The organism is Flavobacterium sp. FG19 (assembly GCF_057809475.1).
The window spans coordinates 173,014-230,684 of sequence record NZ_JBMDKA010000007.1; the positions used below are offsets into that span (position 1 = coordinate 173,014).

Genomic DNA, 57,671 nt, shown 5'->3' on the forward strand with positions numbered 1-57,671 from the left:
GCTGGACAGTGTTACTTTTTTATTGTCTGAAAAAACAGAAAATATCCGACAATTAAAAACCATAAAAAACAAAGCCGAAGACGAGGTTTCGGTTAATAATGCTATCGACGAAATTACCAAAATGGAGTTTAACCTCCGAAAACTGGAACTTCAGGATTTTACCAAAAATCCCAACGAACTTGGAAGTTACCAGCGTAATGTCCTGCAGAAATACGTAGATTACCTCAATCAGAATATTCCCGACGATAGTACCAATACTCTTAGTAAAAAAGCTTCTGATTCTATTTTGGCCAATTCTAAAAAACTGCTCAGCAACGTAAAAATGAAGGCCGAGAAGAAAAAGGAAACGCTGAATTTTGAAGAGAACAAACTGCTTAAAAATGAAATTGCAATTTCAGACCAGCTTCGAAAAGTGCTCCGTATTATTGAGAGGGAAATCATTATTAATTCGATCAAAAACAATTCCTTAAAAGAAAAATCACTTAAAAGAGTCAATGAGATTGTGACCGCTTCGGCCATTATTGGTCTGATCCTTACGATCTTTTTCTCGATTCTCATTGTAAGCGATTATTCGAAATCACAGCTCTATAAAAAACAGCTGGAGATTGCGAATTTCAAGACCAAGAATTTATTAAAGAGCCGTGAACAATTGATCTCGACGGTAAGCCATGACTTAAAAACGCCTTTGAGTACGATTGTAGGATATTCGGAACTTTTAGGAAATTCAGATATTACAACCAAGCAGTCTTATTTTGTAAAAAATATTAAAAATTCCTCCGAATACATCAGCCAGCTGGTTCAGGATTTACTCGATTTTTCCCGAATTGAGGCTGGAAAAGTATCGATAGAAAAAGTACCGTTTTTTCTTCCTGAAGTTATTGAAGATACTGCCAGAAACATCCAGACAGTTTACAAAAAGAAAAATATTGAGCTGATTATTAATGTCGACGAAAAACTCCGTACAAGAGTAGTGGGCGATCCGTTCCGACTGAAACAAATCCTGACCAATATTATCGGGAATGCCTATAAATTTACCGAAGAAGGCCATATTAAAATCAGTTCTTATGTTACCGAAAATGAAAACTTCTTTGTTATTACGATTGAAGATACCGGAATTGGAATTGAAAAAGGGAATCAGAAACTGGTTTTTGAAGAATTTACTCAGGCCAATGAAAACATTGAAAAGAAATATGGAGGAACAGGTTTAGGACTTGCCATCTGTCAGAAAATAATCTCTTTTATGGGAGGAAGAATAAATCTCGAAAGTACGTTTGGAAAAGGCAGTACTTTCGAAATCAAAATTCCCCTGGTTTTTGACCACAGCGAAATTACCGTTGAAGAGATCAAAAGAAATATAGCTCGTAATACCCAAAAGCAGACTTTCATTGTTATTGATGATGATATTAATCTTCTGAATCTGACCAGCGGAGTATTAAAGCAGGAAGGACATCAGGTTTTATCCTTTACCAGTGCACCAAACGCGCTGGAAACCATTAAAAATACCGATTTTGATTTTGTGATTACTGATATTCAGATGCCGGAAATGGATGGTTTTCTGTTTTTAAAAGAACTGAAAAGTTCTGAAAAAGGCATTTACAAGAGCCAGCCTGTTATAGCCCTGACCGGAAGAACTGATCTGGATGCTTCTGTTTACACTGAAGCCGGTTTTACGACCGTAGTCAAAAAACCGTATTCGCCAAAAATACTACTGGAAACGATTCAGCACATACTGGATCACGACGCACTTCCGCAGACGGACATTAATAATGAGGAAGAAGTTTCATCGACACAACTGTACTCTTTAGAAACCCTGAAAGAATTTTTAGGAAATGACAGCAGTGCTTTAAATGATGTACTAAAAGCCTTTGTTGTAAGCAGTAATGAAAATTTTATCCTTCTGGAAAATGCCATAGCAGAAGCCAATATTCCTGAGATTAATTCGATTGCCCATCGTATTGCCCCTATGTTCAGACAAATTGAAGCACGTGATATTGGCACCTTATTAAAAACACTGGAGCAAACCAATCTTGAAATTTCGGATCTGAAAGATACTTACGATGCTTTAAAAGCCAAAACCACCAGGCTTTTCGCCGTCTTAGAACAGGAAATCGTTTAGTCGATATTGTATTGCTTTAATTTATTGTAAAGCGTTTTTCTGGTAATTTTTAAAAGCTTAGCCGCTTCTGATTTATTATTCTGCGTTCTGTTTAGAGCATGAATAATAGCTTCTTTTTCATTATCAGACAATGAGAAACTGCCTGCGGAGTTTTGCTGCTGTTTCTGTACCTGGAAAAATTCAACCGGCAGTACATCGCTTTCGATAAAATCGCCCTGAGTTAAAAGGGTGGCGCGTTTTACACAGTTCTGCAGTTCACGTAAATTTCCCGGCCAGCTGTAATTCTGAAAAATAGAAACTACTTCCGGCGAAAATCCGATAACTTCTTTATTAAGCTGCTGATTGGCTTTTTCGAGGAAATAATCGGCAAAAACCATCAAATCTTCGTCACGGTCTTTTAATGATGGAGACTGAATCGAAAATTCATTGATTCTATGGTATAAATCTTCCCTGAAATCGCCGTTTTTTACTGCCTCGCGTAAATCTTCATTGGTAGCAGTAATAATGCGGATATCAACGTTTATTTCTTTATTGCTTCCAACCGGTTTAATTTTTCTTTCCTGAAGTGCACGTAAAAGCTGAATCTGATTTTCGTAAGACAGATTTCCTATTTCATCCAGAAAAAGGGTTCCTCCGTTTGCCGCTTCAAAATAGCCCATTTTATCGCTGATCGCACCGGTAAAAGATCCTTTTAAGTGACCAAAAAATTCACTGGCAGCCAGTTCTTTTGGAATTGCACCGCAGTCTACTGCAATAAAGTTATTATTTTTTCTCTGGCTCTGCTGGTGAATGCTCTTGGCTATAATTTCTTTCCCGGTCCCGCTTTCACCGATAATCAAAACCGACATATCGGTAGGGCTCACGAGCTGAATGTGATCCAGCAGTTTTTTAGAAGCAACCGAAATTCCTTTTACAAATTCATTTTCTGCAGATGCATTTTTTTTAACGACTTTTTTCTGTTTAACGGGAGCTGCTGTTTCTTCTTCAATTTTGGGAGATTTCAGCGCATTGGTAATCACCAGTAAAACCTCATCAGGATTGAAAGGTTTTGAAATATAATCGGCCGCACCATTTTTAATGGCTTTTACTGCAGTATTTACATCTGAATATCCTGTCATCAAAATAACGGGAATATCAGGATAAGTATTTTTAAATTCGGACATTAGTCCAATCCCGTCCGAATCAGGCAGACGCAAATCGGTCAAAATCAAATCAAAAGATTCGTTTTTAACTGCTGCTCTGGCTTCTGAAGCGGAAAAAGCGACCGTTACTTCGTATTGGTTTTTTATCAGAAATTTTTCTAATAATTTACAAAACGAAATATCATCTTCTATAACTAATATCTTTGGCATTTGCTCTAAGGGACTTTTTTGCTAAAATAACACTATTAAAGTTATAAATTCTTAAAATTATGCGAAAAAAAAAGAGATTGCATAGCGCAATCTCTTTTTCACCAAAAACATAAATCTAATTTCACCTAATTTATATCTTCAACCAGTTGCCATTGACATCTGAGTACACAGTAGCCTTCTGGTCCCCAACTGATATATCTAATTTGTATTCTTTTTTATCATTAACATACGCTTTTACCAGTTTTGCATTTGGATAAGCGGTTTGCAGAGCCGTTTTTACAGCCGCCGGAACAACATCTGTACTAACTTCTGTATATTCTGCCTGAGCAGAAACTGACATTGGTACTGTATTGGGAATTATTCCTGCCAGTGCCGGAATTGATAAACTCCCTAAAATAACAGCTGCTGTGATGGCTAACTTTTTCATATTGCTCTGTGTTTAATTATTTTTTAATGATATTTCCGGAAGCATCTGTAAATACAGTATACTTCTTGTCTCCGCTTGAGATTTCAAGTTTGTATTCGTTTTTGTCGTTTTTATACGCTTTTTCAAGTTTGGTACCCGGAAACGATTTTTCTACAGTTGATTTTACGGCTGCAGGAACTGCATCTAAACCAACTTCAGCAAATTCATCCTGAATATTTACTGATTTAATTACTGAAACTGATTCTGATGGTACTGCTGCCTGCAGAGACAGTCCTCCCAAAATAATTACTGCTGATAAGATTAACTTTTTCATAATGCTTATTTTTTACTAGTTACTTTTTAAGGATATTCCCTTCGGCATCTGTAAACACAATTGATTTTTCACCTCTTACGGTAACTTCAATTTTGTACTCTTTTTTAGAGTTCACAAATGCCTTCTCCAGTTTTATTCCCGGATAAGCTTCATCCAGCGATTTTTTAATAGCGGCCGGAACAGCATCAACTTCTTTATAATCATCCTGATAGTTTACAGTCAGGATTGCTGTTTTGGTTACAACAGCATTTTCGGCTTGTAAGGACAAACTACCCATAAGAATAGCCGTCGATAAGATTAGCTTTTTCATAATTAATAGTTTTAAGGTTGTTATTTAATTATTTTTTTACCCAGGTACCATCGGCATTAGCATATAATGCTCCCACTTTATCCCCTACGGTAATTTCTAATTTGTATTGAGAAGCACTGTTTTTGTAAGCTTTGTTCAGAACTGCGTCCGGATAAGCTTTTTTAAGTGCATCGGTTACTGCAGCAGGTACTTCTGTTACATTAATTTCAGTATAATCATCTTGAAATGATACTGTCTCTACGATTGTATTTGTTATTGGCGAAGTTGAAGCAAATGATGTTAAACCTCCCAAAACGATTGCGGCTGATAAAAATAAATTTTTCATGATAATTATTTTTTAATATTCGTAATTTAATCTTAGTATTCTTTATCTGAATTTCCACGTTCTCTAAGATTATTTTTTAATCCATGTTCCGTCGGCGTTAGCAAAAAGATTGCCTACTTTATCACCAACTGTAACATCTAATTTGTATTCTGACTTTTCGTTTTTGTAAGCTTTAGTAATTACTGCGTCAGGATAAGCTTTTTTCAGAGCTTCAGTAATAGGAGCCGGTAATTCTTCTAATTTAATTTCTGTATATTCATCTCCAACTGAGATTACTTTTACAATAGGGTTTGTAATTGCAGAAGTTGAAGCAAATGATGTTAAACCTCCTAAAATGATTGCGGCTGATAAAAATAAATTTTTCATAATGGTATATAATTTAAATAGTTAATAGTTTGTTTTACACTTTAGATAAAGAAACTATTGTGCCGAAAATAAAACAACACCTTTCAAATCCCGTAAAAGCCCGATATTAAAAGAGTTAGACCATACGTGCCAAAAAACGGTTCTGGTAAAAAGTGTGTAAATCATTTAAATAGTGTGTAAAAAGTATACACTATTTGTGTTTACCTGACAGAAAAACGGACTTATTATTTAAACAGGGCAGTTACGAAAAACAACAAACCCGGCAGTTTAAAATCCTGCCGGGTTTGTTTGTTTGCCCAAAAAATAAAAAAGGCCGTCGATGACGGCCTTTGTATTATTCCGGACTATTCATTTTGAAAGTCTCCATAAATGCGGTAGTATAATCTCCTGCAATATATTTTGGATCATCCATTAATTGTCTATGGAAAGGTATTGTTGTTTTCACTCCTTCGATAACAAACTCATCAAGGGCTCTTCTCATTTTACTGATCGCTTCTTCACGAGTCTGTGCTGTTGTAATTAACTTAGCAATCATAGAATCGTAATTTGGCGGAATGCTGTAACCTGAGTAAACGTGAGTATCTAAACGTACTCCGTGACCTCCCGGCATATGAAGTGTTGTAATTCTTCCCGGAGAAGGACGAAAATCATTATAAGGATCTTCGGCATTAATACGGCATTCGATAGCGTGTAATTCCGGCAGGTAATTTTTTCCTGAAATAGGAATTCCGGCAGCTACCATAATCTGCTCACGAATTAAATCGTAATCAATTACCTGTTCTGTAATCGGGTGCTCTACCTGAATACGGGTATTCATTTCCATGAAATAGAAGTTTCTGTGTTTGTCAACCAAAAACTCTACTGTTCCGGCTCCTTCATATTTAATAAACTCTGCTGCTTTTACAGCTGCTTCTCCCATTCTGGTACGAAGTTCATCAGTCATAAAAGGTGAAGGGGTTTCTTCGGTAAGTTTTTGATGACGACGCTGTACAGAACAGTCTCTTTCAGAAAGGTGACAGGCTTTTCCGTAAGAATCTCCCACAACCTGAATTTCGATATGACGCGGCTCTTCGATAAGTTTTTCCATGTACATTCCGTCATTTCCAAAGGCTGCAGCAGCTTCCTGACGTGCGCTTTCCCAGGCTTTCAAAAGATCTTCTTCTTTCCAGATCGCACGCATTCCTTTTCCACCACCACCGGCAGTAGCTTTCATCATTACCGGATAACCAATTTCTTTAGCTATTTTTTGTGCATGCTCATACGATTCTAACAGTCCGTCTGAACCTGGCACACAAGGAACTCCTGCCGCTTTCATTGTCGCTTTTGCAGAAGCTTTATCTCCCATTTTATCGATCATTTCAGGAGCTGCACCAATAAATTTGATTCCGTGCTCCTGGCATATTTTTGAGAATTTAGCATTCTCAGAAAGAAAACCGTATCCCGGGTGTATTGCATCTGCATTGGTAATTTCTGCAGCAGCAATAATGTTTGACATTTTTAAATACGACAAATTACTTGGAGGAGGTCCAATACAAACCGCCTCATCTGCAAATTTCACATGCAGACTTTCTGCATCGGCTGTAGAATAAACCGCTACGGTTTTAATTCCCATTTCCTTACATGTACGAATTACACGAAGTGCAATTTCTCCTCTATTCGCAATTAATATTTTTTTAAACATCTTATTTAAATTAAAAATTACAAATTCCAATCTCCAAATTCCAACTCATTGGATTTTGTGATTTCTCTATTGGAATTTTTAAAAATTATGATGGATCTACTAAGAATAAAGGCTGGTCAAATTCAACCGGAGACATATCGTCTACAAGAATTTTCACAATTTTACCTGAAACTTCTGATTCGATTTCGTTGAATAATTTCATTGCTTCAATTACACAAAGAACATCACCTTTAGAAACTGTACTTCCTACTTCAGTGAAAACTGGTTTGTCCGGAGATGGTTTTCTATAGAAAGTTCCAATGATTGGAGATTTTATAGTAACGTATTTAGAATTGTCAGCAGCCGGAGCCTGAGTTTCAGCTGGTACATTTACCACTACAGGAGCTGTAACTTGTGGTGCTGCCTGAGGCAGTGCTGCCTGAGCTGGTAACTGTTGTACATAAGTAGCTTCAGTTACATTTGGCTCTAAAGTTGTTCTGATAGTGATTTTCACATCATCCATTTCTAACTTCACTTCTGCAACTCCCGAATTTGCTACAAATTTGATTAGGTTTTGAATTTCTTTTAAATCCATAATGATTCGTTTTTAGTTTTAATTTATTTCTTATTGTAAGCCCATTTCAGATAGATAGATCCCCAAGTGAATCCACCGCCAAATGCTGCCAAAATAATATTATCTCCTTTTTTGAATTGATGTTCAAAATCGCTTAATACCAAAGGTAATGTTCCTGAAGTTGTATTACCATATCTTTCGATATTAACCAGTACTTTAGACTCTTCCAGTTCAAGTCTGCCTGCAGTTGCATCAATGATGCGTTTGTTTGCCTGATGCGGCACTAACCAGTCAACATCCTGATTGGTTAAATTGTTTCTTTGCAGTATTAATTCGCTGGCATCGGCCATATTAGTAACTGCATATTTAAATACTGTTTTGCCATCCTGCATAATATTATGCTGTCTGTTTTTAACCGTATCTTCTGAAGCCGGGATCAAAGATCCTCCGGCCGGGATTTTAAGAAAATCACGTCCTACACCGTCACTTCTTAAATATTCATCCTGTAAACCAAGACCTTCGTAATTGGGTTCGAACAAAACTGCTCCTGCTCCGTCACCAAAAATAATACAGGTTGCCCTGTCTGTATAATCTACAATCGATGACATTTTATCGGCACCAATCAGCAATACTTTTTTATATCTTCCGGATTGTACATAAGCCGCAGCAGTAGACATTCCGTATAAGAAACTTGAACAGGCCGCCTGCAGATCATAAGCAAACGCATTAAGAGCTCCAATTTCTGTTGCAACATAAACTCCCGTAGAAGCTACCATCATATCTGGTGTTGCCGTTGCCATGATAATCATGTCGATTTCAAACGGATCTATATTAGCTTTTGCTATTAAATCCTGTGCCGCTTTTATGGCAAGGTAAGATGTTCCTTTATCAGCATCTTTAAGAATTCTTCTTTCTTTAATTCCGGTACGAGTGGTAATCCATTCGTCATTGGTGTCTACCATAGTTTCCAGAACTTTGTTAGAAAGTACAAAGTCCGGAACATAAGCTCCAACAGCGGTAATTGCGGCTGTGATTGTATTCATTATATTCTATTATTTCTTTTCAAATAACTATTATTTGAAAAATTTTTAAAAGACTCGAAAATTACAAAAAAAACTGAAACGAATTTGCCTGTATTTTCTTAAAAATCAAAAATTATAACCAACAAAAAAAACTCTCACTATGTGAGAGTTCTAGTATAATTTACAAAAACGTATTAAGCAACCGCTTCAGATTTATCGATAACAACTTGCCCTCTGTAGTACATTTTACCTTCGTGCCAGTAAGCTCTGTGGTATAAATGTGCTTCACCTGTAACAGGACATGTAGCGATTTGAGCTACAGTAGCTTTATAGTGTGTTCTTCTCTTATCTCTTCTTGTTTTTGAGGTCTTTCTCTTAGGATGTGCCATTTTACTATATTATTTATCCGTTAATAGTTTCTTTAATTTTTCCCAACGCGGGTCAATATCTTCTTCTTGTTTACTCTCTTCCTTTTGTTCTTTTACGCTTAATTCATTCAGTTTCGTTAAAGCTTCACTTTGCAAAGTCCCGTCTTTAACGCCAGGATGAATTCTTTTGTGAGGCACCGAAAGCGCAATCATTTCATAAATGTACTGCGACACATCGATTTCGTGCTCTCCATGCGGCAAAATCAACAATTCTTCATTATCATTATTGAATTCTTCACCAAACCTTACGATTAGTTTCATTTTCCCCTTTAAAGGAAGATCAAAATCCTCGCTTGTCAGATCACAAGGCACATTTACCGTTCCTTTGTGTTTGAATCCCAACTCTAACATATTGCTTTTCTTTTCGAAAACCAAATCTACTTTAATGTCTGCACTTTGAAACTCATCGTATTCAAAGTTCTTAAAGAACGTGTTATCTATTTGATATTCAAAATGGTGTTTTCCCAGCTTTAATCCTACGAAAGGAATTAAAAATTCTTTTGATTTGCTCATTTCAACATCAATTTGTACAACGCAGATACAAAACTACATATCTGAATTGGGGTGCAAAGATATAAAATTATTATAAATCTAATAATCTTATTCACCTTTTTTTGTTTATAACTGTTTTTCTTTTATTTTTAGAGGTTTTTGGCTAATCTCCTCATACTGATTACGCGAGCGAAAAATATCCAGCGCCAGATAAACGGCTTCTTTGAATGAATTGAAATCCGCCATGTCTTTTCCGGCAATATCATAACCCGTTCCATGATCCGGAGAGGTTCTGATTCTGTTTAATCCCGCTGTATAATTCACTCCTTTACCAAATGCCAGTGTTTTAAACGGCACCAGTCCCTGATCGTGGTAAGCTGCTACAACAGCATCGTATTTCTCATACTGTGCACTCCCAAAAAAACCATCAGCAGAAAAAGGTCCAAAAACCAGCGTACCGCTGTCAAATATTTTTTTCAGCACCGGTTTCAGGATTAAATCGTCTTCTTTTCCTATTACACCTCCGTCTCCGCAGTGTGGATTGAGACCCAAAACAGCAATTTTTGGTTTTACGATACTAAAATCCTGAATCAATGATTTTTTGATGGTTTCAATTTTTCTGGTAATCAATTCTTCTGTTAAATGAGAAGAAACTTCATTTAAAGGCACATGATCTGTCAAGAGCCCTACTCTTAAGTTGTCCTGAACCATCATCATCAGCGCATTACCTTCCAGTTCCTGATCCAGATAATCGGTATGTCCCGGAAATTTAAAATCTTCTGACTGAATATTATATTTATTAATAGGTGCTGTCACCAAAACATCAATCTGACCTTCATTTAAAGCCTTAGTTGCTGCTGTAAATGATTTAATGGCATATTCTCCTATTTTTTCGTCATTTTTACCCAGATTAATATCCACACCTTCTCTCCAAAGATTATAAACATTCACTTTCCCCGGGATAACCTGATCCAGTTTATCTACACCATGAAACTGCACGGTAGAAGTAAAACTTTTTTTAACAAACGAGAGTATTTTAGCATTGGCAAAAATAACAGGCGTACACAATTCCAGCATTCGGGAATCTTCAAATGTTTTTAGTATAACTTCGCTTCCAATACCGTTTAAATCTCCAACTGAAATTCCAACAATTATATTTTCTGCTTTTTTATTCATAGCTCAGCTTATTTATTACTAATTTTGATGTGCAAATTTAGTAAAATAAAACCACAATGTTTACAGGAATTATTGAAACCCTTGGAAGGATCCACGAAATACAAAAAGATAAAAACAACCTGCATGTTACCGTTGACTCCTCTATTACAAATGAATTAAAAATCGACCAGAGTGTATCGCATAACGGAATCTGCCTGACCGTCGTTGCTATAAAAGATTCATTTTACACCGTTACCGCAATTGAAGAGACCATTTTAAAAACCAATATTGGAGACTGGAAAGTCAATGACATTGTAAATCTCGAAAGAGGCATGAAACTGGGTGACCGTCTTGACGGACACATTGTACAGGGACATGTAGACCAAACCGGAATCTGTACCCAAATTGAAGAAGCAAACGGAAGCTGGAATTACACTTTTGAATACGACCGCAGTCTTAACAACATTACTATAGAAAAAGGTTCCATAACTGTTAACGGGGTAAGTTTAACTGTAGTTAATTCGAAAACCAATGAATTTAGTGTATCGATCATACCTTATACTTTCGAGAACACTAATTTTAAAAATTTCAAAGTCGGCACAAAAATAAACCTTGAATTTGATGTAGTAGGAAAATATATTTCAAGACTTTACGCCATCAACAAATAAGAAGTTATATCGCTAAAAAAAAGCTTTCGTTTAAACGGAAGCTTTTTTTATTTTATTTCGATAGATAACGGTTACTCCTAAAACTAAGCCCGCAGCTGTTAAATACAACAAATCTGTATCAATTGGCGTTCCCGGAGGACCATCCACACCATCATCCGGAGAAGGAGGATTATCCGCCAAAACAACTGACACATTTGATACAATTAAAAAAACTGTTAAAAAAGTAATTCTTATTATCTTCATAAATTCAACGTGCTGAAAGTCAATACAATATACTACTGGCAAATATTTTCATTAGAAACACATCATCAAAATATGCTCTATAAAGGAATTCTTTCGCAAAAGTATACGATTTTTACAAAAAAACAATTTTATATTCAATAAAGTGATACAAAAATAACATACGAATTGTATCGCAAAACAGATTTCCCGTAAACCGGACTAAGTTAAAACTCCCGGCTTCATCACTTTATCACTTCTGTTAACTTTAATTGCAACCAACTTTTTAAACGCTGATTTTCAATATTTTATTACACATAAAACCATTTTTAATCCTTAATTCTAACAGTCCTTACTATTCTTTAAACTAATCCGGTATTACCATAGAATATTTTTTTCAAAAAAACGCTTAATTTTCAATAAGTCAGAAAGAACTGTATTTTAAATTCCGCAATAACCTCAAAGATCTTTCTTTTTCAAATTGAGAAGACAATCAAATATTATCGAATTAATATATTTGCACAAAACAAATAAATTAGTCCTGATTCCTGAAAGCTTTTCCGGATCAAAACCAGAAATCAAAAATAAATGAAAAACAATTATACAGTTGGAAGTTTATATGCAGGTGTAGGCGGCATATGCCTGGGTTTTGAGAAAGCCGGATTTGAACTTAAATGGGCTAACGAATTTGACAAAAAAGCCTGTGTTACCTACAGAAACAATTTTAAACACAACCTTATCGAAGGCGATGTGATGGAACTGAATGTTAATTCTCTTGAAAAAATTGACATCCTCACGGCCGGATTTCCCTGCCAGCCGTTTTCACTTGCCGGACACCGAAAAGGTTTTGATGACAGCCGCGGCAATCATTTTTTTAAAATTCTGGACTTTATTGATGAAATGCGGCCTAAGGTCGTATTTCTTGAAAATGTCAAAAACCTCAAAGGCCACGATAAAGGAAACACTCTGAAAGTAATTAAAAAGGAAATTAAAAAACGTAATTACACGTTTGACAGCTCTATCCTGAACACCAAGGATTTTGGAAATACCCCGCATAACAGAGAAAGACTTTTCATGATTGCCTTTGACAAAGATTTTGTGAACACCAAAACTTTCAAGTTTAAATTTCCCGAAAAAGAGCGTTTAACCCGTTCGTTAAAAGATTTAATTATTACAGAAAAAGTTTCTGATAAGTTTTATTATGGAGAAGATAAATACATGTACAGCAAACTTAAAGAAGCAGTTACGGAGCAAAATCGCATTTATCAATTTAGAAGACAATATGTTAGAGAAAATAAAGCGGGCTTATGCCCCACCCTTACTGCCAACATGGGAACCGGCGGACACAATGTTCCTATTATTACGACCGATTTTGGTTTCCGAAAACTGACTCCCCGAGAATGTTTCAGACTCCAGGGCTTTCCGGACGATTATAAACTGCCTTCTATTTCCAATTCCAGCTTATACAAACAGGCAGGAAATTCTGTAAGCATGCCTGTTGTACAAAGACTGGCTGCTGAAATTTTTAAAGTAATCGAAAAAGTAGAAGCGAAGAAAAAAAGAAAACTTCAGCTTTAAAACTTTAATCCTTTTCTTCTGCCTGTTGTTTTGAAAGCTCGATTTCGGTCCGGATTTTTCCAACACAATCATCCAGCTCCTTTTGGACCTGCTTACTCCAAAACCGAAGCACTTTCCACTTTTTAGAAATAAGATAATCATTTACTTCAATATCCCGCTGTTTGTTTCGTTCGATTTTAGGAATCCAGTACTCCCGGTTTGATTTTATTCGATGTTGCTGTGTTTCCCAGTCTTTACCATGAAAAAACTCACTGTCTATAAAAATGGCTATTTTATATTTTGTAAAAGTCAGATCCGGTTTCCCAAATACTTTTTTATTGTTTTTACGGTACCGGTAACCCAATTCCCAAAGTGCTTTTGCCAGCCGCACTTCCTGGGTAGTTGCCGTACTTTTAATGGCCTGCATATTTTTTCTCCTTTGTTCGGGAGTCAAATTATCCATGGTGCGTTTAAGATTAAGTTTGTCTTTAAAATCTAAAGTTAGGTCTTATATGTCTTTGATGATAAAAACGGCAAGAAAAATTTAAAAAAACAAAAAAGCCTCTACATTTCTGTAAAGGCTTAAATTTCTGTGGTCCCACCTGGGCTCGAACCAGGGACCACCTGATTATGAGTCAGGTGCTCTAACCAACTGAGCTATAGGACCGGTTTAGAGGATGCAATATTACTACTATTTTTCGTTCACTCCAAATATTTTAAGACATGATTTGAATTTAATTTGATTTAAAGACATTCATCTAAAAAACGGAATTGATTTTCAACACCTTATTTAAATAAAAAAACAATATTTTCTTATCGTATTTCCTGACAAAGCTCTACTAATACACCGTTTGTGTTCTTCGGATGCAGAAAAACCACCAGTTTATTATCGGCTCCTTTCTTCGGAACGTCGTTAATCAATACAAATCCTTCTTCTTTGAGGCGGGAAATTTCAGCCTGAATATCTTCCACATCAAAAGCGATATGATGAATGCCTTCTCCTTTTTTTTCTAAAAATTTTGCAATAGGACTTTCCGGGTTTGTAGCCATCAAAAGTTCAATTTTATTGGTTCCGGTCTGAAAGAAAGAAGTCAGAACCCCTTCACTTTCTACGGTCTCTTCTTTGTAGGACGGCACACCAAGCAGTTTTTCAAACAATACATTGGCATCCTGCATATTTTTAACGGCAATCCCGATATGTTCAATTTTATTTACCATGTTGTTTGTTTTATTGATTTACATAGGTATTAAAATATCCGCATTCTGCAATTACATCCTGGTAATATTTAGTATCGGCGTATTCTTTTCTAAGAGTTTTAAATCCGTTCCAGGCTGTAAAGTTCACTTTATCATCATTAATATCCCACCAGCTTCGGACATTATTGTATTTAGCATTATAATAGTCATTTCGTTCGCATTTAGCAATCAGGTATACACATTTTGCTTTCTGTTCTTTGGTTGCCGCTGCCTGCAAAGCTTTCTGGTAATACATTTTTGAAACACTGCAGTCGGTAATCATCTTTTTCATCGAATCCCTGAATGAATATGGACTTGAACCATAACCTACAATACTTATTTCATAAAAGGTTCGTCCGTTTCCAAAATGCGATATATTATAAAAAGCATTTCCTAATAGCAAACTATTGGTGTAAACATCTTCTTTCTGCGCCAGATTATCCTGCATTTCTTTGATCGTAGTCAGAAAATCCAGCTGCGTGTATTTTCTTTTTTGATAAGCCGCATGATCACAGTCATGACAATCTTTGATACTTCCGTTAAACGGATTTCCCAAAAATTTATAGTACTGTACTGAATCGGTTTGTTTCATAAATTCAATAGCTTCCGGTATTTTATTTTTGAAAGCGGCCTGAACTGCCTGAAAATTATTAATATCCTTTAGCTTTAAACTGTAAATTCCGGCCCCGATATTTTCAATTTCAGTTTTATCAGACTTTGACAAAAAAGCTTTCATGTCCAGCAGAGCCTTTTCATTATCATAAAAAGAGTTCCCATCGTTCCAGTAACTGTAACGTGATTCTCCAAAAATCTCAGTCATGACCAGGTTTCCTTTTTCCCTGTAAAGACTCGACAAATAACTTTTGCTCCAGGAAGCAGCATTCTGATACCGAAATTCCTGTCCTTTATAGCTTTTCGGAAGCTCATAATACAGCCAGTTCAAATCGGCCAGAATGGTCTTTTCGTTTTTATCCGTCAGTTTATCAATTTTACTCAGGTTATTTACAAAACGCAGGAGGCGCAGCTGCATTCCGGCCAGTTCCGTTTTTGGAAGTGTTTTCAGGGCTTTGTCAAAATTCTTATCGGCATTGGTATAATCACCTTTCAGAGTCTGCAAATACCCCAGCGACAAATCCCATAAATAAGGACGGTCTGTATTTCCGGCAGCCGAAATTTTTACCATTAAGTCAATAGCCTTTTTATCTACTTTAATCTGATTTTGTGTTTTGTTTTCGGCTACGGTCTGCTGTTTTTTAGCCTGATTTTCGTCTCCGTTCTGCTGAAACGAATTATTTATAGCTTCTTCCAGCCTGTTTACCAGTCTCGTAGCCAGATAATTCAAATGCGTACTTTTGGGATCTAATTCATAGATTTTTTCAATAGCCTGTTTTTCGTCTTTATAATAGCCATGGATTGCCCAAAGTGCGGCTTTTTCCTTGTTATCCTTAGCTATGGCAAGCGCTTTTGTCCAGTCGGTTTCGTTTTTTGGACTAAAACTGTAAGCGGTTACCACTCTTAATTCCGGACATTTATCAAAAACCTGGGCATACAAATAATTAGAAAGAGCGTATTTCTTTTGTTTATGATAAATTCCGGCAGCATATGAAAGTGCACGGTAATACAAGACGTTTTTAGGAACTGAACTTTCTGTACGATTAAAAAAGTCAACTGCCTTTTGTTTATCGTTACTGTAAAAACGCGCTTTCATGGTAAGAAACCAATATCTGTTTTTCAAAAAAGGATCCGAAATAGTATTGTAGACATTCTCGATCGACTGGATCATTTTGGCATCGTTAAAAGTTTCCGTTTCTACTTTATCATAGCCCCAGTATTCTTTAGCAATCGAAACTGTTTCTATTTTTTGTGCCAGATACAAAAACTCTACAAAGCTTTTCACCTTCTCCTCTTTCAACGGTATCTTTTTACCCCATTTCAAAGAAGATTTATTGTCTTTTTTGTTTTTATAATATACATGAAGATCTGTTATTTCCTCCTTATTTTTAATTTCCTTCTGATCATCTGCATAATACCCTGTTCTTTCGTTTCCAATTAGAAAGTAATTGACCGTCGTAGTATCGATTTTCCCTTTAAGATAGGCTGCCCAATCTGACTTTATATCTTTATTAAAGCGGGAATTATGCTGGGTATCAAAACCAATTCCGTAGAAAATTCCGCCTGATAAAAACAAAGGCGAATACGATTTGTCTGCAAAAGTTTCCGGTGTAAAATTAGAACTGTAAGCACCGAAATAATCCCAATCGCCATCGGCACAAGCATAAATAATTCCGTAAATAAAAAGGAAGGCGGCGCTAAAACCAAGAAACAACCTGCTTAAAAATATTCTCTTCATAGTTTTTTAAATTGAATTCGTCTAAATCGTAAAATATAATTTCGTTTGGGGCCTGAGCGGCATTATCGTTCAAATCTTCGGCCATCTCTTTTAAATCTCCGGCTGAAATACTTTCTATTTTCAACAGCTCGTTTTCCTGATAATAAACACCATTTTTGTAATTAGATTGTTTTACCCTGAAAAACATTGGGCTCAACTGTTCAAAATTTTTATCTTTTTTCAGGATATTAAAATCCAGTTTTGACCTGAGTCCTATAACCCTGTTGTCTTTAATATGAATAGCCCAGGAATACACAGGCAGTGCATAATCCAGGTGCAGTGGATATTTTTTTAAACTTTTCAGATATTTTTCAGAAATCTTCCGACTGTAAACAGAATTTAAAGAATCAGCTGCAATAGTACCCATATTGTAAAACATCAGAATACCGTTATCTACATTCGGGATTTTAGTTTTCTTAAAATATTTTACCTGATGCAGTCTTATCGTAGCCGAAAGTTTCTTTTTGGAAAGTTTCTTAATCTGTTCGATAAACTGAAGATAATGGTCTTTACTGTTCAGCGTCCAGTCACAGTCAATCTGAATTTCGGAGCAGGAAATGTTATTTTTTGCATTGATCTCATTAATCAGGTGAATTGTTTTCTGAGCCAGTTCCGCCACATCAAGATGCTGCTGAAGCATTACTTTGTTCTGAATAAAAACAACCGGTACAATTTCAAAACCATCGGTTTTTTCATAAAAATGCACCGGACTTACCGGAACAGGATTTTGGCTCTGAGGATGAAGTCCAATGTCAAAATACCGGACATACAGCTTATGAACCTCATTTTCCTTTAAGGCTTTTTTCTCCGTTTTAGAAAACTTCAGGTTAGTTTTCCAGTAATAAAAAGAAATAACGGGTTTATCATTTTTACTGCAGGCAGTCAGAAAAACAAATAAGGAAACCAAAAAAAGTCTTTTAATCAAAACGGAAGAAATTATATTTTACCCCAAAAGTAAGAAATTATAACTTTTCTTCATTTCTAAAACTTACAAAAAACTGGAAATAACCAAAGTTGTAATTCCTAATAAATGGCTAAAAAATTTCAATTAAAGCAAATATAATTGTTATTTTGTGCAATCAAATTTAAAAACCGCTATGTTTAAAAGCAAACTCAAATACCTTTCATTTTTATTTGTATTATTAATGATAAGCTGCGCCAAAAGAGGCAGCATAACTGGCGGACTAAAAGATACCCTGGCACCGGTGCTGGTTTCAAGCACTCCTAAAAATTTCAGCACCAATTTTAAAGGCGATGAAATCAATCTGGTTTTTGATGAATATATCAAACTGAAAAACCTCAACAAACAGCTTATTATTTCACCTCCCATGAAACATGAGCCGCTGATTACCCCAACCGGAGTCAGTAAGTTTATAAATATCAAAATTAAAGATACCTTACAGCCTAATACGACTTACAGTTTTAATTTTGGACAGAGTATTGCCGACAATAATGAAGGAAACCCAATTAACCAGTTTAAATATGTTTTTTCTACAGGACCTTACATCGATTCGCTTACACTGGGCGGAAGAATAAAAGATGCCCACGAAAAATATGTAGACAACTTTGTATCTGTAATGCTTTATGAGGCTAATGACAAATACAAAGATTCAGTTATTTACAAAGAATTTCCGCGTTATATTACCAACACTCTTGATAGTCTCCGAACTTTTAAATTCGAAAATTTAAAAGCCGGACAATACCTTTTAGTGGCTTTAAAAGACAAGGGAAGCAACAACAAATACAATCCTAAAGATGATAAAATAGGTTTTATCAAACATTTTATCACCATTCCTAACGATACTCTTTTTGAACTGGAACTTTTTAAAGAAACCCTTCCGTTAAAAGCCCTGAAACCTATTCAGGCTTCCGGGAACAGATTACTGCTTCCGTACGAAGGGAAACAGAACTTTAAAATTAACAAGCCGGCAGTGGTTTTAAAAAACAATGGCGAAATACTGGAATCCATCGTTACCCAGTTCCCTAAAAAAGACTCCCTGCAGGTGTGGTTTAAACCTTTAAAAACCGATTCACTATCGCTGGAAGTCAGCCGTGACAGCTACAACAAAAAATACACGGTTAAAATTAAAGATCAGAAAAAAGACACGCTGAACATTAAAGCGGTTCAAAACGGAATTATTAATTTCAGGGAAAGATTTACGCTCGATACTGAGACTCCGCTGGTTAAATTTGATAAATCAAAAATAAAACTGATCAATAAAGATTCAACTGCCGTTGACTTTACAACAGAATACGACGATTTTAACCAAAAATTATATGTTGATTTTAAGAAAGAACCTTTAGAAAAATACAGTGTAACTTTCTTCCCGGGAGCCCTGACGGATTTCTATGAAAAAGTCAACGATACCTTGTCCTATAAACTCACCACAAAAGAAGTGGAAGATTACGGTAATCTGGTTTTGAACCTGAAAAACATAAAACGTTTTCCTATAATTGTTGAAATTACCAACAAAAAAGGAGACGAAGTGCTGGCGAGTGAATACTCTGAAGGAAGTACAAAAATCGAGTTTAACCTGCTGGTTCCAACCGCCTTCACAGTCAGGGTGATTTACGACGACAATAAAAACAAAATGTACGATGCCGGGAATTTCCTGGAGAAAAAATATGCCGAAGAAGTTTTCTATTTCCAGCAGGAAGTTGATGTTCGTTCTAACTGGGATGTTGATCAGTCCATCGATTTGAGCATTCCGTTTAGTCCTGAAGTCGAAAAGAAAGAAGATGCCATAAAGAAGAAAAAAGAAGAAAAGAAACGAAAAGCGTTCTAAATCTGAATACTAAACACATCTTTATCGCTTAAAAAATCCAGTTTTTTCCGGGTTTCCAGCAAGTCATTTTTATCCAGCTCCACCACAAAAAAACCAGCTGTTTCTTGTGGTTCCAGAATATAACTGCCCAAAAAATCAACAGCCTGCGAATGTCCGGTATGTTCATACTGGTTAGCATCGGTTCCTATTCTGTTGACCCCAATAACATAAGCAAGGTTTTCTATAGCGCGGGCTTTAAGCAAAGCATCCCAGGCGCTGGTTCGTATTTTGGGCCAGTTGGCCACATACAACAGTAAATCATAATTTTCGACATTTCGGGCAAAAACAGGAAAACGTAAATCATAGCAGACCTGCAGGCAGATTTTCCAGTCCAGATAATCAACTATTACTTTTTGGGTTCCGGCAGTGTAAAACCGATCTTCGCCTGCCAGTGTAAACAAATGGCGTTTATCGTAATATTGTATTTCTCCCGACGGAAAAACAAAAAGCAGACGGTTATAATAATTCCCGTCTTCGGCAATAACAACACTTCCTGTTACGGCACTATTTTTCTCCCGGGCCATTGTTTTCATCCACAAAACCGTTTCACCCTGCATCGTTTCGGCAACTCCTGCCGGATTCATGGTAAAACCCGTTGAAAACATTTCAGGAAGCACAATCAGATTCACATCAGAAGGGATCTGACGTATTCTTACTTCAAAGTTTTTTCTGTTGGTCTGAGCATCTTCCCATTGAAGATCTGACTGAATTAATGCGATTTTCATATTTCAAAAATACGAATTTTCAGCTAAAATCTATTTTTTACTAAAAAAGCATATTCTGCAATTTTTTCTCAAAAAAGCCTTTAAAAAGGGCATTTTTTTGGGATTAAAAAAATACCTGACTCAAAAATATTGCAAAAAAAATGCAGTTTTTGCAAAAAAAATGCAAATGTGAAAAATAAATATCTATATTTGATTCGCCAATAAAAACCAAAAAAACATGAAAACCAAACCATTATGAAAACAACGCTTATTTCATTCGTATTTATTGGGGGGATGATCTTCTCGGCAAATGCAAAAGAGACTGCCATAAAAAAGCACCTCTTTGAACAAAACAGCAGTCAGACTGAGATTACAGGTCAGGTAATAGGTCAGGACGATGGAATACCAATTGCAGGCGCTTCCGTTTATGCCAAAAGCAATACTAAAATAGCCACCATTACAGATGAGACAGGAAAATTTAAATTAAAAGTTCCTGAAAACGAAAAACAAATCATCATTTCTTATATGGGTTACGCAACCCTTGAATTCAATTTAGACCAGACTACAGACCTGAACATAATTTTAAAACCTGCCGAAAATGTACTGGACCAGGTTCTTGTAACCGCATTAGGAGTTAAAAAAAGCAACAAATCTATTGCTTACGCCGTAACAGAACTTAAAGGAACGGAGTTTACAAAAGCGAAAGAAACGAATATTACCAATGCTTTGGTGGGAAAAATTGCCGGGGTAAACGTAAGCAGTACGGCAACGGGACCTAACGGTTCAAGCCGTGTGGTAATAAGAGGAAATGGTTCCTTAAACGGAAACAACCAGCCTATGTATGTTGTAAACGATCTGCCTATTGACAATACACAATTAAATCTGCCGGGTATTGGAAATGGTCCGGGATCTACCCGAATTAATGTGGACCGCGGTGACGGAACTTCGGTAATAAACCCGGATGACATTAAAAGTATTACGGTTTTAAAAGGAGGTACTGCGGCTGCCTTATATGGTGCCAACGCCGCCAACGGGGTTATTTTAATCCAGACCAAAAGAGGAGCTGCCCAAAAAGGAATTGGAGTGGAATACAATACTTCTTTTACTTTTGAAACCCCATCAATTTTTCCGGACTGGCAGTATGAATACGGTTCTGGATCAAATGGAAAAAAACCAACTTCCCAGGCTGAAGCAATAGCCGCCGGGCGCTGGTCATGGGGAGCAAAAATGGACGGAAGTGATGTTGTACAGTTTGACGGTGTAGCAAGACCCTATTCGCCACAAAAAAATAATATCAAAAATTTCTACGAAACCGGAACAACTTTCATCAATTCTATTGCTTTGTCCGGAGGAACTGAAAAGGCAACAGGACGTCTTTCGTTTTCGAATACAGACAATCAGTCTGTGGTTCCCAACTCCGATTTTAACCGAAAAAGCATCAATATTGCCACTAATGTTAACATGACGGACTGGTTAAAATTTGATGTTGTAGCTCAGTACAACTCAGAAAAATCAAACAACAGGGTTACCGTTTCGGATGCCGAAGCAAATCCAAACTGGGGAACGTATATGCTGGCCAATACGGTCGACATTAGAAACCTGGCTCCGGGTTATGACGAAAACGGTATTGAAGAAGCCTGGAATCCCGTTGCAGTAGCTACTAACCCTTATTTTGTGGTTAATAAAATCAAAAACAAAGACACTAAAAATCGTTTTATCGGAATGCTGAATGTGAAGTTAAACTTTACTCCGGAATTATTCCTTCAGGGACGAATTGGACAGGATTATACGGATTATGATTTCTTTGGATACATTCCAAAAACCACTTTAAACAATCCGGTGGGATATGCTCAGGGACAAAAAGCAAAATTGTCTAATGTAAACTCAGAAGCTATTCTTAATTATACGAAGAAAAACATCTACGATAATTTTTCTTTAAACGCTTTAGTCGGGGTTAACTCCCGTACTACGCTCAGAGATGAAACCAGAGTGGAAGGTTCAAATTTTGTACTGGATGATTTTTATGCGTTAAGCAATTTATCTACACTTACGTACAGTTATCCGTATGGAAAAACCAAAACAAATTCGGTTTACGGTGCTGTAGATTTAGACTACAAAAATGTCGTTTTCCTGAACTTTACAGGTCGTCAGGATTGGTTTTCTACCCTCTCAAAAGACAACAATACTGTTTTTTATCCTTCTGTAGGAACCAGTGTCATTCTTTCTGAAATAGTAAAAATGCCGGATTTTGTTTCTTTTGCCAAAGTAAGGTCATCATGGGCACAAGTGGGAGGCGCAACACCTGATCCGTATGCACTAAACCAATCGTATTCGATGATTCAGGGCGGACATAACGGACAGCAGTTACAAGGCCCAACAAGCTCAAGAGTTCCTAACGCTACTTTAAGCCCTTTAACTTCCACCACTTTTGAAATTGGAACTGATCTGGGCTTTTTCAAAAATCGCCTGAATCTTGATTTTGCCTGGTACAATCGCGCTACTACTAATGATATTGTCGAAACCACTATTTCGAATGCTTCAGGAGCCAATACTGCTTTATTAAATCTGGGTAAAATGAGAAACAAAGGGGTTGAATTTTTGCTTAGCGGTAAAATCATCAATACAGAAAATTTTTCCTGGGAAGCCAGTGTAAACGGATCATATAACGAAAATACCGTAGAAGCGCTTACTGACCAGTTAAACTCAATTACAATGGCCACTTCTGTAAACGGATACGTAACAATTACAAGTGATGTAGGTCGTCCTTACAGCATTATAAAAGGATACAGACCCCGCAAAGATGCTAACGGAAACACCGTTTATAACGTAAGCGGAGGTTCGGCCACTATTGCTCAGGGACCTCTTGAAGAATTGGGTCAGGGAGTACATCCCTGGGGTGCCGGAATCAGCAACGAATTCAAATACAAAAACATCTCGTTCAGCTTTTTGATTGATGGTAAATTTGGCGGGAGCCTTTACTCCGGAACCGATTTGTACGGAACCCGTATGGGATTAACCAAACTGACACTTGAAGGCCGTGAAAGCGGATTACCAATTAAAGGGGTCGATACTAACGGAAATCCGGTAGATATGGTTATTGCCCCGGAAAACTTAAGAACCTACTACGACGGTTTACGAAACATCTCTTCGACTTTTGTGTATGATGCCAGTTTCATAAAATTAAGACAGATCATATTGGGGTACCAGCTTCCTCTCGAAAAAATAAAAGGCTTGTCTAAATTACAGGGCGCTTCGATTTCTTTTGTGGCCCGAAACTTATTCATTTTGTATAAGAAAACGCCAAACGTAGATCCGGAATCTGTATTCAGCGCCGGAAATGCTCAGGGTGTAGAACAATTTGGAGTACCTAAAACCAGAAGTTTCGGTTTGAACCTAAGTGTCAGATTTTAAACCCTGTTTATTGCTACTAATTAAATTAAAAAGACATGAAAAAGATAACCCTTTTATATATAGCAGCTGTCACTTTAGGAAGTATGACAGCCTGTACCAACGATTTTGAAGAAATCAACACCAATCCCAATTCAGTAGATAAACCCAATCCTAATTTTGTCTTTAGCAAAGCACAACTTGACGGATTAAATAATAATCACTTCTTTACCAATATTCTGGAATGCGGCGGTATGCTGCAGCATTATGCCACTTACAAAGAGGCTTCCGGAGTAGGAGATAAGTATTTAAGCAATGAAGTTTATTTTTCGGCGTATTTCAATCAGGCGTATCCAACAGGAATAAACGAAACGCAAATTGTAATCGATGCTTTAAAAAACAATCCAAACGACAGCAACCGACTCAATATTGCCAGAATCTGGAAAGCCTATTTGTATCACAAACTTACAGATCTTTATGGCGACATTCCGTATTCTGAAGCCGCAAAAGCCAACAGTACACAGGTTTTCCTTCCCAAATATGATACTCAGGAATTCATCTATAAAGACTTATTAAAAGAACTGGAAGAAGCGGCGGCAGCGTTAGATCCGGCCAAACCCAGTTTTGGAAAAGCTGATTTTATTTATGACGGAGATGCGGCCAAATGGAAAAAATTTGCTTATTCGTTAATGCTTCGTTTAGGATTGAGATTATCTAAAGTGGATGCGGCCTTGTCTAAAACCTGGGTAACGAAAGCCATTACAGGAGGTGTAATTTTAAACGGAACTGATAATGCCATTATGAAATACACTGACGGACCAAATGATTTTAACCGAAACCCCGTAGGTTTTGATGCCAGAAGACAGGATTTTACAGCAGGCTCTTTCGGGCAGAAAAATGTAGAAGGCGGAAAACTTGCCAAAACCTTTATCGATTTATTACAATCCACTTCCGATCCGCGAATCAGTGTATATGCGGGAGTCTGGCAGGGAACGGTTCAAAATTCAGCTGCTGATGTTCAGAAAGGTTTTCCTAACGGAACCAAAACAGCGCCAACACCGGCAGAACAGGCCGCTTATTCTGAACCCAATCAAAGTACCGTTTTTAAATATGATGCTCCGCTGGTACTAATCAGCAATGCCGAAACCCACCTCTATCTGGCTGAAGCCGCTGCCAGAGGCTGGTATACGGTCGAAACCGATAAAGATTTGTATGAAAAAGCGGTAACAGCTTCCTTTTTAAACATGGGAATTTACGGTGCCTCTTATGCGATTACAGATGCAGAACCTTATTTAGCGGCAAATCCGTATAATACAGCAGGCACATTTGAAGCAAAAATGAATCAGATTCATACCCAGATTTATATTGCTTTGTTTGTGGATGAACAGGAAATTTATGCCAATTGGAGAAGAACCGGTTATCCTGTCCTGACCCCGGTAAATTTCCCCGGAAATGTTACAAATGGCACAATACCAAGACGTTTAAAATATCCAACCAGCGAATATTCAGTGAATTCAGCTAACTTAGCAGAAGCAGTTAAGCGTCAGGGCGAAGACAGCTTTACAACTAAAATCTGGTGGGACAAATAAAAATATAAAGAGAATAAATGAGCATATTAATTCTTACGGCATGCATTGCATTTTTAATCATTCAGATAGCCTGGCTTAAAATCAATCCGTTTATAGCCTTTATCATAACCGCTTTAGCAGCAGGTCTGTTTCTGGGCCTGCCTGTAAATACTTTGTCACAGACTGTTCAAAAAGGACTGGGCGAAATGTTGGGATCTATCACTTTGATTATTGTTTTCGGAACCTGTATTGGTAAACTTACCGTTTCATCGGGTGCCGCAAATGTTATTGCCAAAACAGTTATGGGATGGACGGGCAGAAAATACGTTCGACTCGGCTTAATGATTACCGGATTTATTGTTGGGATACCTCTATTTTATAGTGTTGGATTTGTTTTGTTAGTACCTCTTATCTTTTCAGTAGCCCATCAGTTCAAACTGTCAAAAGTATATCTGGGAATCCCGATGCTGGCGTCTCTTTCAGTAGCACACGGTTTTTTGCCCCCACATCCGTCACCAATGGCTTTAAGCAGCATGTTAAAAGCCGATATTGGTCTGGTTTTAGTCTATGGAATTATAATTGCAATACCCACCATTTTTATTGCGGGCCTCTTGTTCTCGAATTTACTTAAAAACATTAAAACCGAATCGGATCATGAAATTTTAAATGTTGAAGAAGTAGTGCATCAGGAAAAAATTCCGGGTTTTGCCCTTAGTTTATTCTCGGCGTTATTTCCTGTTTTTGGACTAACACTGACTTCAACAGTACCTTTTTTTATCAAAAATGAAACGGTAGAAAATATTTGCAAAACCGTAGGAGAACCCAGCATGATTATGCTGATTTCTTTACTAATCTGCACTTATACTCTGGGACTCCGAATGAACCGCAGTATCAGCTCTGTTATGGATGATTATGCAGCGGCCATAAAAGACGTTGCCCTGATTGTTCTCATTGTAGGCGGTGCAGGAGGGCTCAAAGAAGTCATGATTGTAAGCGGTGTAAATGAAACTATAGTAGAAGCCCTGACACAAATAAACATTCATCCTTATTTATTGGCATGGATAATGGCTGCGATTATTCGCGTTTGTGTCGGCTCTGCTACAGCTGCAGGATTAATGACAGCGAGTGTTCTGCTGCCGCTGTTACAGACAGCGGGACTGGACCCTAACCTGCTGGTACTGGCAGTAGGAGCCGGAAGTTTAATGTGTTCGCATGTAAACGATCCCAGCTTCTGGATGTTCAAAGAATATTTTAACATCAGCCTGAAAGATACTTTTAAATCCTGGACGGTCATGGAATCGTTAGTATCGGTTTTGGGAATCATTTTCGTTTTTATTTTAAACTCTATAATACATTAATATCATGAACTTATTACCTCAGGAAAAATTTGAAACCCTTGGTTTGTCCTTACCTCCGGCACCTCAGCCGCTGGGCATATACAAACCCTATTTAGTTGATGGTAAATATCTGTATCTTTCGGGTCATGGTCCGGTTAGAGATGACAAATCCTTAATTATCGGCCGGATTGGCGACGACATGGATATCGAAGAAGGAAAACTGGCCGCAAGACAGGTAGGACTAACCATGCTTTCGACTATTGTAACCAATTTTGGAAGCCTGAACAAAGTAAAAAGGGTTATAAAAGTTTTGGGAATGGTGAACTGCAGCAGTGATTTTTTAAGGCATCCTTATGTTATAAACGGCTGCAGCGAGTTGTTTGCCGAAGTTTGGGGGCAGGAAAACGGAATTGGCGTAAGAAGCGCCGTAGGAATGGGCTCCCTGCCGGACAATATTCCAGTTGAAGTAGAAGCTGTTTTCGAATTATTTTAAAAAAGAATATACCACAGGCGACAAAGATTAAAGAGCAATCTGAATTGGTTAAGGAAAATAATTTAATCCTAAGTCTGTGGTTACATTAGATTAAATATATACCAAAGATTCCACAGATTAAACGAATTTCTTTTTGCCGCGAATTACACTAATCAGCACAAATCAGTATGCTAAAATTTATTCGTGAAAATTGGTATAATTCGTGGCAAAAGATTTAAGTACAATACTAAAAAATCCTTTTGAATCTGTATAATCTGTGGCAAAAAAATAAAAATCATGAATACAATTACCCCACAAACAAGAATAGCAGCATTTGGAGAATTACTACTCCGTATGAATGTTGCCAATGGAAACCGCTTTACACAGGCCAATGACATACAAGTCTATACAGGAGGTGCCGAAGCCAATGTTTGTGTTTTACTTTCCCAGCTTGGTATTCAAACAGATTATATCACCAGACTGCCTCAAAACGATCTGGCACAGCTGGCCTTAAACGAACTTCAGAAACACAAAGTAAACACGTCGAAATGTGTGTATGGCGGAGAACGTTTAGGCTTGTATTTTGTAGAATCCGGAAACCAGATCAGACAGTCGCAGGTTATTTACGACCGCAGTAATTCCTCTTTTGCTGCTATTCAAAAAGATCATATCAATTGGAATCAGGTGCTCGAAGATGTTACTCATTTTCACTGGTCCGGAATAAGCCCGGGAGTTTCTTACGAAGCCGGTTCAGCCTGTAAAGAAGCCATAGTAACAGCCCACAAAAAAGGGCTTCCTATTTCTTCTGATTTTAATTACCGTTCCAAATTATGGCAGTACGGAAAGCACCCTTCAGAGATTATGCCCGATCTGCTTCAATACAGCACGATAACGGTTGCCGATCTGGACGCGATCGAAATTTATTTCGGAATTAAAACAGCCCGGAACGAATCCGATGAAAATCGTTTTCAAAAAACATTCGAATTATTAAAAGTTAAAATGCCTTATTTGAAAACGCTGGCCATGAGTTTTAGAAAATCAGACGGACCGGCACATTTGTACAAAGGACTATTACTGCATGAAGACAATTTTTACCAGACAGCCGAACATAAACTGCATATCGTAACCGATCAGATTGGATCGGGAGATGCTTTTAATGCCGGATTATTGTATGGTTTATCAAACCAATTGTCCGGACAGGAATGTATTGAATGGGCGACGGCCTGCGGTGTAATCAAACAAAGCATACATGGAGATTTTGCCATCAGCAGTCCTAATGAAATAAGCCACTATATTAAAAATGGCACAAGTAACAGAATTAACAGATAAACAGAAATATGTACAGCATTTTAAAAACACAGGGGGTATTACCGCTGGTAACCCAAATTAATATTGAAACAGCCCGAATCGTATTGCAATCAGCGGCTGATGCTGGCATAAAAATGATCGAGTTTGCTGCCCGTGCAGAAGATTCAAAAGAAGTTTTTTCGCAAATGATAAACTTCAGAAAAGAAAACAATCTGGACGTTAAAATAGCTGTTGGCTCCATTTTAAATTTAGCCGAAGCCGAGACATATCATCAGCTTGGTGCTGATTGTATTGTCTGCCCGCATACCGATCCTGAAATCGGAGCTTATTGTCTTCAAAATAATATTTACTGGATTCCGGGTGCCGCTACTTTAAATGAAATTCTTCATGCCAATAAACTGGGAGCTGAAGTAGTGAAACTTTTTCCGGCAGATAAAATAGGCGGTCCGGGTTATGTAAAAGCGATAAGAGCACCGTTTCCGGGTTTGAAAATAATGCCTACCGGCGGAGTAACCCTTGAAGAAAGCAATTTAAAGTCCTGGTTCAAATCGGGTGTTGTCTGTGTGGGAATTGGTTCGAACCTGTTTTCAAAAGAAATGCTGTCAAACCTGGACTATGAAAAGGCTTTACTGGCTTTTCAAAATTTAACCGAAGTGGTAGAAAAAACAAGAAACTGAGATTATGGAAGAAAACTGGTGGAAAATCAAATCCGACATTCTGGTGGACACACCCTTTTTAGCCGTTTACGAAGATCGTATCCGGTTTAATCTGGAACGTCTGATTGGTTCTGTAAATGGCGACACTTTAAAACTGAGACCTCATATTAAGACGCATAAAATTGGGGAGATTCTCGAATTATTTAAAATTTACAATATCAAAAAAGTAAAATGTGCCACAATTGCGGAAGCTGAACTTGCTGCGATTCACGAAATCCCGGATGTTCTTCTTGCCTATCAGCCTGTTGGAATTAAAACCGAAAGATGGATTTCGCTGCTTCAGAAATATCCAAACGTCAATTTCTCGACCATTACAGACAATCCGGATTCAGCGAAAGTTTTAAATGAAACGGCAGCGGAACATAATACCGTCTTAAACATTTATCTGGATCTGAATACCGGAATGAACAGGACAGGGTTTTCGATTTCGGAAAACTGGACTGCTTTAACAGATCAAATTATTCAATTAAAAAACCTTCATTTTGAAGGTATTCACATTTACGACGGTCACTTAAAAGGCAGTATTGAGGAACGAACCAATGCGGCTTCAAACTCATTTTCTGAAATAAAGGAAAAAACAGAAGCAATCGAACAAAAACTGGGTTACGAATTAAAAATAGTGGCCGGCGGTTCTAATACATTTCCTTTTTATGCCTCTCAGGAAAATGTAGAATGCAGTCCGGGAACTTTTGTTTTTTGGGATTTTAATTATCAGTCCAATTTACCCGAACAAAAATTCAAACCCGCTTTGGTGATCGTCGGGACCGTAATTTCAAAACCAACAAATTCCACGCTTTGCATTGATATTGGCTATAAAGCCGTTTCTTCAGAAAATCCGATTGATAAACGATTAGTGATTTTAAATGATGAAAATCTAATCCCAGCAGCCCATTCAGAAGAACATTTGATTTTGGAAAACCAGGGGAAAAACGAATACAAAATTGGCGACACGCTATATGCACTTCCCTATCACGTCTGCCCTACCTGCGCCCTTTATGATACTGTGCAGGTGGTAAACAAAGGACATCAAATTTGCGATCAGTGGAAAGTGGCTGCCCGAAGCAGGGAAATTAATATATAAAAAAATTAAGTCAGAATATATGTTTATAATAGACGCCCATTTAGACCTGAGTATGAATGCCATGGAATGGAATCGTGATTTAAGAAATGATGTTCCAGCATTACGAAGTTTAGAAAAAGGAATGACCGATAAACCGGACCGTGAACGTGCAACGGTTTCCTTTCCTGATTTGCGAAAAGGCAATATCGGAATTGTGGTAGCAACGCAGATTGCGCGATTTGTAAAACCCGACAGTTTAATTCCGGGCTGGAATTCTCCTGAGCAAGCCTGGGCACAAACCCAGGGACAGCTGGCATGGTACAAAGCCATGGAAGAAGCCGGAGAAATAACACCCATTACAGACAAAAAATCACTTCTAAAACAAATTGATGTATGGAATGATGGAACGCCAAACGATAAAAAACCAATTGGCTATATTTTGAGTTTGGAAGGTGCCGATTCTATAATTGATGTTTCATACATAGAAAAAGCATACCAATACGGATTACGGGCAATTGGTCCTGCGCATTACGGCCCCGGACGTTACGCAAACGGAACAGACGCAACGGGAAAAATGAATCAAAACGGTCTTGATTTATTAAAAGAAATGGAACGACTGAATATTATTCTGGATGCCACACATTTGTGCGATGATGCTTTTTGGCAGGCTTTAGATCATTTTAACGGAGCGGTCTGGGCAAGTCATAACAATTGCAGAAGTCTGGTGGATCACAATCGCCAGTACAGCGATGAAATGATTAAAGCTTTAATTTCGAGAGGAGCGGTGATCGGCGGTGCTTTGGATGCCTGGATGCTTGTTCCGAATTGGGAACGAGGTATTTCGATGCCCTTAGAAATGAACTGTAGTTTAGAGACGGTTTTCAAACACATGGACCATATCTGCCAACTGGCCGGAAATGCGAATCACATTGGTGTGGGTTCAGATCTTGACGGCGCTTTTGGAACAGAACAGTCTCCGTATGATTTAAATACCATTGCCGATTTGCAAAAACTGGTTCTGATTTTTAAAAACCATGGCTATTCTGATGAAGATTTGAATAAAATCTTTCACCAGAACTGGATCAACTTTTTAATGAAGAATTGGGATTAAATAAAAACTAAACCTGGAACTGCCTTTTTATAAGCCTGCAGCTTTTCGTCGCCCGGGTCAACTTCGGTAACGACGTAATCTACTTCAGATAAACTGGCAATTTTCATTTTTAGGACTGTATCCAGTTTTTCGGAAATCGTAAGGATTGCCGTTTTTTCCGAAGCCTGAATCATTGCTTTTTTTACCTGAACCGTTTCCCAGTCAGAATCTGAGAAACCGCCTTCGATATCCAAAGCATTGGTTCCTAATATTAATAGATCGACTTTAATATTGGCCAGCTGATTATACACATCGCCGCTCACACACATTTGGCTGTAGGATGAAATACTGCCGCCAATCATGATAATTTTAACATTGGGTTTATCCAGAAGTTCAACCGCTGATAAAACGGTAACCGTAAAAATAGTCAGATTTAAGTCATTAGGAATTAAACGGATGAATTCCCTAATGGTAGTTCCGCCTCCTATTAGCAAAACCATTCCGTCACGCAGCAGTCCTAACGTTTTTTGTGCAATCACTTTTTTAGATTCGCCTGCATACGTTTGATTGGATGAAGTATGGTGATAGGCTTTGGTCATTGCACCGCCTTTTACCTTAATCAATAAAGATTCTGACTCAAGTTCATTTATATCACGTCTTACCGTATCTTCAGAAACAAATAATTTGGCCGAAAGAGTTTCGAAACTTACACGGGTATGCAGGTTAATCTCTTTTAAAATAAGATTTTTACGTTCTTCCTTAGTGTAATTTACCACTTCATGATCATTATTCATGCGAATTCTTTTTTTGAACAAATGTAAACAATAAATGCAATATTCTTGCGAAACAAATTATAACACAAAGTAATTAAAAAGTTAATTACACTATTTTAAAGGTATTTATACACAAACGTCTTTTGCAAAAAAAATGCAAAATTCCATATAACTCTTAAATTTGTTTAACAAAACAAAAAAGTCACCATGCAAAAAAGTCTATTTTTCTTTTTGATTTTCTGTTATTTCTTCGGAAATGCCCAAACATCTTTTACCAACAACCGAATAATTCCGGCGCCGAATTTTTATCAGGCATCAGGAGACAGCATTCGTTTAAACGGCCGGATAAAAGTCATTTTCGAAAACAAGACATTCAGCAAAAAAGAACTTAAAACGGCGCAGCTTTTTGAATCGGCGGTAAACCAAAATACCTCCGGTAAAAAAAGCAGTATCGAAGTTTTATTTCGCACAAAAACCCCTTCTTCAGATTTAAAAAAAGAAGCCTATACCGTCGAAATTACATCTAAAAAGATAACGGTTACCGGAACGGAAGAGGGTTTATTTTATGCCGTACAGAGTTTGCTGCAGCTTTTTCCGGACGAAATCAAAAATCAGGAAATAAAACTACCCTGTGTTATCATAAAAGACGAGCCAAGATACAGATACAGAGGACTTCACCTTGACGTCTGCCGTCATTTTTTCAGTGTCGATGTCATAAAAGATTTTATTGCACAAATGTCTTATTATAAATTAAATAATTTTCACTGGCATTTAACCGACGATCAGGGCTGGCGTATCGAGATAAAAAAATACCCAAAACTAACCGGAGTCGGATCCTGGAGAGCACAGACTTTAGTGGGCAATAAATTTGAACGATTCCCTTATTTTTTTGACGGAAATCCCTACGGCGGCTTTTACACTCAGGAAGAAATTAAGGACATCGTTCAGTTTGCCGAAGACCATTATGTGACTATTATTCCGGAAATCGAAATGCCGGGACATGCAACAGCCGCTGTAACCGCTTACCCTAATTTATCCTGTTTTCCGGACCGTTCTTATAAAGTAGTAGAATCCTGGGGTGTTTTTGAAGATATTTTCTGCGCCGGAAAAGAAGAAACTTTTACCTTTTTAGAAGATGTATTAACCGAAGTCATGGCGTTGTTTCCTGGTAAATACATCCATATCGGCGGTGATGAATGCCCTAAAACAAGATGGAAAGAATGCCCAAACTGCCAAAAAAGAATCAAAGATTCAGGCTTAAAAAACGAACATGAATTACAAAGCTACCTGACCACCAGAATCGAGAAATTCTTAAACGCAAACGGAAGACAAATTCTGGGCTGGGACGAAATGCTGGAAGGCGGCCTGACACCAAATGCTGCCGTGATGTCCTGGCGGGGCGAAACGGGCGGAATCGCTGCTGCCAGGCAAAAACATTTTGTGATCATGAATCCGGAGCAGGTTGTGTACCTGGATTACAATCAGGGTTATTCTCCACAGGAACCTTTAACCATTGGAAGATTAACCACCGTTGAAAAAATCTATCATTACAATCCTACTCCCGCAGACAGTCTGACGGTTGAGGAACAAAAATACATTATGGGAGTCCAGTCGAATCTGTGGTCAGAATATCTAACAAATCCTGCCAAACTCAATTACATGCTTTATCCGAGAGTATTTGCCCTGGCAGAGATTGCGTGGACAGAACCTCAAAACAAAAACTACAACAGTTTTATTTTAAATCAGATTTCGCATCATTTGCAAAAACTGGAAGCCCAAAAAAGACTGTATAAAGTACCGACTCCTTTTGGAGCGGAAGAAACGGCTTTAATTGCCTCAAAATACATACTGGATTTACAGCCCACTATTAAAAACGGACAAATCTTTTACACTATTGACGGATATAACCCGGACGAAACCGCTGCACTTTACACTAAACCCGTAACAATTAATATCCCCCAAGGAGAATTTCGTACGATCAAAGTGGTTCAGATAAGTCCCGGGGGAAGAAAAAGTTCTATTAACAAAATCATCGTTAGAAATCCTGATTTAAACCCGGCACTGGTCGTGAAGCCCGTAAAAAAAGGACTGAAATACGACTATTTTACCGGAAACTTTCAGCAGGTTCAGGATTTAGAATTATCCAGACCTTCTAATTCAGGTGTTTTTGAAGGCAAAATAAGCAGTGAAAAATGGAAAACGAAATCAGAACGCTATATTGGTTTAAAATTTGACGGCTATATCTTTGTACCAGAAACAGCAAATTATACTTTCTCGACCCTTTCAGACGACGGATCGAAGCTTTTTATAGACAATGAGCTTATCGTAAACAATGACGGTATCCATTGGCTCAATGAAGCGTACGGATCCGTAAAACTTGAAAAAGGTTTTCACAAACTCAATATCAGTTATTTTGATCAGGTTGGCGGCACTACTTTAACTTGTTTTATTCAGCAGGAAGGAAAAGAAAAACAGGAAATCAGTGAATCGCAGCTGTTTCATGAGTAATACTAAAATTTACTGATGATCATCCTGCCCGTCTTAATCAATATTGAAAAAAACACCAAAAGCGGAAGCAGATAACCCGGAAGAAGCATTATGATCCAGCCATCGCCATTATAAGGTTTGCCATAACGATCACAAATAATAAGCAGTATGCTCCAGAAAACAAAATGAGCAGCAGATAACAAGAACCATGTTAAAACAAAATGCCAGTAGGCATCGGCAAAAAAAGAAAGAAAAAAACCGGCGATAATACAGCCAATAAACAAATAAGACCCGTACTGATTAACCACCAATTCCGAAAAACCACTGATCAGGGACAGTAAAACCAGCAAAACACAGGCAAAACACAATTGGTAGTACAGGTAAGTATCCTGAATGAAGAAAATAGTTTTAAAAGCACTCATAATATTTCCGGTTTATTGGGTAAAAACAGACAGAACCTGAATATCAAAAGTAGCACGATTGCCGCATACTCACATCACTATTTTTAATGAAATTAAAGTGTTGTGATTCTAACAAAAAAGCGCATCCACTGTGGCGGATACGCTTTTTCTAAATATACTAAATTGTTTTTGGATTTACCCTTTAAGGCTTGCGGCTAAATATTCACGGTTCATACGTGCAATATTTTCAAGCGAAATTCCTTTTGGACATTCGATTTCGCAGGCACCTGTATTGGTACAGTTACCGAAACCTTCCAAATCCATCTGGTGCACCATGTTTAATACACGGTCTGTTGCCTCTACTTTACCCTGCGGTAATAAAGCATATTGGGAAACTTTTGCAGAAACGAATAACATTGCCGAAGAGTTTTTACAAGTAGCCACACAAGCTCCGCATCCAATACAAGCGGCAGCATCAAATGATTTATCTGCATCTGCTTTTGGAATTGGAATCGCATTTGCATCGATTGTATTTCCTGAAGTATTTACAGAGATAAATCCTCCTGCGTGCTGAATTCTGTCAAAAGAACTTCTGTCAACCACTAAGTCTTTAATTACCGGGAAAGCTTTTGCTCTAAATGGCTCGATAAAAATCGTATCACCATCTTTAAACATACGCATGTGCAACTGACAAGTTGTAACACCTCTGTCTGGTCCGTGCGCTTCACCGTTGATGAATAAAGAACACATTCCGCAGATTCCCTCACGACAATCGTGATCAAATGCTACAGGCTCTTCTCCTTTGTTGATTAAACCTTCGTTAAGAACGTCTAACATTTCAAGGAAAGACATGTCTGGTTCAATTCCATCGATAGGATATTCTACAATCCCTCCTTTATCTTGAGCGTTTTTTTGACGCCATATTTTTAATGTAAGTTTCATTTTGTATAAGTATTAAGTATTAAGAAAAAAGTATTAAGACTTTTCTAAATACTATTTATAGCTTCTTTGAACTAATTTAATGTTTTCGTAATTAAGAGGTTCTTTGTGTAATACGGCATCACTTGGTTTTCCTTTGTATTCCCAGGCTGCAACGTATGCAAAGTTTTCGTCGTCACGAAGCGCTTCTCCTTCTTCTGTCTGGTATTCCTCACGGAAGTGACCTCCACAAGATTCGTTACGGTGTAAAGCATCTTTTGCGAACAATTCTCCTAATTCTAAGAAATCGGCAACACGAGTCGCTTTTTCTAATTCCTGATTAAATTCAAAAGCGCTTCCCGGAACTTTTACATCTTTATAAAACTCTTCACGTAAAGCAGCAATTTCTTCGATAGCCTCGGTTAAACCTTGAGCATTACGAGCCATACCTACTTTATTCCACATAATTTTACCTAATTTTTTGTGGAAATAATCTACAGAATGTTTACCGTTGTTATTGATGAAGTTATTGATTTGATCTACAACAGCTTTCTCCGCTTCAACGAATTCTGGCAAGTCTGTAGAAATTGGTCCCATTTTAATATCCGGAGCTAAATAATCTCCGATAGTATATGGCAATACGAAATATCCATCAGCTAATCCCTGCATTAAAGCAGAAGCTCCAAGTCTGTTTGCACCGTGGTCAGAGAAGTTAGATTCTCCAATTGAGAAACATCCAGGAATTGTAGTCATTAAGTTATAATCAACCCAGGTTCCCCCCATTGTGTAGTGAACTGCCGGGTAAATCATCATTGGCGTTACATAAGGATCTTCGTCAACAATTTTCAAGTACATTTGGAATAAGTTTCCGTATTTACTTTTCACGATATCAGTTCCTAATTTAGTAACTAAAGCTTTGTCATTTTCATTCAATCCTTTTACGTGAGCAGCTTCTTTTCCGTAACGTTCGATAGCGGCAGCGAAATCTAAATAAACTGCTTCTCCGGTTTTGTTAACTCCAAAACCAGCATCACATCTTTCTTTAGCCGCACGGGACGCAACGTCACGAGGAACTAAGTTACCAAAAGCAGGATATCTTCTTTCTAAGAAATAATCTCTTTCGTCTTCAGATAAATCAATTGCTTTTTTCTTTCCTTCACGGATTGCCTGAGCATCTTCTAATTTTTTAGGTACCCAAATACGACCGTCGTTACGTAAAGATTCAGACATCAAAGTCAGTTTAGACTGGTGATCTCCTGAAACCGGAATACAGGTTGGGTGAATTTGTGTATAACAAGGATTTGCAAAAAACGCTCCTTTTTTATGAATTTTCCAGGCCGCTGTTGCGTTACTTCCCATAGCATTTGTAGAAAGGAAAAATACGTTTCCGTATCCTCCAGATCCAATTACTACCGCGTGAGCAGAATGTCTTTCTATTTTTCCTGTGATTAAGTCACGAGCGATAATACCTCTCGCTTTTCCGTTCACGATTACAATGTCAAGCATTTCGTGACGGTTGTACATTTTGATTTTTCCACGACCAATCTGACGGTTCATTGCAGAATAAGCTCCTAACAATAATTGCTGTCCTGTTTGTCCTTGTGCGTAGAATGTACGGGAAACCAAAGTTCCTCCAAAAGAACGGTTATCTAAAAGTCCTCCGTATTCACGAGCCAATGGCACCCCTTGAGCCACACACTGGTCAATAATATTAGCAGAAACCTCAGCCAAACGGTGAACGTTTGCCTCACGTGCACGGTAGTCACCACCTTTTACAGTATCGTAAAACAATCTGTAAACGGAGTCACCGTCACCTTTATAATTTTTTGCTGCATTGATACCTCCTTGTGCCGCGATAGAGTGCGCACGACGAGGAGAATCCTGGAAGCAGAATGCTTTTACGTTATATCCTAACTCAGCCAGAGTAGCCGCAGCCGAACCTCCGGCCAAACCTGTACCAACCACGATAATATCAAGATTACGTTTATTAGCAGGGTTTACTAAATTAATATGATCTTTATAATTTGTCCATTTGTCCGCTATAGGACCATTTGGAATTTTTGAATCTAATGCCATTATAATTGATATTAATTATTGTTTGAAATGATGAAATAATGCGATAATTACAAAAAGTGCCGGAACAACCACTGCGAACCAGTAACCTACTTTTGCCAAAAATCGAGAGTATTTGTTGTGCATCCCTACAGACTGAAGAGAAGAGGCAAACCCATGCCATAAGTGGAATCCTAAAAGGATAAAAGACACACAGTACAATGCTGTACGGATCGGGTCATGAAATTTGTGAACTAACTCACCATAATACCTAGTAGCATCCGGTGCTGTACCTGCTATATATTTATAGCTTACTTCAGGAAACCAGAAATCATAAAAATGCAATCCTAAGAATGCCAAAATAACCAATCCGGAAATAATCATATTTCTGGAACTCCAGGAAGCATTTGCCGCTCCGTTGTATTTTGCGTACGCAATTGGTCTTGCCGCGCTGTTTTGAGCCGTTAGAATAAATCCCATTACAAAATGGAAAATTACCCCAAATGCCAAAACTGGCTGCATTACATATTGAATCAGCGGATTGTATCCCATAAAGTGAGAAGCTTCGTTAAAAACATCTTCACTAATAATAGAAATGAAGTTTAAGGAAACATGCAGCGCTAAAAACGTGATTAAGAATATTCCCGAAAGAGCCATAGCTACTTTCTTTAAGATGGAAGCATTCAATAGTGCAGATTGTGCCATAAGTGTTTAAGTAGTTTGTTTTAAAAAATTAGACAAAAATAATTCAATTACAAAAGAACTACAACCATTTCGCTGTTATTTATAATGATTTTAAAATAGCAATCACCTACGTACTTTTACGTACAAAACAAAAGCTGCTAAAAAATAATTCACTATAGAAAACCTCAAATTATTGCTTTTTAAGTCCAAAGGCAAAATTTGGCCTCTAAGTAGATTACTAAAAATTTATCATATTGTTATTTTATTCAAAGTTTTGGTTTGTTTTCTTCAAAAGTGATCCCGGCCCGAAATTTTATCTAAGTAAAAAATTGTCATTCCGCCACATAGTTTTACCTTTAGCGCCTTCAAAAAACAACAGAATGAAAACAGGAATTGATGCCATCTCTTTTGATGTTGCCAACATACACTTACCTATAAAAACCCTGGCCATTGCCAGAAACATTGAACCCGAAAAATTAGAAAAAGGCCTTGGATTATTAAAAATGACATTTCCGGATGTTCATCAGGACGCGGTTGTTTTTGGAGCAAATGCCCTGACCAGACTTATCATTGACAATAAAATCGATTTAAAAGAAATCAGCCGGATCTATGTAGGTACCGAAAGCGGTGTTGATAGTTCTAAACCAATTGCTTCTTACCTAATCAGCTTAATGGAGCAGAAATTTGGTGAAGATTCCTTATCAGAATGCGATGTTGTAGATTTTACTTTTGCCTGCATCGGCGGCGTTGACGCAATGCAGAACTGTCTGGATTTCGTAAAATTAAATCCATCAAAAAAAGCAATTGTTGTTACTTCTGATTTTGCCAAGTACGATTTGAATTCCGGTGGAGAATATACGCAGGGTGCCGGGGCAGTAGCGATGCTGATTACCGCAGACCCAAAAATCATTGCTTTTGACGACAATTGGGCAACGAGCACAAAAGGAGTTTTTGATTTCTTTAAACCATACAGAACCATTTCTAAAGAAGAAATCACTAAAAACACCCATAACGATTCCTGGTTTGACAACCTAGAAGCCGAAATCGAAATCCATAAAGACCAGCCGGTTTTTGACGGACAATATTCCAACCAATGTTATATGGACCGCACCAGAAATGCGTATTTTTCATTTAAAAAATTAAAAAATACAGCCGAAACTTTATACAACACCTGGCATAGTATTGTAATGCACCTACCCTATTCTTTTCAGGGAAGAAGAATGTTATCTGAAATTTACGCTTTAGACAGTGCTGAAAAAATCATTACCGACGATATTACTCCTGCAGATTATCAGACCAAAATTAAAGAAGTAGCAAAATCGGATGCTTACAGAAGTTTTGTAACCGAGAAATTACAACCTGCCGAACTGGCTTCTTCATTAATTGGAAATCTTTACACAGGTTCTATTTTCATGGGATTGTTATCGACTTTGGCTCATTTTTATGATACCAACAAAGAGGTTTCCGGAACTAAATTCGGTTTCCTGGCTTACGGAAGCGGATCGAAATCGAAAGTTTTTGAAGGAACAATTCAGCCGGAATGGAAATCGGCTTTAGCCAATGTGAAGCTTTTCGAAAATTTAGCCGAAAGCACAGAAATTGATTTCAAGACTTACGAAAGCCTTCATAAAAAAGAACAAAAACAAAGCGTAAGAACTCCGAAAAACGAATGGGTTTTAGACCGAATAGAAAAAGAAATTCCCGTTTTGATTGGGGCGAGATACTATAAATGGGTAAATTAAATTCCAATAAAGAAATTCCAAATTCCAATAAAAAAACCGAAGCCTTCGCTTCGGTTTTTTTGTTTTATACACAGTATGTCATTTCTCCTTCGTCGAAATAACAAGATTGCACCAAAAACTTTGGCAAAGGTTACAATAATCTTTTTTGAATTCCATAGAGCAGTCTTTTATAAAAATCATTGAGAATCAAAAGCTTGATAATGCTGTTTAACATCTTTCAATATCGCATAAGTGACATCCATATTTCCTTCCTGATTTCTTCTTGCCCAAAAGCTGTAAATCCAAACGGCTGTCGCTTTAGTATTATAGTCCGTTTTTCTATTTTGCCTGGAATTTCTCGTGATCAAACCCCACGTTTTTTTTGAAACAAAAGGACTGATTTGACTAAAATGATCATTTGGAAACTCTTTTTCAGCACCAGAAGTCATTGTTTTATATATCCTATCAATTACTTCTATTTCACCTTTATTTTCATTTTCAGCACGCAAAATATCATCTCTGCTAGAAATCAAAACCTCTACAAGTAAATCTATATTTGAATCGTTGTATATATTTCTTGATAAGAGCGCAAACAAAATTGGTCTATAACTTTCATATGCTTCTCTAAGTTCATCAGGATTCTCTCTTAACTTATCCGTGAGAAGCTTCGCTTCATATACATATTCATCAGCATCTAACCCAATTTTAGTTTCATTTCTATAACCTGTTAAAGACTGGTTTTTCCTTACATACAAAAAATCTGCGAAAAAAAATTTTATCTCGTTACTTATTCTGGAATCGCTATATTCTTCCTCGTATCGATTCCTCAAAAATCCAGTAGATTTTATATTAGAGGTATTCATATCTCTAAAACCATAATAATCCTCTACATATTTCATTCCTGATCCAATTACTTCAGTTTCCTCTACAGTACTGCTATCAACTAAAGCCAGTCTTTCATCTGCTAACGGCATTACTTTTATAGCGTCAAACATTACATTTAAATAAAGTTCCGAAGTAGCCATGTTTCCAACTCCAAGAAACAAAGCTCCTCCAAAAAGAATTAGTGAAAGAAAAATCAATAAAGCGCTAAGCATTTTACTTACTTCATTGACCTTTTCTTTTACCTTTAAAAAAAGACCAATAATGAAGCTTACTGCCATTAAAAGAACTATGAAAACACAGAGTTTTAAAATAAAAACTTTATACTCTTCTGCTGCACTTCTAAAACTTAAAACAAAAGCAATGAGAGAAGTTAAAAACATAAAACTCCCAAAAATTAAATAGATATAAAAAGAAATGCTCCAAAATCTATCTTCACCTTCTTTTTCAAAATCATTGTTTGATGAGTCCAAATAAAGAACTGTTATTACTAATCGCTGTACCAGAATAGAAATCCCTAATAAAATAAGAGGAAAAAAGCCAATTAAGAATAATGGGATTTTTGTAATTACCGAAAAATAGTCGCCATACTCTACCTTCGAAAAGGTAAAACCTAGTGCAACAAGTACGAAAAACTGAACTATTAAAATTATTTTATAAGACTTCATCATTCTTCAGAATTTTGATCGTAATGTTGTTTTATTTCTTTTAAAATCAAGACTACTTCTTTTAAATTTCCTTCCTTATTTCTTCTGGCCCAAAAACCATAGAACCACATCAAATCTGCCTTAGTATAATAATCCTGATCTGCAGAAGTTTTTAAGTCTTTAATCTTTTGAATGGTTTCCGGAGAAAAATAGCTTTCAAATTTTGAAAAATATTCTTCCTGATACGGATCATTACTTTTTTGATCAGCTCCCAGAACTCCATATATTTCAATCAATTTATCATTTTGACTTCCAATATCCTCATAGGCCAGTAATAATCCGTTTACTATTTTGTCAAAATTGGCTTCTCGATAAGTTTTATCCGATACAGCACTATAAAATACTGGTTTATATATTTCAAATTCAGAATAAAGTTTATCTGGCTTATTTCTTAAATTATCAATGAATTCTACGAGATAATAATTTTCATTTTCTTCAATATGATATTCCCTGCTATAACGTATCAATTGTCTAAGTCCAAAAAAATTATGCTCTCCTTTTGTTCCGCCCCAATTCTCAATTAAAGAAATCCAGGAATCATATAACAAAGCTGCAGTGTCATCGCTTTCGTCGTTACCTTCGTCGCTCTCGCCATAATCTTCATAAACTTCTTCTTGATTTCCGGTTTGTTTTTGTGCTTTAGCAATAAAATGTCTTTCTGAATTTTCTACAAATACTGAAATAAAAACCAATTCAAAAACACTCGAAACGGTTAGGATTAAGAAACTAAAAATCAAGATAACCGCAGCCAGTGATTTATTTGTTTTCCAATAAATGCCTGCCGCTAATAAAAAAGAAGCCACAACTAAACTGATTACAATAACAAGCAGGAATCTAGAAAAAATTATGGCATAAAAATGAACCGGCTGATCAATAATTAAAGCGTCTTTTTGAAAAACCAATACTGAAAACAGACTAATAACGAACAATAAAAAAACGTTGCAATAGAAGGCAAATTTCCAAAAGTTCTGTTTACGTTTTCTTTTTACAATTTCCTCATCCTCTTCCGGAGCATCCGGAGTTTTTGAAAACAAAGTAAAAAGGGCAGCTATACAGCAGACAGCAAAAAAAATTAAAGGCAGTAATTCGCCATAATTAAATTCGTAAGGATGAAGTTCTCTAATTTTCAGTATTTTTTGCTCTCTGAAATTGAAAACAATAAAAAAACCAAGTAAAAGAAGGGGGATAAATTGCAGTAGTACGGCGTTTTTAAAAAATCTGGTTTTACGATCCATATGAAACTTTTGATGCAGGAAATTAATCAAAACTATTAAAAAAAAAATAACTCAAAAAATATTGCTAAAAATGATTTTTGATTTTCAGAATTTTATTCAAAACCTTTGTCAAAGTGTTAAACTTTGACAAAGGCCGCAAGACAAAGAAATAATTCTCTAATTACCAAACTGTCTAATTTTCTAATTAAAAAATCAATCCTTTTTATGTTGTTCGGTATAATTTTGACTGCCTTTAATTCGGGTATCTTCCGTATGCATTCCGTTGGCCATTCCTAACATAAAGGCCGTTATTATAATTACAAATTTTCTTTTTATCCAATGAAGAAGCGGTCGCTTAGATCGCTCTAAACGTATTTGTTTGTTTTGTTTATACATTTTGAAAATGATAAATGATTAGACATTATTATTTCATCTTATGCTTTGAGATCGCATAAAGCCTCAGAAATAAATTTTCTTAAGCGCTGTATAAACTTTTACCGAAGTGTTTTGAAATGATTATTTCATTTATAAAAACCGATTGATTTATCAATGACGTTAGTTTTTGATGAAGCAGATTTTGTTGCTTCAGCAGTTTTTTAATTTGAAAAGTAAAGACATTTTCAACATTCAGAAATTTTAAAACAATTGAAAATCGTATTTGATTCCAGGAAACAATCTGCCCGAATTTATAGACACGAGAACTTTTAAGATCTAATTCCCTTCTTGAAACTACAAATGAAGACTGGTAATAATCTGCCGATTTTGATTGAGCATATAAAGTACCATCGCCCGCAATCACAACAAAAGCCAGAAAGAGAGCAATTAGGTATTTTATATGTTTTTTCAATCTTTTTGAATTTGATTATGGAGCGAAAATACGATTTTTATTCCTTCAGTACTTTTTCTGTTTCTTTTTTATAAAGCAGCAGCCCCAGTCCAAAAACAAAAACCAGACAACTCAAAAACATATAAATTCCGTCTTTCAAAACAAAAAACGAAAATCCAACAGCAACTGAGCCAAAAATTACCATTAAAGTTTTTATTGTTTCCGTTTTTATAAAAGCAAATGCGTGCAAAGCCAAACCAAGAAAAAGCAAAGACGGACCAACTGCAACAAAAGGATAGAAAATTCCTGGAGAATTACTGATATGCTGACTTAATTCTGCTTTTTCGATTTCGTTATTTCCGTAACCTGACATTATCAAATCGATGGTACAAAGCCCGATATGAGCAATAACGCCTAAAGCTGTCAAAACAGAAGCCGCTTTATGAATTTTTGTTTTAGGAAATGCGTCATTAAAAGACAATAACAAACAAGCGCCAATTAAATTAAACCAATGCGCAAAATCAATTGGTTTTTGAAAATTGGGTAAAATTTTAGAAAAGAATAAATAACTGATCAGGAAAAATAATAATCCGAGAAGGCAAAGGTGTTTTGTTTTCATACTTTATTTTTAAAATTGATGAAGCAAAACTAAAATGAAAAATTTCTGCAAAGCCTTATTTTACTGACTTAGGTACGAAATACATTGTTTTAGGGATGAAATTATAGTGCCAACCCGTTCGGTGCAATTCATAATTTTTTATTCAACACATAGAAACATAGATTTTATTCCTGGAAAAGACACTAAAAAGAAACTAGTTTCTAACACATAGCTAAACTTATGTTTGTTTAAAACAAGTGAAACGCCTTTTTTGCGCCTTCTAAATCTATCCCGTCCCGAATGTTCGGGATCGGGACTATGTGTTTAAATTAATTTCACACAACGGATAATTCCAATAAAGTTTCTTTATAATTTTTAGAAACCGGAAGTTCAATTTGAGTTAAAATAATGGTATTTGCATTTCTCCAGGATTTAAAATGCATTGGATTTATTAAATGCGAACGATGTATCTGAACCAGAAAATCAAAATCGTCCTGCACTTTTTTGAGAGAAGACCGAATAAGTTTTGACCGAAGCTGATTGTTTTCAACATAAAAAATCTCAACATAATTCTGCGCATTCGAAATGCAGACTAAATCCGCCTTTTTGATTTTTAGAATATCTAATTTATTTTCTCCCTTAAACAACAAAATATCATCTTTAACAGGAATCAATTTGATCAAATATCTTCTTGCAAGAACAATTACGGGCGTCAAAATCAAAGCAACTTTTATAAATATAATCGAGAAGAATTGGGAAAAAGTATAACCGCCATGTAAAACCGGACTTTTATAAAAGGCAAAAACGCCAAGTAAATACAGTATACAAAACAAAAAAATAACTGTTATTTCTAAACTCACATTCCACTTTTGTACTCTTTCATAAAGGCTTTTCTGGATTACAGCTAAAAGACCATAACATAAAAACGCCATAACGCTAAAACCAAAACTGATTAAAAGCCAGGCTCTGAAATTAATAGTTCCGTCGTCAAAAGGTCTTATAATGAAAGCAAAAATAAAAAGCCATAACCCAATCAGCAAACCGACTATAAAATTGTGTTTTATGGATATATTTAACTGCTTCATTTTTATAATACTTTTATTGCTTCTACCAGGAGACCTAACAGGTTTTAAAAACCTGTTAGGTCTGACATATAATTCATCTTATAAATTTCATCTCCATAATAGGCATGAAACGATTTTTTATGGACGTTTCGAATGCTCCAATTTTTACAAATCCCATTTTGGTGTAAAATTCCTCCGCATTAGGTTCTGAATCAAGAATTATTCTTTCTATTTTTTCTTCTTTTATTCGGTTTAAAAAATCGAGAACCAGGTATTTTCCAAATCCTTTTCCAATGTGTTCCGGCAAGATAAATAAATTATCCAGTTCGATTACTTTTTCATCCTTGAAAACATAAGAGTAGTAACCCATAATTACATCATTATCGACCAACTTAAAAACATTATGACCTCTAATATAATCCTGAGAAATGGTTAGATTTTTATCCCATTTCCGAATTTGTTCTGCCGAATATCCCCAATAAGCTTTTGACTTTTTGGTTATTTCAGTAAGAATTTCATTGTCGGTTATATTTGCTTTTTCTATTTTCATTGGTTTAAAATGGAAAGTCATCAGAATTTTTCAACACAATCTTGTCATTTCGATCCCGAAGCTTCGGGAAAGGAAATCTTAGCAAGAAACTCGACAAAGATTGGAGCGAATCTGAATGGAGCTTCTCGTGAAGATTTCTCCTTCGTCGAAATGAAACTAGACTTATAATTCTTTGTTTATCTATAAATCGTAAACTTATTGTGACTCAAAGTAAAACCCAGATTCTCATAAATCGCCACATTTTCTACTCGCTTTTTGTTTGTGGTTACTTCGATGCTTTTCAAATGATGTTCTTCTGCAAAATTTAAAATCTCATTAATTAGCAATCTTCCAACGCCCTGACCACGGTATTTTTGATGAATGAAAAATTCCTGGATTTCGCCAACCAATCCGCAATGATGCAGAAGATTCTGGGTATGAAAGCTGATAAACCCCAAACCTTCTGTTTCGTTTTCGGCAATTAGATACAGATTTTTTGGGTTTGCACTATTTTCATTGAAGATCGTTTCGAAAACGTCAAAATCTAACGTTTCATTTTCGAGTTCGCAGATTGCTTTATAAACAAAGTCTAAATCTTGATTCTCTGCTTTTCTGATTATCGTTTTTAATTTCATTTTTTTTCTCTGCTACTATCTATCACAAATCTGTATTAGAACAACGAACACTAAAATTAAAAATAAAAACCTCTTTCTTGAGAAAATATTTAAAACAAAAAACACCAAAGTTATTTGAATAGCTTCGGTGTTTTGTATTTATTTATTGCTACAGGCACAGATTGCAAATCTGCGCAATCTGGTTACAAATGCGCAACCAGTTTACTCTTTTTTATTACAAAATGTTTTCTCCCAATATTTATCAAACAAACAAAATATTAAATCAATAAGCAATTGGTGTTGCAAATAACTGCGTGTAAGGACCATAGGTTCCGGAATTATTATTGTAGCAATACACATAGGCCAGTGTAGTATTTACTGCAGCGGGAAGACCTGTAAAGCAAGCTGGTGAAACATAGCCCCATACATATAGTCTTGTTGACGCACTTAAAGTTATCGGAATAGAACCTGAACCAAAACACTCAGTAGCATCAAGAGCACCAAAATGCAAAGGATTAAGAATAAATGATTTGATATTTGCTGCATAATCTGGTGGAGTATTTAGTGTACTGGAAGTTGACAAAAAACAAGACATAAACCCAGGGTTGCTTCGAGAAGGAGTAATTGCATTATTTCCTTTAACACCAAACCACTGCGTCATAGTAACACTCCATTGTCCTTTAGGCAGATCAATATAGCAACCCGTATAAAATACTGTTTTACTTGCCGTCACCCCCTTACTTCCAGGTGCTGGTATTACTCCTAAAATAGTATACTGACTTTCCGGCGACTTCCATTTTGCCACCCCATTTCCGTCTGAAGTTAAAATTTTACCCGCTCCTTCTGAACCATCTACAAGCTGGACAGCACCAGGAGTAGTGCCGTTGTTAATTTGTACTTTAGCAGCAGACCCAGATAACGCTGTATTAATCAACAGTTGTCCCTCTGAGGTTACCCGCATTTTTTCAATCCCATTTGTTTTAACAGGAAGATCAAAGGCATCATTAGTTCCAATAGCTTTAATCATTCCGTTGTTATTCCCATCCTGCAGCCAGACATCCTCATTAGAAGCCAGGCGTATCCATTGTACACCATTGTTATAATACTCGCCCGGAGTTACAGCATTGGTTCCGGCTCCGGCCGTAGCGGTATTCCAGACATGCATTCCGGCTGTGTGTGCAGACATTGGATCTGCACTGTTGACACCTGTTAATGATACTTTAGCCAACAGCAAACCTTTAGCACTGGTTCCGTCGGTGCGGTTTAAATCTAAAACGGCATCTTTGTTAGGATTGTTAGTCGACATTCCTACCTGAGCATAAACACTTCCTGCCATTGTAAAGGCAATAAAGGTTACCATAAAAAAATTTTTCATGATTTTTAAAACACTATAGTTGTTATTTTTTAATTTCATCTGCATACTGAGAAATTCACAAATTACTTCTGTAACTTATCGCTAAGAGTTTCTGACAAAACAAACATTCGCCAAGAATGATCAATAGGTAATTGGTGTTGCGAATAACTGCGTATAAGGACCATATGCACCCGGATCTCCATTGTAACAAAACACAGAGGCCGTTGCTGTATTCTCTGCGGCAGGAAGACTGGTATAACAAGTTGAAGAAACAAACCCCCACACATATATCCTTGTTGGCACATTTAAAGTTATGGGAATAGAACCTGAACCAAAACACTCAACAGCTGTACTAGCACCAAAATATGAAGGATTAAGAATAAATGATTTTATATTTGATGCATAAGCTGGTGGAGTATTTGACGTACTGGAAGTTGACAAAAAACAGGACATAAACCCGGGGTTATTTCGAGTAGGACTAATCAAATTAGCTCCTCTGACACCAAAACATTGTGTCATAGTTACACTCCACTGTCCTTTGGGCAAATCAATGTAACACTCTGTATAAAATGTCGTTTTACTTGAAGTCACCCCTTTATAATTACCAACATTTGGGATTACTCCTAAAATAGTATACTGAGTTCCTGGATTTTTCCAACTTGCTACCCCGTCTCCGTCTGAAGTTAAAATTTTACCCTCTCCCTCAGAGCCATCTACAATCTGGATTGCACCAGGAGTAGTACCGTTGTTAATCTGCATTTTGGCCGTAGCTCCTCCCGTTAAAGGTACCGCTGTATTGATTAATAACTGTCCTCCTGAGGTTACCCGCATTTTTTCAACTCCATTGGTTTTAACCGGAAGATCAAAAGCATCATTGGTTCCAATAGCCTTAATCGCTCCGTTGTTATTCCCATCCTGCATCCAGGCATTAGCAGTGGAGGCCAGCCGCACCCATTTTACACCGTCGTTATAATATTCCCCTGGTGACACAGCATTGACACCTGTTCCAGCCGTGGCTGTATTCCAAATATGCATTCCGGCCACATGTGCTTTCATTGGGGCAAAACTGCTAATTCCGGTTAAGGCTACTTTAGGCAGCAGTAAACCTTTGATACTGGTACCATCGGTTTGGTTTAAATCTAAAACAGCATCTTTATTAGGATTATTGGTAGACATTCCTACTTGGGCATTCATAGTATTCACTACCATACAGCCAAGCACAAAGCCCAGCTTCAAAAACTTCTTCATAATTTTTTAAATAATATAATTGTTAATTTTCAACTTCATCTGCCTGTTTCCTCCATCCAAAAACTTTTTATTCCAGGGTTTTCTTTATTAGCTCCTGCGCTGCATTCCGGTTGGCTTTTTCCATTGTGGCATAATCTTTTTTAATAGAGTCCGGTTTTATACCCTGACGACTCCCGTTTATGCACTGACGGATATAATATTTTGAAAGCCCGTATTTCAAAAACAAAGCTTCTAATACTGTGGCATCATAGGATTTGCCATTTTTTGTCTTACTTTTGTCCATTGCTTTTTTTGTTTCAAAAATTAAAACAAACATACGATAATTTTCAACATTAAAAAATTATTTTAAGATAATTTCCTACACAAATGAATACTATTTTGAAAAATTTCAAACAGATAGCCAAAAACGAAGGCATCACTATTTCTAAACTAGAGCTGGTAATAGGTGCCAGCAAAGGTGTTTTGTCTCGTGCTATCGCTAACAACAGTGATATACAATCAAAATGGATTTCGAAAGTTGTTGAAAAATATCCCAAATATAATTGCGAATGGCTGATTAAAAATGAAGGACCTATGATTAAAGAAGAAAATAATCATACAGCAGAAACTTCTCAGGCAGAAAGTAATGTCAATTATAAAGAACTGGCCGAATCGAGAAAAGAAACGATCGAAAGCATGAAAATGCAGATTTTATATCTGGAAGAAAAAATAGCCAATAAATAAAAAAACCTGCTCAGACTGAACAGGTTTTAATCTCAAAAAAATAATAATTAACCAAATAGTTATTTTACTTCTTCAAAATCTCCGGGTCTCCAGCTGCCGTTAAAAGCTGCGGCTTCGGGTCCGTAAATTCTAAAGTAGGCAAACCAGCCCACATTGGGTATGGTTTTTATCCATTGTCCTTCTTTTCCTTCGGGCGCTTTTGGTCCAAAATAGAGATCAATGCTTTTTCCGCCCATTTTATCTTTTAGTTCAAACAAAGAACGAAGCGCTGCCTTATCCTGATCGGTGGCTACCTGGCTTCTGGTTTTGGCATCATAAATCGTAACAGACCAGAATAATTTGGCAGGAACCGGCGTTGGAATGGTCAGTTTATAGGTTTTGCTTCCGTCTACATATTTTCCGTTATTGTCTTTCAATCCCAGCCAGTACAAAGACCCAAATCCTTCTTTTCGCCTAAACATCGAAGGCGAAGCGCCAATAGCCTGATAAAACCAGGTTTCACGGCCGTCGAGATCGACATAATCAGTACTGTTAAAATCACCGTCTTCAAATCGAAGGGCTACCCATTCCCACTGGCGGTCTTTCCAGACTACACGATCCGGGCGGCGGTCTGCAAAGGACTGTACCCGCATTTGGGCATTGGCAATTTTAGCTGCTTTTTCGAGAATGGCTTTCATTCGGGCATCCGGTTTAAAAGGTTTTCCTTTTACAATACCCAGCACGGCCAGTTCTCCGTAATAATCCCGGTAACCTGCGTATGCCGGTTCACGCTGAATAACTTCGTTGAGTTCTTGCCAGTATTTAAAATTATTTTCCCATTCTATAGGGGTTGTGTTTTGCGGTTTTCCGGTGAGTTCCTGCCAGGTTGGTTCTTTCCAGCCTGCAGGTTTATTTAACGGATATACTTTTACGGTTTTAATACGCTCCATAGCCGCTTTGACATCTCCGCCCACGGGAAGCGAACGAATACCCACAATTAAATTATCTGAAGAAGATTTCCAGACATGATACCCCGCCGAAGGCACTTTACCTTTATAATCGGGAGGCAGCAGCAGATGTTTTCCTCCATTTCCGGCATCAGGGCCCGGAATTCCCATATCGGCCACCCAGCGCTGGTTAATGTCCATGGCCACCACAATAAGCGGTCCGGCGGGAACTTCGATTACCATGGGGCCTTTTGAAAGGTTTATTGGAATTGGCCCGTACGGTGTATCCGAATTTAATGTAAATCCAATCTGTCCCGGTTTCGTATCCAGAGTTCCAAACGAAGTATTGGCAATTACGCCCAGAGGATCATTTCCTTTAAACATTCCCTGACCGGAAACGGTAGGATAGAAAAATTTATAAGCCTGAATGGCACGGGTCAAGTCGGCATCGTCGTAGGCTTTTTTGATCGTGGCTTCGGTTGGATAACCGCCAACAAATTCATAACCCTCTGCAGCGGACTGACCTGAACTGCCACTTGAATCCTTAACATCTGAATCTTTTTTACAGCCCGAAAGAATAAATACAAACAGGCATACATAAGAAAATACGCTTTTCATTTGAATAAGTTTACAGGGTTACTTATTCAAAAGTATTCAGGAATTACCAATACATACTGCTGTTATATACTGAATTAGGTTGCAAGTTATAAAATGAAACGAAGTTCTGTCCGGGAAAATTCCAATACAAATGAAATTCCAATAATAAAATCCCAAATTCCAAATTCTTTGAGGGTAATTCTAAATAGAGATGAAATTCCAATTTTTATCCCGAGGCTTCGGGACCAAATTCCAATACAAAAATCCCAAATTCCAAATACAGATGAAATCCCAATTTTTATTCCGAGGCTTCGGGACCAAATCCCAAATACTTTGATATCAACTTTAACCCATTGGGTGTAACTATTTTCAACACATAGAAACATAGTATATTGAAGGTTTAAAAAAGGCGTTTCACTAATTTAAATGCACATAGTTTAGCTATGTGTGGAAACTTGTTTCTTTTTGATCTCTTTTTTCGGTGCAATCCCGTCCCGACATTTCGGGATCGGGACTATGTTTCTGTCTGTTAAAATATATTTTTTAATTTCACTCAACAGGTTAACTTTATTAATACTTGCTGAAGGTGAAATTTTGCCGGAACTTATTATTTACAAGTTACCATAGATTACTATATAGTCGGCGTAAGTTAATTTGTCGTTGAGCCAGTCTGCGAATTCAGTTAAAAAAGCTTTTTCTTTTTCGTCGCTGGTTTCAATCTTTCTTATGTTTTCGACGATTTTTACTACTGTCTGCTTGTCAAAAAAATTATGTCCCAAAACATCAAATTTATCGTCTAACCTCTTATGATGTGGATTTCTTACCGGAAAAACGGACTGAAACTCCTTTAAAATAAGATCAAAATCTTCTGTCGGGATAAAAGCGTCATTTCGTTTGGCTGTTTTGTAAAATTCGCCTTTGGCACTTTCGGGCCACAGAACAAATCCTATTTTAGAAGCTGAATTTCCGGTACTAATAATAACCAGTTTCTGGTTGATTCTTTCAATCGTCTTAGTTACGTCATGATTACAAATCTGATATTCTTTTTGCGCTGTCTCTTCTTCACAATTGGTCTGTTCGCAAATCGTTTTGATATTTTCTGCATGAAAATCCTGTTCTGCAAGTTCAGCATCACCGTTATGTTTCTTTAAAAGCTGCCTGGCTTTGTCTAAAGGAATGGAGATTCTGGATCTTAATATTTTTAGGTTTTGGGTGTTCATTGTAATTTAAAATTTTGACTTTTCTGAATGAATTGTTAGAAAAACCCAAACTCTCTGATGAGTTTATTCCCCAGCTTTTGGCTTTCCTTTTTCGAATACAAAAAGATCATATTATTACACACGAATTCTCCGCTGACAGGAATTTCTGAAACATAGGTTTTCCAGATAAAGTTTAGATTTCCGGTTTTCCCCGTTATAGTAAACATTCTTTCTTTTACATTTAAAACCTTTTTAAAAATAACCAGATTCTTAATTTCTTCGTGTCCTTCTGATGTAATCTTTTCAAAATACGCCTCAAGTTTCACATTTATGTCCTTTCTTTCAAAATAATTTTCACTGAACAGCTTCATAGTAAAACTATCGTCTTTGGCTTTATACGTAATTAGCTCATAGTTTTTCTTTGATTCGGATATTTCATTATCTACATTATCCGGCAATGAATAAGTATATCCAAATTCCGCATTTCGTACAGATACAAATTCAACTGCCGATGATTGTTTTTTTGAAACTGTTTTTTTCTGGGCTAAACCACAAAAACTTATTAAAAAACACAGGATTATTATTTTGATTTTCATGATATAAACTTACTTCTAAACATTTTGAGCCCTTTCTTTATTCAATAACATACACTACTTTTGGTGCTCCCGCATCGTGTTCTGCAGCAGTAAAATAGAAAGGTTTTTTAATATTTAGTTTTTCAAATACGTTTTCTTTAACTGCCCTTTCAAACAGTTTATGTATTTCGGTTAAAGCTGTTGCTTCGACCAAATTGTAAATACTGACCACATCCAGAAAATCATCAAAATTTTTCTCCTGACCCTGTATGTTTTCGGTTAAATGATATAAAGTAGGCGAAACAAAAGCCGGCAGACTGGAAATCGTATCCAGATATTCCATTTTATCCTCTTCAATTGCAAAACCTGATAATTCTGAATCATCAAAATCAATAGCAAAAGCTTCCAGTTCTCCGCCATACAAACCGCCGTGTTCGAAATACATCATATTGAAACTTTGCTCCAAATCGTTATTGTATTTTTCGGCCAGCCAGTATTTTTCAATGTTGGTTTTTAATTCTTCAAACATTACATTTTCATGCTCTTCACGGTTTTGGTTTTTCCATCCATTATAAAAAGAATGAAAAGTTTCGTTTTTCGAATCTTCAAGCTCAGTCAGTACAAACTGTTCTTTCTCTTGTTCACTAGCTTTTAAACTATCTAAAATCTGAGTATTTATTTCTGTCATAATTTATGTATTGAACAAAAGCATATCAATGCGCTTTTAAAAATTTGGTTATGTACAACAATCGAAAATTCCCTTTACTTTTTATTTCTTTTTTATCAAATCAAAACCATACACAATTAAAAATCCCGGCAATATACTTACCAATATTACTTTTAAATCTTTAACCCCATAAAGTAATACTTCCAATTTATCAGGCATTGGCTCATTTCCCACAAGGGCTGTCTGCACAGATTCGGCCTGATTAAAATACGACGGATAAAAGACTTCGTAAATTCTATACATGCCATGAAACAGAATCAACAGCAGTGTTATAAGGAAAAATGCGATTAGTGAACGTTTTGTCATAAGTATAATTTACTAAAGAGTTATAGATTTCGAAGCAATAGCAGCTTATTAAATCATTCGGGAAAGAGCTACACTTTTATCACCAATCTTCCTTAATTCATCGGGAGCTGCGAGCCATTCCATAGCTATAAATTTCGAGCCATTCTCTTTCATATCGTCTGACCAGTCAATTAAAATGGCCGCGCCTTCATTTTTAATTTCGGTTTTCACAAAATCAACTGTCTTTTTTGCTCCTTCCGGCAGAGGACCTTCACCTCTCATATCAAAAACTACATATTTAGTTTTGGATAAAACAGCAGCTAATGAGAGCCGTTTCTTTTGACTATTATCAAGATCTTTTACTTTATCATTTTTTGTAAAAGTATCTATTTCGAAAATTTTTGAAATGACCGGATTATTTTCATCTGCCTTTCTTTTTAAATAACGATTTACCTTAATGGGATTAAATATCCTTGAAAAAGCTGACTCCTTAAAATTTGCTGCAAAAGTCAGCGGCTTTACTATTGTTACATTTTCGTGCTTCGCCTGTCCTGTAAAAATAGCTTCTAATTGCGCTTTTAGTTCAACATAATGCCATCCGCCCGCCAGATAAATAACAACCAATTCGCCTTTTCGTAACTCAAAAGGCGGTATAAAATAATGATCGGTTTTTATCCCTTTGCTTTCAATTATCAGGTCACTCATTTTATCTAAATAAAAAATTTTCTACAAGTCGTTACCAAGATTACACAAATCTAAATTCAAAACCAATAATAGTCAGAAAAATTGTATTTTTACCCAATCAGAAATAAGCCGTAACTTGTATCTCACAAGGACGGCCTTGTTTTGCACCAAAACCCAGACATATTGGCCGAAACATCAGCCGAATCAGAGAACTGAAAGACATGAAACAGGAAGCACTTGCGCAGGCAATTGGCACTACTCAACAGTCTATATCTATTATTGAGGGAAGCGAAAGCGTAGATGACGAAAAACTAAAAAGAATTGCAGAAGCTTTAGGCGTGCCAGCCGAAGTAATAAGAAACTTTTCGGAAGAAGCGGTTTTTAATATTATTGGGAATACTTATGATAATGGTTCTGTTTCCGTGAATCATAGTTGTAATTTTAATCCATTAGATAAACTTTTGGAATCTCATGAAGAGAATAAAAAACTTTACGAACGTTTAGTTGAAGCCGAAAAAGAGAAAGCGGCACTTTTTGAGAAACTGCTTGATCAGAAATAGACTTTATTTTTATAAAAATTACAAACCGAAGTTTTGAGATTTTAAAGCTTCGGTTTTTTTGTGTCTCTATCAAAAACCTACTAATCTAAAATGTCTTCTAATTAAAAAGCCTCTTTATTTTTTCCATAAAACTATTTTTCTTCGGAGTTTGTTTAATTTCTATAGAAGGAATCGATGCACTTTTCTCGTTATTTTCTTTCTCTTTTTTCAATTCATTCAAGAATTGAGGAGTTTCAGAAAGAAGCATTTCTCGTGAATATTTCATTTTATCATCTAAATAATAAACATGAGCATTACACTCGTCAATAAGTATTACAGAAATAAGTCCGATACATGCACCTGCCGCAAAGTCACTTCCCCACACAAATGAAATAGCAATATCTTCATCTGCTAAATCATCTTTAATCCATTCCAGATCATCCATTATTTCTGAAGGCTTTTCAAAATATAACTCAAAGAAAGTTTCAGATTCATTTATCATACAACTAAGTCCATCCAGATCATAAAATATTTCAAAATCGTCCAGGATTTTGAAATTATATCCTAATTCAAAAATCTTTTCTTCAATTTTTGATTTTGTTGGCAAAGCCGTCTTTTTCAAAAAAACCAACTGAGTCATCGACATGCTGTATACTTTTTTAGTTTATGTGAAAGCTAAGATACAAATTACTGCAATTTGATAAATGCCTTAAAGAACAATCCTAATTTTTAGAGACACTTTCAATACTGTTTCAATAAAGGAGCACCGAGCAATAACGAACAGGCAAAACAAATTTCCGTTTAGAATGCCACCAAACTTTGCGCTTTAGCGACTTTGCGAGATTATTCAATCTGCCAAAGAAATAACTTTGCGATAAAAAAACTTTGTGCCTTAGCGCCTTCGCGGCAAAAACAATAAATAAGAAAACTTTAATAAATCAATTATACGCCGTTGCTTCAAAATCATTAATTTTGAAATTCGAAGTTCAAAAACTCAGTTATTATGAAATATCATCAAATAAACAGTGGTCTTTTTGTAAAAAACCGCAAAAAATTCATGGCAGAAATGAAACCTAATTCTGTTGCCGTGTTCAATTCCAATGACATTTACCCAATTAGTGCCGACAGTACGCTTCCGTTTGCACAACACAGAGATATCTTTTATCTAAGCGGTGTAGATCAGGAAGAAAGTGTATTGCTTTTGTTTCCGGATGCGCCTTATGAGCACCAGAGAGAAATTCTTTTCCTGAGAGAAACCAACGATCATATTGCCGTTTGGGAAGGTGAAAAACTAACAAAAGAACGCGCTTTTCAGGTTTCGGGAATCAGAACGGTGTACTGGTTACAGGATTTTCATAAAATTTTGAACGAAATGATGACCTATGCCGATACGATGTACATTAACACCAACGAACATTACCGTGCGACTGTGGAAACAGAAACCCGTGAAGCCCGTTTTGTAAAATGGTGGAAAGAACGTTACCCGGCTCACAACGTTGCAAAAAGTAACCCAATTTTACAAAGACTGCGTTCGGTAAAAGAAAGCGAAGAAATCGACTTGATTCAGCATGCCTGCGATATTACCGAAAAAGGTTTCCGAAGATTATTAGGATTCGTAAAACCAAATGTTACGGAATATGAAGTAGAAGCCGAACTGGCACACGAATTCATTCGCAACCGTTCTAAAGGTTTTGCTTATACACCCATTATCGCTTCGGGAAACAATGCGAATGTTTTGCATTATATCGAAAACAACCAGCAGTGTAAAGAAGGAGATTTGTTATTACTGGACGTGGCAGCTGAATATGCCAACTATTCGAGCGACATGACCAGAACGATTCCGGTTTCGGGACGTTTTACAGACCGTCAGAAAGCGGTTTACAATGCCGTTTTGAGAGTTAAAAACGAAGCTACAAAAATGCTGACCCCGGGAACGCTTTGGAAACAATACCATGTTGAAGTGGGTAAAATTATGACTTCGGAATTACTTGGTTTAGGTTTATTGGACAAAGCCGATGTTCAGAATGAAAATCCGGAATGGCCAGCTTACAAAAAATATTTCATGCACGGCACTTCTCACCACATGGGACTGGACACGCACGATTACGGACTGCTTCACGAACCAATGAAAGCGAATATGGTATTTACCGTTGAACCGGGAATTTATATTCCGGCAGAAAAATTCGGAATTCGTCTGGAAGATAATGTAGTGGTTCAGGAAAAAGGAGAACCTTTTAACCTAATGCGCAGCATTCCGGTGGAAGCAGA

At 36.7% G+C, this 57,671-nt stretch carries 59 protein-coding genes and 1 tRNA gene (2 of these 60 only partly in view); 18 read left to right on the forward strand and 42 right to left on the reverse strand.

Annotated features, from left to right (window positions below; all coding sequences use genetic code 11):
* A protein-coding gene (locus ACODST_RS09515; protein WP_488931879.1) for an ATP-binding response regulator crosses the window boundary here: on the forward strand, positions 1 to 2,116 show its 3' portion. 326 nt of this gene lie to the left of the window's left edge; 2,116 of the gene's 2,442 nt are visible here — the last part of the coding sequence; the start codon falls outside the window, past its left edge; it ends in the stop codon at positions 2,114 to 2,116.
* On the opposite strand, the gene ACODST_RS09520 is transcribed toward ACODST_RS09515, so the two are convergent.
* The 12 genes from ACODST_RS09520 to pdxA all read right to left on the reverse strand — a co-directional run bounded on the left by ACODST_RS09520 (position 2,113) and on the right by pdxA (position 10,561).
* Positions 2,113 to 3,468 carry a sigma-54-dependent transcriptional regulator gene (locus ACODST_RS09520; protein ID WP_488931880.1) on the reverse strand — a complete coding sequence of 452 codons (1,356 nt, stop codon included), beginning with the start codon at positions 3,466 to 3,468 and terminating at the stop codon, positions 2,113 to 2,115. The two genes, ACODST_RS09515 and ACODST_RS09520, sit on opposite strands and share 4 nt — an antisense overlap.
* A gap of 130 nt (positions 3,469 to 3,598) precedes the next feature.
* On the reverse strand, positions 3,599 to 3,895 hold the full coding sequence (locus ACODST_RS09525; protein ID WP_488931881.1) for a PepSY-like domain-containing protein: 297 nt from the start codon (positions 3,893 to 3,895) through the stop codon (positions 3,599 to 3,601).
* A gap of 16 nt (positions 3,896 to 3,911) precedes the next feature.
* A complete protein-coding gene (locus ACODST_RS09530) occupies positions 3,912 to 4,208 on the reverse strand; it encodes a PepSY-like domain-containing protein (protein ID WP_488931882.1) in 297 nt (98 codons plus the stop codon).
* Between the two features lie 19 nt (positions 4,209 to 4,227).
* Positions 4,228 to 4,518 (reverse strand): hypothetical protein, encoded by a 291-nt coding sequence (locus tag ACODST_RS09535; protein ID WP_488931883.1) that lies wholly within the window; start codon positions 4,516 to 4,518, stop codon positions 4,228 to 4,230.
* A 28-nt stretch (positions 4,519 to 4,546) separates the two neighbouring features.
* Entirely contained in the window at positions 4,547 to 4,843 is a 297-nt protein-coding gene (locus ACODST_RS09540; protein WP_488931884.1) for a hypothetical protein, read from the reverse strand.
* Between the two features lie 69 nt (positions 4,844 to 4,912).
* The gene (locus tag ACODST_RS09545) at positions 4,913 to 5,209 is read right to left on the reverse strand and encodes a hypothetical protein (protein ID WP_488931885.1); all 297 of its coding nucleotides are present in this window, start codon (positions 5,207 to 5,209) and stop codon (positions 4,913 to 4,915) included.
* Positions 5,210 to 5,543: 334 nt separating this feature from the next.
* Positions 5,544 to 6,890: an acetyl-CoA carboxylase biotin carboxylase subunit gene (gene accC / locus ACODST_RS09550; RefSeq protein ID WP_488931886.1), complete on the reverse strand. Its 1,347-nt coding sequence runs from the start codon at positions 6,888 to 6,890 to the stop codon at positions 5,544 to 5,546.
* Between the two features lie 85 nt (positions 6,891 to 6,975).
* Positions 6,976 to 7,464: an acetyl-CoA carboxylase biotin carboxyl carrier protein gene (gene accB / locus ACODST_RS09555; protein WP_488931887.1), complete on the reverse strand. Its 489-nt coding sequence runs from the start codon at positions 7,462 to 7,464 to the stop codon at positions 6,976 to 6,978.
* A gap of 23 nt (positions 7,465 to 7,487) precedes the next feature.
* Complete coding sequence (locus tag ACODST_RS09560) at positions 7,488 to 8,486, reverse strand: beta-ketoacyl-ACP synthase III (RefSeq protein WP_488931888.1); 999 nt, start codon at positions 8,484 to 8,486, stop codon at positions 7,488 to 7,490.
* A 173-nt stretch (positions 8,487 to 8,659) separates the two neighbouring features.
* Positions 8,660 to 8,854: a 50S ribosomal protein L32 gene (gene rpmF / locus ACODST_RS09565; RefSeq protein WP_163398385.1), complete on the reverse strand. Its 195-nt coding sequence runs from the start codon at positions 8,852 to 8,854 to the stop codon at positions 8,660 to 8,662.
* Between the two features lie 9 nt (positions 8,855 to 8,863).
* Complete coding sequence (locus ACODST_RS09570; RefSeq protein ID WP_488931889.1) at positions 8,864 to 9,406, reverse strand: YceD family protein; 543 nt, start codon at positions 9,404 to 9,406, stop codon at positions 8,864 to 8,866.
* A gap of 105 nt (positions 9,407 to 9,511) precedes the next feature.
* Positions 9,512 to 10,561 (reverse strand): 4-hydroxythreonine-4-phosphate dehydrogenase PdxA, encoded by a 1,050-nt coding sequence (pdxA, locus tag ACODST_RS09575; RefSeq protein ID WP_488931890.1) that lies wholly within the window; start codon positions 10,559 to 10,561, stop codon positions 9,512 to 9,514.
* 56 nt (positions 10,562 to 10,617) lie between these two features.
* Between pdxA and ACODST_RS09580 the strand changes: the two genes are divergently transcribed.
* On the forward strand, positions 10,618 to 11,208 hold the full coding sequence (locus ACODST_RS09580) for a riboflavin synthase (protein WP_488931891.1): 591 nt from the start codon (positions 10,618 to 10,620) through the stop codon (positions 11,206 to 11,208).
* Between the two features lie 30 nt (positions 11,209 to 11,238).
* On the opposite strand, the gene ACODST_RS09585 is transcribed toward ACODST_RS09580, so the two are convergent.
* Positions 11,239 to 11,451 carry a hypothetical protein gene (locus ACODST_RS09585; RefSeq protein WP_488931892.1) on the reverse strand — a complete coding sequence of 71 codons (213 nt, stop codon included), beginning with the start codon at positions 11,449 to 11,451 and terminating at the stop codon, positions 11,239 to 11,241.
* Between the two features lie 564 nt (positions 11,452 to 12,015).
* Between ACODST_RS09585 and ACODST_RS09590 the strand changes: the two genes are divergently transcribed.
* On the forward strand, positions 12,016 to 13,005 hold the full coding sequence (locus ACODST_RS09590; protein WP_488931893.1) for a DNA cytosine methyltransferase: 990 nt from the start codon (positions 12,016 to 12,018) through the stop codon (positions 13,003 to 13,005).
* 4 nt (positions 13,006 to 13,009) lie between these two features.
* Here the strand turns inward: ACODST_RS09590 and ACODST_RS09595 are convergent, their stop codons facing one another.
* The 5 genes from ACODST_RS09595 to ACODST_RS09615 form a co-directional block, all read right to left on the reverse strand.
* The gene (locus tag ACODST_RS09595) at positions 13,010 to 13,447 is read right to left on the reverse strand and encodes a very short patch repair endonuclease (protein WP_488931894.1); all 438 of its coding nucleotides are present in this window, start codon (positions 13,445 to 13,447) and stop codon (positions 13,010 to 13,012) included.
* Between the two features lie 130 nt (positions 13,448 to 13,577).
* A tRNA-Ile gene (locus ACODST_RS09600) sits at positions 13,578 to 13,651 on the reverse strand.
* Positions 13,652 to 13,797: 146 nt separating this feature from the next.
* Positions 13,798 to 14,202: a methylmalonyl-CoA epimerase gene (mce, locus tag ACODST_RS09605; RefSeq protein WP_488931895.1), complete on the reverse strand. Its 405-nt coding sequence runs from the start codon at positions 14,200 to 14,202 to the stop codon at positions 13,798 to 13,800.
* A gap of 10 nt (positions 14,203 to 14,212) precedes the next feature.
* A complete protein-coding gene (locus ACODST_RS09610) occupies positions 14,213 to 16,570 on the reverse strand; it encodes a hypothetical protein (protein ID WP_488931896.1) in 2,358 nt (785 codons plus the stop codon).
* On the reverse strand, positions 16,530 to 17,516 hold the full coding sequence (locus ACODST_RS09615) for a hypothetical protein (RefSeq protein WP_488931897.1): 987 nt from the start codon (positions 17,514 to 17,516) through the stop codon (positions 16,530 to 16,532). Before ACODST_RS09615 ends, ACODST_RS09610 begins: the two co-directional genes overlap by 41 nt.
* A 190-nt stretch (positions 17,517 to 17,706) precedes the next feature.
* Between ACODST_RS09615 and ACODST_RS09620 the strand changes: the two genes are divergently transcribed.
* Positions 17,707 to 19,395 (forward strand): Ig-like domain-containing domain, encoded by a 1,689-nt coding sequence (locus ACODST_RS09620; RefSeq protein WP_488931898.1) that lies wholly within the window; start codon positions 17,707 to 17,709, stop codon positions 19,393 to 19,395.
* On the opposite strand, the gene ACODST_RS09625 is transcribed toward ACODST_RS09620, so the two are convergent.
* Positions 19,392 to 20,159 (reverse strand): amidohydrolase, encoded by a 768-nt coding sequence (locus tag ACODST_RS09625; protein WP_488931899.1) that lies wholly within the window; start codon positions 20,157 to 20,159, stop codon positions 19,392 to 19,394. The two genes, ACODST_RS09620 and ACODST_RS09625, sit on opposite strands and share 4 nt — an antisense overlap.
* 234 nt (positions 20,160 to 20,393) lie before the next feature.
* Between ACODST_RS09625 and ACODST_RS09630 the strand changes: the two genes are divergently transcribed.
* From ACODST_RS09630 to ACODST_RS09665, 8 genes are all read left to right on the forward strand, one after another.
* Positions 20,394 to 23,549, forward strand: a complete 3,156-nt coding sequence (locus tag ACODST_RS09630) for a SusC/RagA family TonB-linked outer membrane protein (RefSeq protein WP_488931900.1) — start codon at positions 20,394 to 20,396, stop codon at positions 23,547 to 23,549.
* A gap of 35 nt (positions 23,550 to 23,584) precedes the next feature.
* Positions 23,585 to 25,114 (forward strand): SusD/RagB family nutrient-binding outer membrane lipoprotein, encoded by a 1,530-nt coding sequence (locus ACODST_RS09635; RefSeq protein WP_488931901.1) that lies wholly within the window; start codon positions 23,585 to 23,587, stop codon positions 25,112 to 25,114.
* Positions 25,115 to 25,131: 17 nt separating this feature from the next.
* Positions 25,132 to 26,451: a GntP family permease gene (locus tag ACODST_RS09640; RefSeq protein ID WP_488931902.1), complete on the forward strand. Its 1,320-nt coding sequence runs from the start codon at positions 25,132 to 25,134 to the stop codon at positions 26,449 to 26,451.
* Positions 26,452 to 26,455: 4 nt separating this feature from the next.
* Complete coding sequence (locus ACODST_RS09645; RefSeq protein WP_121359933.1) at positions 26,456 to 26,923, forward strand: RidA family protein; 468 nt, start codon at positions 26,456 to 26,458, stop codon at positions 26,921 to 26,923.
* A gap of 276 nt (positions 26,924 to 27,199) precedes the next feature.
* Positions 27,200 to 28,231 (forward strand): PfkB family carbohydrate kinase, encoded by a 1,032-nt coding sequence (locus tag ACODST_RS09650; RefSeq protein WP_488931903.1) that lies wholly within the window; start codon positions 27,200 to 27,202, stop codon positions 28,229 to 28,231.
* A gap of 8 nt (positions 28,232 to 28,239) precedes the next feature.
* The gene (locus ACODST_RS09655) at positions 28,240 to 28,887 is read left to right on the forward strand and encodes a bifunctional 4-hydroxy-2-oxoglutarate aldolase/2-dehydro-3-deoxy-phosphogluconate aldolase (protein ID WP_488931904.1); all 648 of its coding nucleotides are present in this window, start codon (positions 28,240 to 28,242) and stop codon (positions 28,885 to 28,887) included.
* Positions 28,888 to 28,891: 4 nt separating this feature from the next.
* A complete protein-coding gene (locus ACODST_RS09660; protein ID WP_488931905.1) occupies positions 28,892 to 30,007 on the forward strand; it encodes a D-TA family PLP-dependent enzyme in 1,116 nt (371 codons plus the stop codon).
* A gap of 19 nt (positions 30,008 to 30,026) precedes the next feature.
* Positions 30,027 to 31,097 carry a dipeptidase gene (locus ACODST_RS09665; protein ID WP_488931906.1) on the forward strand — a complete coding sequence of 357 codons (1,071 nt, stop codon included), beginning with the start codon at positions 30,027 to 30,029 and terminating at the stop codon, positions 31,095 to 31,097.
* On the opposite strand, the gene ACODST_RS09670 is transcribed toward ACODST_RS09665, so the two are convergent.
* On the reverse strand, positions 31,094 to 31,870 hold the full coding sequence (locus ACODST_RS09670; protein WP_488931907.1) for a DeoR/GlpR family DNA-binding transcription regulator: 777 nt from the start codon (positions 31,868 to 31,870) through the stop codon (positions 31,094 to 31,096). The genes ACODST_RS09665 and ACODST_RS09670 overlap by 4 nt on opposite strands.
* Before the next feature lie 186 nt (positions 31,871 to 32,056).
* Between ACODST_RS09670 and ACODST_RS09675 the strand changes: the two genes are divergently transcribed.
* A complete protein-coding gene (locus tag ACODST_RS09675; protein WP_488931908.1) occupies positions 32,057 to 34,357 on the forward strand; it encodes a family 20 glycosylhydrolase in 2,301 nt (766 codons plus the stop codon).
* A gap of 2 nt (positions 34,358 to 34,359) precedes the next feature.
* Here ACODST_RS09675 and ACODST_RS09680 read toward each other — a convergent pair whose 3' ends face one another.
* From ACODST_RS09680 to ACODST_RS09695, 4 genes are all read right to left on the reverse strand, one after another.
* Positions 34,360 to 34,758 (reverse strand): hypothetical protein, encoded by a 399-nt coding sequence (locus ACODST_RS09680; protein WP_488931909.1) that lies wholly within the window; start codon positions 34,756 to 34,758, stop codon positions 34,360 to 34,362.
* 174 nt (positions 34,759 to 34,932) lie between these two features.
* Positions 34,933 to 35,679 (reverse strand): succinate dehydrogenase/fumarate reductase iron-sulfur subunit, encoded by a 747-nt coding sequence (locus ACODST_RS09685; RefSeq protein WP_488931910.1) that lies wholly within the window; start codon positions 35,677 to 35,679, stop codon positions 34,933 to 34,935.
* A 51-nt stretch (positions 35,680 to 35,730) separates the two neighbouring features.
* Positions 35,731 to 37,731, reverse strand: coding sequence for a fumarate reductase/succinate dehydrogenase flavoprotein subunit (locus tag ACODST_RS09690; protein WP_488931911.1), 2,001 nt, complete (start codon positions 37,729 to 37,731; stop codon positions 35,731 to 35,733).
* Positions 37,732 to 37,746: 15 nt separating this feature from the next.
* Positions 37,747 to 38,412: a succinate dehydrogenase cytochrome b subunit gene (locus ACODST_RS09695; protein WP_488931912.1), complete on the reverse strand. Its 666-nt coding sequence runs from the start codon at positions 38,410 to 38,412 to the stop codon at positions 37,747 to 37,749.
* 359 nt (positions 38,413 to 38,771) lie between these two features.
* Here ACODST_RS09695 and ACODST_RS09700 point away from each other — a divergent pair, with 359 nt between their 5' ends.
* Positions 38,772 to 40,133 (forward strand): hydroxymethylglutaryl-CoA synthase family protein, encoded by a 1,362-nt coding sequence (locus tag ACODST_RS09700; protein WP_488931913.1) that lies wholly within the window; start codon positions 38,772 to 38,774, stop codon positions 40,131 to 40,133.
* A gap of 176 nt (positions 40,134 to 40,309) precedes the next feature.
* Here ACODST_RS09700 and ACODST_RS09705 read toward each other — a convergent pair whose 3' ends face one another.
* The 6 genes from ACODST_RS09705 to ACODST_RS09730 form a co-directional block, all read right to left on the reverse strand.
* Complete coding sequence (locus ACODST_RS09705) at positions 40,310 to 41,665, reverse strand: tetraspanin family protein (protein ID WP_488931914.1); 1,356 nt, start codon at positions 41,663 to 41,665, stop codon at positions 40,310 to 40,312.
* Entirely contained in the window at positions 41,662 to 42,936 is a 1,275-nt protein-coding gene (locus ACODST_RS09710) for an MFS transporter (protein WP_488931915.1), read from the reverse strand. Before ACODST_RS09710 ends, ACODST_RS09705 begins: the two co-directional genes overlap by 4 nt.
* 454 nt (positions 42,937 to 43,390) lie before the next feature.
* Positions 43,391 to 43,762, reverse strand: coding sequence for a hypothetical protein (locus ACODST_RS09715; RefSeq protein WP_488931916.1), 372 nt, complete (start codon positions 43,760 to 43,762; stop codon positions 43,391 to 43,393).
* 37 nt (positions 43,763 to 43,799) lie between these two features.
* A complete protein-coding gene (locus tag ACODST_RS09720; protein ID WP_488931917.1) occupies positions 43,800 to 44,360 on the reverse strand; it encodes a hypothetical protein in 561 nt (186 codons plus the stop codon).
* A gap of 314 nt (positions 44,361 to 44,674) precedes the next feature.
* Positions 44,675 to 45,424, reverse strand: a complete 750-nt coding sequence (locus ACODST_RS09725; RefSeq protein WP_488931918.1) for a LytTR family DNA-binding domain-containing protein — start codon at positions 45,422 to 45,424, stop codon at positions 44,675 to 44,677.
* 73 nt (positions 45,425 to 45,497) lie between these two features.
* A complete protein-coding gene (locus ACODST_RS09730) occupies positions 45,498 to 45,953 on the reverse strand; it encodes a GNAT family N-acetyltransferase (protein ID WP_488931919.1) in 456 nt (151 codons plus the stop codon).
* Between the two features lie 9 nt (positions 45,954 to 45,962).
* Here ACODST_RS09730 and ACODST_RS09735 point away from each other — a divergent pair, with 9 nt between their 5' ends.
* Positions 45,963 to 46,121, forward strand: a complete 159-nt coding sequence (locus ACODST_RS09735) for a hypothetical protein (protein WP_488931920.1) — start codon at positions 45,963 to 45,965, stop codon at positions 46,119 to 46,121.
* Between the two features lie 8 nt (positions 46,122 to 46,129).
* On the opposite strand, the gene ACODST_RS09740 is transcribed toward ACODST_RS09735, so the two are convergent.
* The 4 genes from ACODST_RS09740 to ACODST_RS09755 form a co-directional block, all read right to left on the reverse strand.
* Positions 46,130 to 46,567, reverse strand: coding sequence for a GNAT family N-acetyltransferase (locus ACODST_RS09740; protein WP_488931921.1), 438 nt, complete (start codon positions 46,565 to 46,567; stop codon positions 46,130 to 46,132).
* A gap of 262 nt (positions 46,568 to 46,829) precedes the next feature.
* On the reverse strand, positions 46,830 to 47,921 hold the full coding sequence (locus ACODST_RS09745) for a hypothetical protein (RefSeq protein ID WP_488931922.1): 1,092 nt from the start codon (positions 47,919 to 47,921) through the stop codon (positions 46,830 to 46,832).
* A gap of 120 nt (positions 47,922 to 48,041) precedes the next feature.
* Positions 48,042 to 49,148: a hypothetical protein gene (locus ACODST_RS09750; RefSeq protein WP_488931923.1), complete on the reverse strand. Its 1,107-nt coding sequence runs from the start codon at positions 49,146 to 49,148 to the stop codon at positions 48,042 to 48,044.
* A gap of 67 nt (positions 49,149 to 49,215) precedes the next feature.
* On the reverse strand, positions 49,216 to 49,431 hold the full coding sequence (locus ACODST_RS09755; RefSeq protein WP_488931924.1) for a hypothetical protein: 216 nt from the start codon (positions 49,429 to 49,431) through the stop codon (positions 49,216 to 49,218).
* Between the two features lie 95 nt (positions 49,432 to 49,526).
* Between ACODST_RS09755 and ACODST_RS09760 the strand changes: the two genes are divergently transcribed.
* Complete coding sequence (locus tag ACODST_RS09760; RefSeq protein WP_488931925.1) at positions 49,527 to 49,871, forward strand: hypothetical protein; 345 nt, start codon at positions 49,527 to 49,529, stop codon at positions 49,869 to 49,871.
* A gap of 59 nt (positions 49,872 to 49,930) precedes the next feature.
* Here ACODST_RS09760 and ACODST_RS09765 read toward each other — a convergent pair whose 3' ends face one another.
* The 7 genes from ACODST_RS09765 to ACODST_RS09795 form a co-directional block, all read right to left on the reverse strand.
* Entirely contained in the window at positions 49,931 to 51,415 is a 1,485-nt protein-coding gene (locus tag ACODST_RS09765) for a DUF1254 domain-containing protein (RefSeq protein ID WP_488931926.1), read from the reverse strand.
* 86 nt (positions 51,416 to 51,501) lie between these two features.
* Entirely contained in the window at positions 51,502 to 51,780 is a 279-nt protein-coding gene (locus ACODST_RS09770; RefSeq protein WP_488931927.1) for a hypothetical protein, read from the reverse strand.
* A gap of 225 nt (positions 51,781 to 52,005) precedes the next feature.
* Positions 52,006 to 52,614, reverse strand: coding sequence for a hypothetical protein (locus ACODST_RS09775; RefSeq protein WP_488931928.1), 609 nt, complete (start codon positions 52,612 to 52,614; stop codon positions 52,006 to 52,008).
* 35 nt (positions 52,615 to 52,649) lie between these two features.
* Positions 52,650 to 53,189, reverse strand: a complete 540-nt coding sequence (locus tag ACODST_RS09780; RefSeq protein ID WP_488931929.1) for a hypothetical protein — start codon at positions 53,187 to 53,189, stop codon at positions 52,650 to 52,652.
* 37 nt (positions 53,190 to 53,226) lie between these two features.
* On the reverse strand, positions 53,227 to 53,856 hold the full coding sequence (locus tag ACODST_RS09785; protein WP_488931930.1) for a hypothetical protein: 630 nt from the start codon (positions 53,854 to 53,856) through the stop codon (positions 53,227 to 53,229).
* Between the two features lie 81 nt (positions 53,857 to 53,937).
* Complete coding sequence (locus tag ACODST_RS09790) at positions 53,938 to 54,201, reverse strand: hypothetical protein (protein ID WP_488931931.1); 264 nt, start codon at positions 54,199 to 54,201, stop codon at positions 53,938 to 53,940.
* A 48-nt stretch (positions 54,202 to 54,249) separates the two neighbouring features.
* Positions 54,250 to 54,885: a hypothetical protein gene (locus tag ACODST_RS09795; protein ID WP_488931932.1), complete on the reverse strand. Its 636-nt coding sequence runs from the start codon at positions 54,883 to 54,885 to the stop codon at positions 54,250 to 54,252.
* 119 nt (positions 54,886 to 55,004) lie between these two features.
* Between ACODST_RS09795 and ACODST_RS09800 the strand changes: the two genes are divergently transcribed.
* Positions 55,005 to 55,424: a helix-turn-helix domain-containing protein gene (locus tag ACODST_RS09800; protein WP_488931938.1), complete on the forward strand. Its 420-nt coding sequence runs from the start codon at positions 55,005 to 55,007 to the stop codon at positions 55,422 to 55,424.
* Positions 55,425 to 55,521: 97 nt separating this feature from the next.
* Here the strand turns inward: ACODST_RS09800 and ACODST_RS09805 are convergent, their stop codons facing one another.
* Positions 55,522 to 56,010: a hypothetical protein gene (locus tag ACODST_RS09805; protein WP_488931933.1), complete on the reverse strand. Its 489-nt coding sequence runs from the start codon at positions 56,008 to 56,010 to the stop codon at positions 55,522 to 55,524.
* A gap of 396 nt (positions 56,011 to 56,406) precedes the next feature.
* On the opposite strand from ACODST_RS09805, the gene ACODST_RS09810 reads away from it, so the two are divergent.
* Positions 56,407 to 57,671: the 5' portion of an aminopeptidase P family protein gene (locus ACODST_RS09810; RefSeq protein ID WP_488931934.1), read on the forward strand. The gene runs 28 nt beyond the window's last position; only the first 1,265 of its 1,293 coding nucleotides appear in the window; its start codon is at positions 56,407 to 56,409; its stop codon lies off the right edge, out of view.

Excerpts from the sequence above, each read along its gene's own strand:
- ACODST_RS09640 (WP_488931902.1), top strand. The coding sequence starts at position 25,132 with ATGAGCATATTAATTCTTACGGCATGCATTGCATTTTTAATCATTCAG.
- ACODST_RS09795 (WP_488931932.1), bottom strand. The coding sequence starts at position 54,885 with ATGAGTGACCTGATAATTGAAAGCAAAGGGATAAAAACCGATCATTAT.
- ACODST_RS09790 (WP_488931931.1), bottom strand. The coding sequence starts at position 54,201 with ATGACAAAACGTTCACTAATCGCATTTTTCCTTATAACACTGCTGTTG.
- rpmF (WP_163398385.1), bottom strand. The coding sequence starts at position 8,854 with ATGGCACATCCTAAGAGAAAGACCTCAAAAACAAGAAGAGATAAGAGA.
- ACODST_RS09530 (WP_488931882.1), bottom strand. The coding sequence starts at position 4,208 with ATGAAAAAGTTAATCTTATCAGCAGTAATTATTTTGGGAGGACTGTCT.
- pdxA (WP_488931890.1), bottom strand. The coding sequence starts at position 10,561 with ATGAATAAAAAAGCAGAAAATATAATTGTTGGAATTTCAGTTGGAGAT.
- ACODST_RS09745 (WP_488931922.1), bottom strand. The coding sequence starts at position 47,921 with ATGAAAAATTTTTTTATGGTAACCTTTATTGCCTTTACAATGGCAGGA.
- ACODST_RS09525 (WP_488931881.1), bottom strand. The coding sequence starts at position 3,895 with ATGAAAAAGTTAGCCATCACAGCAGCTGTTATTTTAGGGAGTTTATCA.
- ACODST_RS09635 (WP_488931901.1), top strand. The coding sequence starts at position 23,585 with ATGAAAAAGATAACCCTTTTATATATAGCAGCTGTCACTTTAGGAAGT.
- ACODST_RS09750 (WP_488931923.1), bottom strand. The coding sequence starts at position 49,148 with ATGAAGAAGTTTTTGAAGCTGGGCTTTGTGCTTGGCTGTATGGTAGTG.
- ACODST_RS09630 (WP_488931900.1), top strand. The coding sequence starts at position 20,394 with ATGAAAACAACGCTTATTTCATTCGTATTTATTGGGGGGATGATCTTC.
- ACODST_RS09595 (WP_488931894.1), bottom strand. The coding sequence starts at position 13,447 with ATGGATAATTTGACTCCCGAACAAAGGAGAAAAAATATGCAGGCCATT.
- ACODST_RS09785 (WP_488931930.1), bottom strand. The coding sequence starts at position 53,856 with ATGACAGAAATAAATACTCAGATTTTAGATAGTTTAAAAGCTAGTGAA.
- ACODST_RS09520 (WP_488931880.1), bottom strand. The coding sequence starts at position 3,468 with ATGCCAAAGATATTAGTTATAGAAGATGATATTTCGTTTTGTAAATTA.
- ACODST_RS09655 (WP_488931904.1), top strand. The coding sequence starts at position 28,240 with ATGTACAGCATTTTAAAAACACAGGGGGTATTACCGCTGGTAACCCAA.
- ACODST_RS09710 (WP_488931915.1), bottom strand. The coding sequence starts at position 42,936 with ATGGATCGTAAAACCAGATTTTTTAAAAACGCCGTACTACTGCAATTT.
- ACODST_RS09770 (WP_488931927.1), bottom strand. The coding sequence starts at position 51,780 with ATGTTTCTATGTGTTGAAAATAGTTACACCCAATGGGTTAAAGTTGAT.
- ACODST_RS09775 (WP_488931928.1), bottom strand. The coding sequence starts at position 52,614 with ATGAACACCCAAAACCTAAAAATATTAAGATCCAGAATCTCCATTCCT.
- ACODST_RS09680 (WP_488931909.1), bottom strand. The coding sequence starts at position 34,758 with ATGAGTGCTTTTAAAACTATTTTCTTCATTCAGGATACTTACCTGTAC.
- ACODST_RS09665 (WP_488931906.1), top strand. The coding sequence starts at position 30,027 with ATGTTTATAATAGACGCCCATTTAGACCTGAGTATGAATGCCATGGAA.
- ACODST_RS09675 (WP_488931908.1), top strand. The coding sequence starts at position 32,057 with ATGCAAAAAAGTCTATTTTTCTTTTTGATTTTCTGTTATTTCTTCGGA.
- ACODST_RS09695 (WP_488931912.1), bottom strand. The coding sequence starts at position 38,412 with ATGGCACAATCTGCACTATTGAATGCTTCCATCTTAAAGAAAGTAGCT.
- ACODST_RS09670 (WP_488931907.1), bottom strand. The coding sequence starts at position 31,870 with ATGAATAATGATCATGAAGTGGTAAATTACACTAAGGAAGAACGTAAA.
- ACODST_RS09690 (WP_488931911.1), bottom strand. The coding sequence starts at position 37,731 with ATGGCATTAGATTCAAAAATTCCAAATGGTCCTATAGCGGACAAATGG.
- ACODST_RS09570 (WP_488931889.1), bottom strand. The coding sequence starts at position 9,406 with ATGAGCAAATCAAAAGAATTTTTAATTCCTTTCGTAGGATTAAAGCTG.
- ACODST_RS09545 (WP_488931885.1), bottom strand. The coding sequence starts at position 5,209 with ATGAAAAATTTATTTTTATCAGCCGCAATCATTTTAGGAGGTTTAACA.
- mce (WP_488931895.1), bottom strand. The coding sequence starts at position 14,202 with ATGGTAAATAAAATTGAACATATCGGGATTGCCGTTAAAAATATGCAG.
- ACODST_RS09735 (WP_488931920.1), top strand. The coding sequence starts at position 45,963 with ATGGAAAGTCATCAGAATTTTTCAACACAATCTTGTCATTTCGATCCC.
- accB (WP_488931887.1), bottom strand. The coding sequence starts at position 7,464 with ATGGATTTAAAAGAAATTCAAAACCTAATCAAATTTGTAGCAAATTCG.
- ACODST_RS09560 (WP_488931888.1), bottom strand. The coding sequence starts at position 8,486 with ATGAATACAATCACAGCCGCAATTACCGCTGTTGGAGCTTATGTTCCG.
- ACODST_RS09660 (WP_488931905.1), top strand. The coding sequence starts at position 28,892 with ATGGAAGAAAACTGGTGGAAAATCAAATCCGACATTCTGGTGGACACA.
- accC (WP_488931886.1), bottom strand. The coding sequence starts at position 6,890 with ATGTTTAAAAAAATATTAATTGCGAATAGAGGAGAAATTGCACTTCGT.
- ACODST_RS09620 (WP_488931898.1), top strand. The coding sequence starts at position 17,707 with ATGTTTAAAAGCAAACTCAAATACCTTTCATTTTTATTTGTATTATTA.
- ACODST_RS09650 (WP_488931903.1), top strand. The coding sequence starts at position 27,200 with ATGAATACAATTACCCCACAAACAAGAATAGCAGCATTTGGAGAATTA.
- ACODST_RS09705 (WP_488931914.1), bottom strand. The coding sequence starts at position 41,665 with ATGATGAAGTCTTATAAAATAATTTTAATAGTTCAGTTTTTCGTACTT.
- ACODST_RS09610 (WP_488931896.1), bottom strand. The coding sequence starts at position 16,570 with ATGAAGAGAATATTTTTAAGCAGGTTGTTTCTTGGTTTTAGCGCCGCC.
- ACODST_RS09765 (WP_488931926.1), bottom strand. The coding sequence starts at position 51,415 with ATGAAAAGCGTATTTTCTTATGTATGCCTGTTTGTATTTATTCTTTCG.
- ACODST_RS09535 (WP_488931883.1), bottom strand. The coding sequence starts at position 4,518 with ATGAAAAAGCTAATCTTATCGACGGCTATTCTTATGGGTAGTTTGTCC.
- ACODST_RS09720 (WP_488931917.1), bottom strand. The coding sequence starts at position 44,360 with ATGAAAACAAAACACCTTTGCCTTCTCGGATTATTATTTTTCCTGATC.
- ACODST_RS09585 (WP_488931892.1), bottom strand. The coding sequence starts at position 11,451 with ATGAAGATAATAAGAATTACTTTTTTAACAGTTTTTTTAATTGTATCA.
- ACODST_RS09700 (WP_488931913.1), top strand. The coding sequence starts at position 38,772 with ATGAAAACAGGAATTGATGCCATCTCTTTTGATGTTGCCAACATACAC.
- ACODST_RS09740 (WP_488931921.1), bottom strand. The coding sequence starts at position 46,567 with ATGAAATTAAAAACGATAATCAGAAAAGCAGAGAATCAAGATTTAGAC.
- ACODST_RS09540 (WP_488931884.1), bottom strand. The coding sequence starts at position 4,843 with ATGAAAAATTTATTTTTATCAGCCGCAATCGTTTTGGGAGGTTTAACA.
- ACODST_RS09730 (WP_488931919.1), bottom strand. The coding sequence starts at position 45,953 with ATGAAAATAGAAAAAGCAAATATAACCGACAATGAAATTCTTACTGAA.
- ACODST_RS09685 (WP_488931910.1), bottom strand. The coding sequence starts at position 35,679 with ATGAAACTTACATTAAAAATATGGCGTCAAAAAAACGCTCAAGATAAA.
- ACODST_RS09780 (WP_488931929.1), bottom strand. The coding sequence starts at position 53,189 with ATGAAAATCAAAATAATAATCCTGTGTTTTTTAATAAGTTTTTGTGGT.
- ACODST_RS09590 (WP_488931893.1), top strand. The coding sequence starts at position 12,016 with ATGAAAAACAATTATACAGTTGGAAGTTTATATGCAGGTGTAGGCGGC.
- ACODST_RS09645 (WP_121359933.1), top strand. The coding sequence starts at position 26,456 with ATGAACTTATTACCTCAGGAAAAATTTGAAACCCTTGGTTTGTCCTTA.
- ACODST_RS09755 (WP_488931924.1), bottom strand. The coding sequence starts at position 49,431 with ATGGACAAAAGTAAGACAAAAAATGGCAAATCCTATGATGCCACAGTA.
- ACODST_RS09580 (WP_488931891.1), top strand. The coding sequence starts at position 10,618 with ATGTTTACAGGAATTATTGAAACCCTTGGAAGGATCCACGAAATACAA.
- ACODST_RS09625 (WP_488931899.1), bottom strand. The coding sequence starts at position 20,159 with ATGAAAATCGCATTAATTCAGTCAGATCTTCAATGGGAAGATGCTCAG.
- ACODST_RS09725 (WP_488931918.1), bottom strand. The coding sequence starts at position 45,424 with ATGAAGCAGTTAAATATATCCATAAAACACAATTTTATAGTCGGTTTG.